At 65.3% G+C, this 56,001-nt stretch carries 53 protein-coding genes and 1 pseudogene (1 of these 54 only partly in view); 30 read left to right on the forward strand and 24 right to left on the reverse strand.

Features of this window, described 5'->3' with window-relative positions:
* From EBS11_RS17025 to EBS11_RS17035, 3 genes and pseudogenes are all read left to right on the forward strand, one after another.
* Positions 1-178 (forward strand): annotated as a pseudogene (locus EBS11_RS17025) (IS1595 family transposase); the annotation flags it as partial.
* Between the two features lie 151 nt (positions 179-329).
* On the forward strand, positions 330-1,025 hold the full coding sequence (locus EBS11_RS17030; protein ID WP_290604696.1) for a winged helix-turn-helix domain-containing protein: 696 nt from the start codon (positions 330-332) through the stop codon (positions 1,023-1,025).
* The gene (locus tag EBS11_RS17035) at positions 1,025-1,699 is read left to right on the forward strand and encodes a LuxR C-terminal-related transcriptional regulator (RefSeq protein WP_290604698.1); all 675 of its coding nucleotides are present in this window, start codon (positions 1,025-1,027) and stop codon (positions 1,697-1,699) included. The genes EBS11_RS17030 and EBS11_RS17035 overlap by 1 nt, the downstream gene beginning before the upstream one ends.
* Here the strand turns inward: EBS11_RS17035 and EBS11_RS17040 are convergent.
* The 3 genes from EBS11_RS17040 to EBS11_RS17050 all read right to left on the reverse strand — a co-directional run bounded on the left by EBS11_RS17040 (position 1,696) and on the right by EBS11_RS17050 (position 6,212).
* A complete protein-coding gene (locus EBS11_RS17040; RefSeq protein WP_290604700.1) occupies positions 1,696-2,142 on the reverse strand; it encodes a protease inhibitor I9 family protein in 447 nt (148 codons plus the stop codon). The genes EBS11_RS17035 and EBS11_RS17040 overlap by 4 nt on opposite strands.
* A gap of 119 nt (positions 2,143-2,261) precedes the next feature.
* Positions 2,262-5,414, reverse strand: a complete 3,153-nt coding sequence (locus tag EBS11_RS17045; protein WP_290604701.1) for a S8 family serine peptidase — start codon at positions 5,412-5,414, stop codon at positions 2,262-2,264.
* Positions 5,415-5,456: 42 nt separating this feature from the next.
* On the reverse strand, positions 5,457-6,212 hold the full coding sequence (locus EBS11_RS17050) for an NF038120 family PEP-CTERM protein (RefSeq protein WP_290604702.1): 756 nt from the start codon (positions 6,210-6,212) through the stop codon (positions 5,457-5,459).
* 466 nt (positions 6,213-6,678) lie between these two features.
* On the opposite strand from EBS11_RS17050, the gene gspG reads away from it, so the two are divergent.
* From gspG to EBS11_RS17110, 12 genes are all read left to right on the forward strand, one after another.
* Positions 6,679-7,122 carry a type II secretion system major pseudopilin GspG gene (gene gspG / locus EBS11_RS17055; protein ID WP_290604703.1) on the forward strand — a complete coding sequence of 148 codons (444 nt, stop codon included), beginning with the start codon at positions 6,679-6,681 and terminating at the stop codon, positions 7,120-7,122.
* Between the two features lie 36 nt (positions 7,123-7,158).
* On the forward strand, positions 7,159-8,364 hold the full coding sequence (locus EBS11_RS17060; protein ID WP_290604704.1) for a type II secretion system F family protein: 1,206 nt from the start codon (positions 7,159-7,161) through the stop codon (positions 8,362-8,364).
* A complete protein-coding gene (locus EBS11_RS17065) occupies positions 8,364-10,070 on the forward strand; it encodes a GspE/PulE family protein (protein WP_290604749.1) in 1,707 nt (568 codons plus the stop codon). Before EBS11_RS17060 ends, EBS11_RS17065 begins: the two co-directional genes overlap by 1 nt.
* Positions 10,063-10,902 carry a hypothetical protein gene (locus EBS11_RS17070; protein WP_290604705.1) on the forward strand — a complete coding sequence of 280 codons (840 nt, stop codon included), beginning with the start codon at positions 10,063-10,065 and terminating at the stop codon, positions 10,900-10,902. The genes EBS11_RS17065 and EBS11_RS17070 overlap by 8 nt, the downstream gene beginning before the upstream one ends.
* Positions 10,899-11,447 carry a hypothetical protein gene (locus EBS11_RS17075; RefSeq protein WP_290604706.1) on the forward strand — a complete coding sequence of 183 codons (549 nt, stop codon included), beginning with the start codon at positions 10,899-10,901 and terminating at the stop codon, positions 11,445-11,447. Before EBS11_RS17070 ends, EBS11_RS17075 begins: the two co-directional genes overlap by 4 nt.
* A complete protein-coding gene (locus EBS11_RS17080) occupies positions 11,444-12,019 on the forward strand; it encodes a hypothetical protein (RefSeq protein ID WP_290604707.1) in 576 nt (191 codons plus the stop codon). The genes EBS11_RS17075 and EBS11_RS17080 overlap by 4 nt, the downstream gene beginning before the upstream one ends.
* Positions 12,016-12,534 carry a hypothetical protein gene (locus tag EBS11_RS17085; RefSeq protein ID WP_290604708.1) on the forward strand — a complete coding sequence of 173 codons (519 nt, stop codon included), beginning with the start codon at positions 12,016-12,018 and terminating at the stop codon, positions 12,532-12,534. Before EBS11_RS17080 ends, EBS11_RS17085 begins: the two co-directional genes overlap by 4 nt.
* Entirely contained in the window at positions 12,534-14,591 is a 2,058-nt protein-coding gene (locus EBS11_RS17090) for a secretin N-terminal domain-containing protein (RefSeq protein WP_290604750.1), read from the forward strand. Before EBS11_RS17085 ends, EBS11_RS17090 begins: the two co-directional genes overlap by 1 nt.
* Positions 14,588-15,070: a type II secretion system protein gene (locus EBS11_RS17095; RefSeq protein WP_290604709.1), complete on the forward strand. Its 483-nt coding sequence runs from the start codon at positions 14,588-14,590 to the stop codon at positions 15,068-15,070. The genes EBS11_RS17090 and EBS11_RS17095 overlap by 4 nt, the downstream gene beginning before the upstream one ends.
* A 3-nt stretch (positions 15,071-15,073) precedes the next feature.
* The gene (locus EBS11_RS17100) at positions 15,074-15,466 is read left to right on the forward strand and encodes a type II secretion system protein (protein ID WP_290604710.1); all 393 of its coding nucleotides are present in this window, start codon (positions 15,074-15,076) and stop codon (positions 15,464-15,466) included.
* Positions 15,467-15,471: 5 nt separating this feature from the next.
* Positions 15,472-16,161, forward strand: coding sequence for a type II secretion system protein (locus EBS11_RS17105; protein WP_290604711.1), 690 nt, complete (start codon positions 15,472-15,474; stop codon positions 16,159-16,161).
* A 225-nt stretch (positions 16,162-16,386) separates the two neighbouring features.
* Positions 16,387-16,884, forward strand: coding sequence for an FxDxF family PEP-CTERM protein (locus EBS11_RS17110; RefSeq protein ID WP_290604712.1), 498 nt, complete (start codon positions 16,387-16,389; stop codon positions 16,882-16,884).
* A gap of 257 nt (positions 16,885-17,141) precedes the next feature.
* On the opposite strand, the gene murJ is transcribed toward EBS11_RS17110, so the two are convergent.
* Positions 17,142-18,689 carry a murein biosynthesis integral membrane protein MurJ gene (murJ, locus tag EBS11_RS17115; RefSeq protein WP_290604713.1) on the reverse strand — a complete coding sequence of 516 codons (1,548 nt, stop codon included), beginning with the start codon at positions 18,687-18,689 and terminating at the stop codon, positions 17,142-17,144.
* Between the two features lie 297 nt (positions 18,690-18,986).
* Between murJ and rpsT the strand changes: the two genes are divergently transcribed.
* Positions 18,987-19,253 (forward strand): 30S ribosomal protein S20, encoded by a 267-nt coding sequence (gene rpsT, locus EBS11_RS17120; protein ID WP_010395935.1) that lies wholly within the window; start codon positions 18,987-18,989, stop codon positions 19,251-19,253.
* A gap of 164 nt (positions 19,254-19,417) precedes the next feature.
* Here rpsT and EBS11_RS17125 read toward each other — a convergent pair whose 3' ends face one another.
* From EBS11_RS17125 to EBS11_RS17135, 3 genes are all read right to left on the reverse strand, one after another.
* A complete protein-coding gene (locus EBS11_RS17125) occupies positions 19,418-19,876 on the reverse strand; it encodes a DUF192 domain-containing protein (RefSeq protein ID WP_290604714.1) in 459 nt (152 codons plus the stop codon).
* Between the two features lie 129 nt (positions 19,877-20,005).
* A complete protein-coding gene (locus tag EBS11_RS17130) occupies positions 20,006-20,338 on the reverse strand; it encodes a hypothetical protein (protein WP_290604715.1) in 333 nt (110 codons plus the stop codon).
* 107 nt (positions 20,339-20,445) lie between these two features.
* The gene (locus tag EBS11_RS17135) at positions 20,446-21,009 is read right to left on the reverse strand and encodes a pseudouridine synthase (RefSeq protein WP_290604716.1); all 564 of its coding nucleotides are present in this window, start codon (positions 21,007-21,009) and stop codon (positions 20,446-20,448) included.
* Between the two features lie 310 nt (positions 21,010-21,319).
* Here EBS11_RS17135 and icd point away from each other — a divergent pair, with 310 nt between their 5' ends.
* Entirely contained in the window at positions 21,320-22,573 is a 1,254-nt protein-coding gene (gene icd, locus EBS11_RS17140; protein WP_290604717.1) for an NADP-dependent isocitrate dehydrogenase, read from the forward strand.
* An 86-nt stretch (positions 22,574-22,659) separates the two neighbouring features.
* On the opposite strand, the gene EBS11_RS17145 is transcribed toward icd, so the two are convergent.
* Positions 22,660-22,863, reverse strand: a complete 204-nt coding sequence (locus EBS11_RS17145) for a cold-shock protein (RefSeq protein ID WP_010395943.1) — start codon at positions 22,861-22,863, stop codon at positions 22,660-22,662.
* A gap of 321 nt (positions 22,864-23,184) precedes the next feature.
* Between EBS11_RS17145 and clpS the strand changes: the two genes are divergently transcribed.
* The 3 genes from clpS (at position 23,185) to EBS11_RS17160 (ending at position 29,357) form a co-directional block, all read left to right on the forward strand.
* Entirely contained in the window at positions 23,185-23,487 is a 303-nt protein-coding gene (clpS, locus tag EBS11_RS17150) for an ATP-dependent Clp protease adapter ClpS (protein ID WP_070221390.1), read from the forward strand.
* The gene (gene clpA, locus EBS11_RS17155; RefSeq protein ID WP_290604718.1) at positions 23,484-25,784 is read left to right on the forward strand and encodes an ATP-dependent Clp protease ATP-binding subunit ClpA; all 2,301 of its coding nucleotides are present in this window, start codon (positions 23,484-23,486) and stop codon (positions 25,782-25,784) included. The genes clpS and clpA overlap by 4 nt, the downstream gene beginning before the upstream one ends.
* Positions 25,785-26,000: 216 nt before the next feature.
* A complete protein-coding gene (locus EBS11_RS17160) occupies positions 26,001-29,357 on the forward strand; it encodes a S41 family peptidase (RefSeq protein WP_290604719.1) in 3,357 nt (1,118 codons plus the stop codon).
* A 5-nt stretch (positions 29,358-29,362) separates the two neighbouring features.
* On the opposite strand, the gene EBS11_RS17165 is transcribed toward EBS11_RS17160, so the two are convergent.
* The 5 genes from EBS11_RS17165 to prpR form a co-directional block, all read right to left on the reverse strand.
* A complete protein-coding gene (locus EBS11_RS17165) occupies positions 29,363-30,073 on the reverse strand; it encodes a LytTR family DNA-binding domain-containing protein (RefSeq protein WP_290604720.1) in 711 nt (236 codons plus the stop codon).
* Entirely contained in the window at positions 30,070-31,131 is a 1,062-nt protein-coding gene (locus tag EBS11_RS17170; RefSeq protein WP_290604721.1) for a histidine kinase, read from the reverse strand. The genes EBS11_RS17165 and EBS11_RS17170 overlap by 4 nt, the downstream gene beginning before the upstream one ends.
* Positions 31,132-31,134: 3 nt before the next feature.
* Positions 31,135-32,007, reverse strand: a complete 873-nt coding sequence (locus EBS11_RS17175; protein WP_290604722.1) for an alpha/beta hydrolase — start codon at positions 32,005-32,007, stop codon at positions 31,135-31,137.
* 90 nt (positions 32,008-32,097) lie between these two features.
* Positions 32,098-33,024 (reverse strand): phytanoyl-CoA dioxygenase family protein, encoded by a 927-nt coding sequence (locus EBS11_RS17180; RefSeq protein ID WP_290604723.1) that lies wholly within the window; start codon positions 33,022-33,024, stop codon positions 32,098-32,100.
* Positions 33,025-33,052: 28 nt separating this feature from the next.
* A complete protein-coding gene (gene prpR / locus EBS11_RS17185) occupies positions 33,053-34,675 on the reverse strand; it encodes a propionate catabolism operon regulatory protein PrpR (protein WP_290604724.1) in 1,623 nt (540 codons plus the stop codon).
* Between the two features lie 211 nt (positions 34,676-34,886).
* Between prpR and EBS11_RS17190 the strand changes: the two genes are divergently transcribed.
* Entirely contained in the window at positions 34,887-38,549 is a 3,663-nt protein-coding gene (locus tag EBS11_RS17190) for a bifunctional diguanylate cyclase/phosphodiesterase (RefSeq protein WP_290604725.1), read from the forward strand.
* A gap of 123 nt (positions 38,550-38,672) precedes the next feature.
* On the opposite strand, the gene EBS11_RS17195 is transcribed toward EBS11_RS17190, so the two are convergent.
* Positions 38,673-38,831 carry a hypothetical protein gene (locus EBS11_RS17195; protein WP_290604726.1) on the reverse strand — a complete coding sequence of 53 codons (159 nt, stop codon included), beginning with the start codon at positions 38,829-38,831 and terminating at the stop codon, positions 38,673-38,675.
* 21 nt (positions 38,832-38,852) lie between these two features.
* Entirely contained in the window at positions 38,853-39,617 is a 765-nt protein-coding gene (xth, locus tag EBS11_RS17200) for an exodeoxyribonuclease III (protein ID WP_290604727.1), read from the reverse strand.
* 616 nt (positions 39,618-40,233) lie between these two features.
* Between xth and EBS11_RS17205 the strand changes: the two genes are divergently transcribed.
* Genes EBS11_RS17205 through EBS11_RS17220 form a run of 4 tightly spaced genes read left to right on the forward strand, consistent with a single transcriptional unit; the run spans position 40,234 to position 41,872 of the window.
* Positions 40,234-40,605 (forward strand): hypothetical protein, encoded by a 372-nt coding sequence (locus EBS11_RS17205; protein WP_096234395.1) that lies wholly within the window; start codon positions 40,234-40,236, stop codon positions 40,603-40,605.
* 10 nt (positions 40,606-40,615) lie between these two features.
* Positions 40,616-40,804 (forward strand): DUF1653 domain-containing protein, encoded by a 189-nt coding sequence (locus EBS11_RS17210; RefSeq protein WP_034782199.1) that lies wholly within the window; start codon positions 40,616-40,618, stop codon positions 40,802-40,804.
* 47 nt (positions 40,805-40,851) lie between these two features.
* Complete coding sequence (locus EBS11_RS17215) at positions 40,852-41,322, forward strand: CreA family protein (RefSeq protein WP_290604728.1); 471 nt, start codon at positions 40,852-40,854, stop codon at positions 41,320-41,322.
* A 10-nt stretch (positions 41,323-41,332) separates the two neighbouring features.
* Positions 41,333-41,872 carry a hypothetical protein gene (locus EBS11_RS17220; protein ID WP_290604729.1) on the forward strand — a complete coding sequence of 180 codons (540 nt, stop codon included), beginning with the start codon at positions 41,333-41,335 and terminating at the stop codon, positions 41,870-41,872.
* A gap of 189 nt (positions 41,873-42,061) precedes the next feature.
* On the opposite strand, the gene EBS11_RS17225 is transcribed toward EBS11_RS17220, so the two are convergent.
* Positions 42,062-43,555, reverse strand: coding sequence for a leucyl aminopeptidase (locus EBS11_RS17225; RefSeq protein ID WP_290604730.1), 1,494 nt, complete (start codon positions 43,553-43,555; stop codon positions 42,062-42,064).
* 67 nt (positions 43,556-43,622) lie between these two features.
* On the opposite strand from EBS11_RS17225, the gene lptF reads away from it, so the two are divergent.
* Genes lptF through EBS11_RS17245 form a run of 4 tightly spaced genes read left to right on the forward strand, consistent with a single transcriptional unit; the run spans position 43,623 to position 47,333 of the window.
* Positions 43,623-44,768 (forward strand): LPS export ABC transporter permease LptF, encoded by a 1,146-nt coding sequence (lptF, locus tag EBS11_RS17230; RefSeq protein WP_290604731.1) that lies wholly within the window; start codon positions 43,623-43,625, stop codon positions 44,766-44,768.
* Complete coding sequence (gene lptG, locus EBS11_RS17235) at positions 44,765-45,934, forward strand: LPS export ABC transporter permease LptG (protein WP_290604732.1); 1,170 nt, start codon at positions 44,765-44,767, stop codon at positions 45,932-45,934. Before lptF ends, lptG begins: the two co-directional genes overlap by 4 nt.
* Entirely contained in the window at positions 45,934-46,341 is a 408-nt protein-coding gene (locus EBS11_RS17240; protein ID WP_290604733.1) for a CbiX/SirB N-terminal domain-containing protein, read from the forward strand. The genes lptG and EBS11_RS17240 overlap by 1 nt, the downstream gene beginning before the upstream one ends.
* Complete coding sequence (locus EBS11_RS17245; protein ID WP_290604734.1) at positions 46,338-47,333, forward strand: Stealth CR1 domain-containing protein; 996 nt, start codon at positions 46,338-46,340, stop codon at positions 47,331-47,333. Before EBS11_RS17240 ends, EBS11_RS17245 begins: the two co-directional genes overlap by 4 nt.
* On the opposite strand, the gene EBS11_RS17250 is transcribed toward EBS11_RS17245, so the two are convergent.
* From EBS11_RS17250 to EBS11_RS17285, 8 genes are all read right to left on the reverse strand, one after another.
* Positions 47,330-47,980 carry a hypothetical protein gene (locus EBS11_RS17250; RefSeq protein ID WP_290604735.1) on the reverse strand — a complete coding sequence of 217 codons (651 nt, stop codon included), beginning with the start codon at positions 47,978-47,980 and terminating at the stop codon, positions 47,330-47,332. The two genes, EBS11_RS17245 and EBS11_RS17250, sit on opposite strands and share 4 nt — an antisense overlap.
* Before the next feature lie 249 nt (positions 47,981-48,229).
* Positions 48,230-48,997, reverse strand: coding sequence for a uroporphyrinogen-III C-methyltransferase (cobA, locus tag EBS11_RS17255; RefSeq protein ID WP_290604736.1), 768 nt, complete (start codon positions 48,995-48,997; stop codon positions 48,230-48,232).
* A gap of 14 nt (positions 48,998-49,011) precedes the next feature.
* Positions 49,012-50,331: a GTP-binding protein gene (locus EBS11_RS17260; RefSeq protein WP_290604737.1), complete on the reverse strand. Its 1,320-nt coding sequence runs from the start codon at positions 50,329-50,331 to the stop codon at positions 49,012-49,014.
* The gene (cysD, locus tag EBS11_RS17265; RefSeq protein ID WP_290604738.1) at positions 50,331-51,242 is read right to left on the reverse strand and encodes a sulfate adenylyltransferase subunit CysD; all 912 of its coding nucleotides are present in this window, start codon (positions 51,240-51,242) and stop codon (positions 50,331-50,333) included. Before cysD ends, EBS11_RS17260 begins: the two co-directional genes overlap by 1 nt.
* Positions 51,243-51,282: 40 nt before the next feature.
* The gene (locus EBS11_RS17270; protein WP_290604739.1) at positions 51,283-51,999 is read right to left on the reverse strand and encodes a phosphoadenylyl-sulfate reductase; all 717 of its coding nucleotides are present in this window, start codon (positions 51,997-51,999) and stop codon (positions 51,283-51,285) included.
* 11 nt (positions 52,000-52,010) lie between these two features.
* Positions 52,011-52,571, reverse strand: coding sequence for a DUF934 domain-containing protein (locus tag EBS11_RS17275; RefSeq protein WP_290604740.1), 561 nt, complete (start codon positions 52,569-52,571; stop codon positions 52,011-52,013).
* Positions 52,564-54,252, reverse strand: coding sequence for a nitrite/sulfite reductase (locus EBS11_RS17280; RefSeq protein WP_290604741.1), 1,689 nt, complete (start codon positions 54,250-54,252; stop codon positions 52,564-52,566). The genes EBS11_RS17275 and EBS11_RS17280 overlap by 8 nt, the downstream gene beginning before the upstream one ends.
* Positions 54,253-54,334: 82 nt before the next feature.
* A complete protein-coding gene (locus tag EBS11_RS17285; RefSeq protein WP_290604742.1) occupies positions 54,335-55,108 on the reverse strand; it encodes a sulfite exporter TauE/SafE family protein in 774 nt (257 codons plus the stop codon).
* Between the two features lie 161 nt (positions 55,109-55,269).
* Between EBS11_RS17285 and EBS11_RS17290 the strand changes: the two genes are divergently transcribed.
* Positions 55,270-56,001 carry the 5' portion of a CysB family HTH-type transcriptional regulator gene (locus EBS11_RS17290; RefSeq protein WP_290604743.1) on the forward strand. 210 nt of this gene lie beyond the right edge of the window, so only the first 732 of its 942 coding nucleotides appear in the window; it begins with the start codon at positions 55,270-55,272; the stop codon falls past the right edge of the window.

Consider the following 56,001-nt stretch of genomic DNA (forward strand, 5'->3'; position numbering starts at 1 on the left):
CGTCAACGCCTATCACAGCCGCCTGCGGGAATGGCTGCGGCCGTTTCACGGGGTGGCCACGCGCTACCTGCCGAACTACCTGGGATGGCGCTGGATACTTGACGCCGGGCGCATCCGCTCGCCAGAAACCTTATTGAAGGCAACGTTGGGAGCGTTCCCACACTTGATGGTGACATAGCTTTTTTTTTCGCCTATTTATTCGCAATACCTATAAATCTGGAAACTAAATTGTATTAGTCAGCGGTTTACGCTTGATGCATAGTGAAAAACTTGTCGAGCCGTCTAGTTTTTTGACGGACCACCGCCAACTTTTTCGGGAGGATGCATCGATGCCTGCTCATATTCTGCTGCTGGACCCGGCGCCGGCCATGCAAGCCTTGCTGCTGCATAACCTGGAAGGGGCTGGCTACCGTGTCCGCTGCGCTGTCGATGCACGCGGTGCGCTGGCGCTGCTGGCGGCGCGCACGCCCGACTTGCTGCTGCTGGAGTGGACCTTGCCGGATGCCTGCGGCCTGGCACTGCTGCGCCAGCTGCGCCAGGATGGCGCGCTGGGCGAATTGCCCATTATCATGGCCAGCGCGCGCGACAGCGAGCAGGACAAGGTGCTGGCGCTGGAAAGCGGCGCCGACGATTACCTGTGCAAGCCCTTCGGCCCCCGCGAAATGCTGGCCCGCGTGCACGCCCTGCTGCGCCGGCGCGGGCCGCAGCACCGCGGGGCGGGCCAGGCGGCGTTGCGGCTCGATCCGCACACCTTGCGCGTGACGGCCGGCAACGTGCCCGTGAACCTGGGCCGGGTGGAATTCAAGCTGCTGCATTTCCTGATGGACCATCCCGGCCGCGTGCACAGCCGCGCGCAATTGCTGGACCACGTATGGGGCCATGCCGCCTACCTAGACGAGCGCACGGTCGACGCCCACGTGGGACGCCTGCGTCACGCCCTGCAGCCGGGCGGCTGCGGCCATCACATCGAAACCGTGCGCGGCAGCGGCTACCGTTACCTGGCGCCCGGCGCCGCCTGCGCCTGATGCTGCTGACGGCGCGGGAACAGGAGTATTTGCTGCACGCCATCGTCGGCGCGCATGGCATCGCCGCGCGCAGCGACTTCTTCCTGTGGAGCCAGGGGCCGTTGCAGGCGCTGCTGCCGCACGCCATCCTCGTCTGCGCGCAGCTGGGCAGCGACGGCACCGTGCTGCGCAGCGAGGCGTGGCATAGCGCCGTGCTCGGGCATGCCGAGTTGATGGAAATCAATGACCCCTGCCATGGCACGGTGGCGCGCCTGGCGCGGGCCTGGCGCGCGGCTGGCCAGCGGGCGCTGGCCGTGGACCAGGACCTGGTGCATGGCAACATGACGGCGGGCGGCGGCAGCCTGTTCGCGCTGCTGGCCATGCCGGCGGCGGACGCGGCGGGCCAGGCTTACCTGCTGGAATTGCTGCTGCCGTATCTGCAGCTGCACTGGCTGGCGCTGCCGGAAAGCCGGCATCCGGCCCTGGCCGGCGCGGCGCGCGCGGCCAGCCCGCGCGAGCTGGAAGTGCTGCGCTGGGTCAGCATGGGGAAAAGTAACGAGGAAGTGGGACAAATCCTCGGCATCAGCGGCTGGACGGTGAAAAGCCATCTGCAGCGCATCTACAAACTGCTGGGCGTGAGCAACCGTACGCAAGCCGTCACGCGCGGCATGGCGCTGCAGCTGATCCGCCGCTAGCGCTGCGGCGGCGGTGCCGCCTGCCGCGCGCCGCCGCCCCCGCCCGTGTGTTCGAGCGTACTGTACGACACCTGCGCCACGTCCGGACTGGCCCGCAGGCGCGCCACCTCGTCCGGCGTCAGCATGGCGGCAAAGCCATTCAGGGCGACCGTGTAGCGGTATTGCACGGGCGCTCCCGCCACCAGCGCCAGCACGGCGCGCTGCCTGTCTTCCAGGTAGGCCGTGTAGCGCCGCGCCGCTTCGCTGTCCGTGTCCAGGCGCTGGCCGGGCACGCTGGTTGGCGCCAGGCCGGGCACGCCGCCCAGGTAGGCGGCCAGCGGCGCATCCGTCAGTTGCACGATGCAGGCCCGCCGCGCCTGCGCCGCGGGCAGCTGCGCCTGCACGGCGCCGGCCAGGCCGCTTGCGCCGGCGACGGCCGCGAGTATCCAGTATGGTGATGGCATGGCATGCTTTCCGGGCGCGGGGGCAGCGCCTGCCATGCCGATTCTACGCCTGGAACCGGCGACGCATAAAAAAAACGCGCCCCGCAGGGCGCGCCGTGTTGCTGCTAGGACGGATAGCCTTACAGCTTGATATCCGTCTTCACGCTGCGCTGGCTGGGGACGGCCAGCGGCAGCGGGTTGTTGGTTTCCACCGACAGCACGGTGGTGGAGGCCGCCGCGTTGTTGCCATCAAGGAAGACCACGCCACCCACGTAGCGCTTGCCAGTTTCCAGCCCTGACCAGCTGACGCCGGCCGTGGCGCTGCCGCCCACATACACCTTGCTGGGCAGGGTGGCCTTCAGGTTGCCGCCCTTGTCGGCCGTCGTGACGACGGCCGACGACAGGCCGAAGCCCGTCGACACGCCATTGGCCAGTTCGTAGCCGATCACGCATACCTTGTAGTTGCCCGCTGCCGGGGTGGTCACGGTGATCGTCTCGTTCGAGCCGGCCGTGGCCGACAGGGCGACGGCCGTGCCGGCGCCGTTGAGCAGCATCAGGTCGAGGTCATTGCCCGCGCCAGCGGTGGTGTCGCGATCGAAGGTTTCGAAGCGCGCCACGACCGTGTTGGCGGGAATGGTGACGTTGATGGCGCGCACGCCGCTGCTGCCCGCCTTGCACGCGGCCGTCATCTGCGCCACGGTTTCCATGCTGCCAGGCGCGGCCTGGTTCACGGTCTGCTCGCTGCGCACGACTTCCTTCAGGCCGCCCGTCGCGGCGCCGACCTTGCCGGCAAAGCCGGTGGCCAGGGTCAGCGAACGCAAGCCGCTGACCTTGTCCGCCTGCAGCAGGGCCGGCGACTGCACGGCGCGGCCCGAGCGTGCCGTGACGGGGCTGCGTACCGTGTGCACGCCGTCGCTCCACACGAGGGCGCCATACTGCCAGGCGTTGTCCGGCGCCGTCGTGCGCGTCAGGGTCACGTTGAAGGACTTGGTTTCGCCGGGCGCCAGCACCAGGCTGGACGGTGCCACCACGACGCTGTAGCCGCTCAGCGAGGCGCTGGCCGTGTAGGTGGCGCTGCTGCTGCCCACGTTGGTGACGCGGCGCGTCACCGTCTGCGTGCCCAGCACGTTGGCGATGGTGATCGACGGCAAGTTCAGGTTGTAGCCGGCGAGGGTGCCGCCCGCGCATTCCGCCGTCATGCCGACGCCGCACATGTATTTCTTGTAGTCGGCCAGGTTGGCGTCATATACGAGGCCGGGATCGGTGGCCTTATTCGGCGTCACGTGGCCGGCGCCCTGGCCCCAAGGCAGGATGCCCCGCGCGTCGCCCGCCTGGGCGTCGGGCAGGGTGGTGCTGCCGGTGGTCATCAGGGCCGACTTGATGGCGGCCGGGCTCCAGTCCGGATGCTGCTGGCGTAGCAGGGCGGCCAGGCCGGCCACGTGCGGGCTGGCCATCGACGTGCCTTGCAGGAAGATGTAGGCTTGCGCCGGCACCAGGCTGCCGCTCTGCACGGCATCGCGCTGCGCGCGCGACAGGGCAGGCGTGCCGCCGGCCAGGATGTCCACGCCAGGCGCCGTGAGGTCGGGCTTGAGCAGGTTGGCGTCAAACAGGTTCGGGCCGCGCGACGAGAAGTCGGCCACCACGGGCGCGGCGGGGCCGTTGCCGTTGGTGACGAAACGCGAGATGGCGGCCGTGGCCGCGCCCGTCTGTGCCTGGGCGTTGATCAGTGCGCCATCGGCGGCGCTCACGTGCACGGCCGGCAGCACGTGCGGGTCGGACACCAGGCCCAGGCCCGTGTCGACCAGCACCATGCCGGCGCCGCCCGCTTCCAGCACGGCCACGCCCTTGTCGGTGCGCGCCGTGGTGCCGCGCAGGCAGCTGACGACCTTGCCGGCCACCTTGGCCGGGTCCAGCAGGGCCACGCCGCCGTTGTCGCCGGCGCGGTAGCACAGGGCCAGTTTCTGCGCATCGGCGCCGGGCAGGCCCGCATCCTGGGCGCGGATCAGCGGCGTGCCGGGCAGCGGGTTGTAGTTGAGCGAGGCGCCCGTGTACTTGGCGCCATTGCTCAGGGTGACGGTGGCCTGGTTGGCGCGGTTGTGCGTCGAGGCGGCGACCGTCGTGATCCATGGGCTGACGTGGGCCACGGTATTGGCCGGACCCGAATTGCCGGCCGAGGCGGCCACGAAGACGCCCGCATTCGACGCGTGCAGGAAGGCTTGCTCGACGGGGTCGTTGACGGCGCCGCCGCCGCTGATCGAGTAGTTGATGACGTGCACGCCATCCTGGACGGCTTTTTCGATGGCCGCCACGCTGTCGCCGCCGTAGCAGCCGTTCTTCGCGCCCGTGGCCTGGGTGGCCAGGTTGTAGGACCAGCATACCTTGTAGACGGACAGGCGGGCGCGCGGCGCGATGCCGGCGATGGCGCCCAGCGGGGTGCCGGCCACGGTGACGGGCACGCCCGCGTTGCCGCCCGCGGTGGACGAGGTGTGCGTGCCGTGGCCGCCTTCGCCGCTGGGGTCGCCAACGGAGTCGCGCGGCGAGGTGAATTCGCTCCAGTGCTGGATCTTGTCCGTTTCCGTCAAGCGCACGGCATTGAAGTATTGCGCGCCGATCAGCTTATTGTTGCAATGGTCTTGCGTAAAGCCTTCGCCCGTCTGGCAGCTGCCTTTCCAGGCGGCAGGCGGGGCGCCGTAGGCCAGGGTGGCGTTCGGATCGAAGGTGGGCGTGCCGTTGGCATCGACCTTGTCCGCATACGACAGGTTTTCCGGCCACACGCCGCCGTCGACGATGCCGATGATGATGTCTTCGCCCGCGTGCTGCTTGCCGCCCAGCTGGCTCCACAGGCCGCCCGGCTGGTCCAGGCCGAGGAAGGTGGGCGTGTAGTTCGTTTGCAGGGCGCGCGGCTCGTCGGGGGCGATGCTGGCCACTTCGCCGCTCGCCTGCAGCTGGCGCACTTCGGCGTCGGTCAGCAGGGCGGCAAAGCCGTTGAGGACGATCTTGTACTGGTATTGCACGGGGGCGGAGGCGACGAGGGCTTGTACCCGGGCCTGTTTCTGCTCGAGGTAGTCGCCGTACAGCTGCACTTCCGCGCTGGCCAGGTCGAGGCGGCCGCCGTCGGCAGGCTGGGTGGCGCCCAGGCCTTCCACCGTGCCGGCGTACGAGGCGATCGGTTTATCGGTGAGCTGCACGATGTAGGGGCGGCGCAGGTCGTCGGCGTGGGCCTGGAAGCTCAGGCTGGCAAACAGGCTCAGTGCGGCGAGCGAAATGGGACGCAAAGCGGGACGGAATGTCATGTGGGATTTCCTGGTAACGGTAACGGGAACGGAATGGGAGGATCAGGCTTGCCGGCGGCGCGCCGCGAAACCGATGCCTGCCAGGCCCAGCAGCATCATCGCGTAGGTCGATGGCTCCGGTACCGAGGCGACGATATTGTCGAGCGCAAACTGTCCCTTGTTGGAGCTGAAGGCGCTGCAGCTGCCCGCCGTGTTGCAAGTGAAGCCGAAGAAGGCCAGCGACGCGAATTGCTGGCTGCCGAAGCTGGCGCTGGTGTTGTAGTGCTGGAACTGGAAGTTGCCGCCGATGGGGCCGCCCAGCTGGTAGGTTTCATAGATGGACGAGCCATTGGCGTAAAAGCCCTGCACGCGCAGCAGGCCGGCGACGGCCGGGTAGCTGACGCCCTGGGCGTAGCCGATGAAGCTGGCGTCGAAGCCCTGCAGGCTGACGCTGCCGCCGGCGCGCAGCGGGTCGAGATAGACGATGCCGTCGTTGAGGGAGGCATAGTAATTGCTCGTATTGTTGGTCGGGCACGCCATGCCGCAGGCGGCCGGGTCCGATCCGTCGAAGACCGCGCCGACCAGGTCGCCATAGCTGGCGCCGGCCACGTTGGATGCGCCCGTCAGCACGAAGTTGCCGAATTCCAGGGCGTCGCCATGGCCGACGAACTGGCTGTCCAGGTTGTCAAAGTTGATCACTTCCGCGATAGCGGAGGGGGCGCAGGCGGCAGACAGGGCCAGGATGGCGGCACCGGCCAGCTGCTTGGCGGAGAAGGGGCTTGCTGCGAAAGCGGCCTTCGAATGCACAATACGAGTCATGAATTTTCCCTTGGTGATTTATGTCGGATGCAATATGTTTTGCGTCTTGGATGCTCTTTCCTGTGCGGACGGATAAGACCAGTGCCCAGAAAATTGATTTTTACTATAGCAAAAGAGGCAATTCCATTGTTCAATATTCTTTCAAATTTAATTTGAAAGTTACAAATAATGAATGAATAAAATTCATCTTTTACTATGAAATAGTGACCAGAAGTAGATAGTTTCCGCAATGAAAATAGTTGGGTAATTGACCATGGCCGCTGGCGTGCGCGCCGCCGTGGCAGTTTCGCGCACACTGGATGGTTTCCTCGGGAATTTGTTGTTCACCATGCAAATAAAAGGTTGTCGTAACCATAAGCGGCATGGTAGGCTGATAAGCATCGGGCAAGCGCGTGCCGTCCGTGCGTGGCCATCAGCGGCGCACAGCGGCGCAATGTATTGAAGGTAGGCAAGAAGGAGTTACCGGATGCATGCAGCACACAGGCAGAATTTGGCGGCGGCGCGCGGTGCGCGCGGGTTTACTTTGCTCGAATTACTGGTCGTTATCGTCATCATCGGCTTGCTGGCGGCCTATGTGGGGCCCAAGTATTTCGCCCAGCTGGGCAAGTCCGAAGTGACGGTGGCCAAGGCGCAGATCGAGGCGTTCGAGAAGTCGCTCGACACCTACCGTCTCGACGTGGGACGCTATCCCACCACGGAAGAAGGCCTGGCCGCCTTGCTGGTCGCGCCGCCCACGGCCGGCACGCGCTGGAACGGCCCTTACCTGAAAAAGGCCGTGCCCCTCGACCCGTGGGGCCATGCCTATCAGTACCGCGCCCCTGGCAGCAAGGGCGAATACGATATCGTTTCCATGGGCAAAGATGGCCAGCCGGGCGGCAGCGGCGAGAATGCCGACATCAGCTCGCAATAAGCGCATCGCCACTTTTTTTCCTACGGATACGCCATCATGCAGTTTGAAGTACGCGCGCTCTCCACGGACGAGGCGGTAGCCACCCTGTCGACCTGCGTGATCGACGGCCGCGACGAAGCGGACGCGCGTCGCCAGGCCGAGGCGCGGGGCCTGTTTGTCAGCGCCATCCGCCCCTTGCGCGCCACGCCGTTCAGCGCCGCCGGGCGCCAGCGCGCGCGGGCGCTGCCCCTGCTGCTGTTCAGCCAGGAATTGCTGGCCCTGCTCAATGCGGGGCTGGGCATCGTCGAGGCGCTCGAAGCGCTGCTGGAAAAGGAAGCGTCGCCGGCCACGCGCAGCGTGCTCACGCGCCTGCTGGAAGGCTTGCGCGAAGGCAAGCGCTTTTCCGCCGTGCTGGCAGAGCAGTCCGAACTGTTTCCGCCGCTCTACATCGGCATCGTCAAGGCGGCCGAGGGCACCAGCGACCTGCCGCGCGCGCTGTCGCGCTACATCGATTACCAGCAGCGCATCGACACGGTGCGCGCGAAGATCGTCAGCGCCGCCATCTATCCCGCCATCCTGCTGGCCGTGGGCGGCGGCGTCAGTGCCTTCCTGATCAGCTATGTGGTGCCCCGTTTCGCCGAGGTGTACCAGGGCGCCGGGCGCAACCTGCCGTGGATGTCGCAGGTCATGCTCAGCTGGGGCCAGTTCGTCACCGAGCATGGCGTGCTGCTGCTGGCCGGCGTGGCCATCGCCGGCGGCGGACTGTGGACGGCCGTGCGGCGCGTGCTGCGCAACGGCGGCGTGGCGCGCCTGCTGGCGAAGCTGCCCGGCATCGGCGAGCGCGTGCGCATCTATGAACTGTCGCGCCTGTACCTGACCCTGGGCATGCTGGCCGAGGGCGGCATCACCATCGTGCAAGCCATTTCCACCGTGCAGGCCATGGTCTCGCCGCGCATGCAGGCGTCCCTGCAGCAGGCGCGCGCCGCCATCGAGGCGGGCCAGCCCCTGTCGTCCGCCTTCGAACAGCACCAGCTGACGACGCCGATCTCGCTGCGTATGCTGCGCGTGGGCGAGCGCACGGGCGACATGGGCCCCATGCTGACCCAGTCCGCAGCCTTCTATGACGGCGAAATCAGCCGCTGGATCGACCGTTTCACGCGCACCTTCGAACCCCTGCTCATGGCCGCCATCGGCCTGGTCGTGGGCGCCATCGTGATCCTGCTGTACATGCCCATCTTTGACCTGGCCGGCGATATTTCATGATGCAGACTACTTCCGTGCCGGCGGCTCTTGCCGCCGTGGCCATCGACCCCGCGCTGCTGCAGCGCGCCCGCACCCTGTGCCTGCAATCGAAGCGCAGCCTGGTGGAGGAACTGCAGCAATTGAGCGGCATCGACGCGCGCGCCGTCGTGCGCGCGCTGGCGCGCCCGTTCGGCCTGGACGTGCTGGAAACGGCGGACATGCTGGCGCTGTCGCCCGCGTTCGACCTGCTGCCGCTGTCGCAGGCGCTGGCGCGCCACAGCGTGCTGCTGCGCGCCGCCGACGGCCAGCTGCTCGGCGTCATCGCCGATCCCTTCGACCTGGACCTGCAGACCTGGCTGGGCGCGCGCGCCGGCCAGGGCGCCTTGAGCGTGCGCCTGGCGCTGCAGGCCGACATCGGCGCCTACCTGTCGAAGCAGGAAGAATCGGCGCGCGCCGTCGACAGCCTGCTGCCCGGCGCCGCCACGGACGCGCGGCGCGACGGCAAGACGGCGGCCGTGCTGTCGTTCGCCAGCGTGTCGGAAGCGGCCAGCCCCGCCGTCAAGCTGGTCAACTCGACCCTGTATGACGCGCTGAAGGCGGGCGCCTCGGACATCCACCTGGAAAGCACGGCCGGCGGGCTGGCCGTCAAGTACCGCGTCGACGGCGTGCTCGATCACGCCACCTCCGTCAACGGCATCGAGGTGGCAGAACACATCATCTCGCGCCTGAAGGTGCTGGCCGAACTCGATATCGCCGAACGCCGCGTGCCGCAGGACGGCAGCTTCCGCGTCGAGGCGGGCGGGCGCGAGATCGACCTGCGCGTCTCCATCATGCCCAGCATCCACGGCGAGGATGCCGTCATCCGCATTCTCGACAAGCGCGCCATGATCGAGGCATACGGCGCCCTGACGCTGGAAGCGCTGGGCTTTGACGCGCCGTCGCTCGAAGCCCTGCGCGCGCTGGCGCAGGAAGCGTACGGCATGCTGCTGGTGACGGGACCGACCGGCTCGGGCAAGACCACCACCCTGTACGCGGCGCTGACGGAAATCCACAACGGGCGCGAAAAGATCATCACCATCGAGGACCCCGTCGAGTACCAGCTGCCCGGCATCCTGCAGATCCCCGTGAACGAAAAGAAGGGACTGACGTTTGCCAAGGGCTTGCGGTCCATCCTGCGCCACGACCCCGATAAAATCATGGTGGGCGAGATCCGCGACCGCGAGACGGCGGAAATCGCCGTGCAGTCGGCCCTCACGGGCCACCTGGTGCTCACCACCGTGCATGCGAACAATGTCTTCGACGTGTTCGGCCGCTTCACGCACATGGGCATCGACCCGTATGCGTTCGTCTCGGCCCTGAACGGCATCTGGGCGCAGCGGCTGATCCGCACCAACTGCCCCCACTGCGCCACGCAGTACACGCCCGACGACGCGGAACTGGCCAGCGTGGGCCTGGCGCGCGCCGACGTGGCGGGCTATGCATTCAAGCAGGGCAAGGGTTGCGGCGACTGCCGCGGCACGGGCTACAAGGGGCGCCGCTCGATCGCGGAAATCCTCGTGCTGACGGATGAAATCCGCGAACTCATCGTCGACAAGAAGCCGATCCGCCAGATCAAGGCGGCCGCGCATGCGAACGGCACGCGCAGCCTGCGCCTGGCGGCGCTGGAACTGGTGAAGCGGGGCGCCACCACCATCACGGAAATCAAGAGGGTCACCCTGCATGCGTAAAGGCTTGGAAAAGTTCAGCTTGGGACAGGGATTGCGCCTGGGCGTGGCCTCGGGCAGCGTGAGCCTGTGGCGTACCAGCCGCTGGCGGGCGCCCGCCTGGACCTTGCTGGCCGAACAGGAATATGTGCCGCAGGACGGCCTGCATGGCGATTTTGCCGGCCTGGGACGAGTCCTGGAACAGCTGCTGCCCGAGGGAGCATACGCGGGACGGTCCCTGTCCGTGGTGCTCGACGATGCGCTCGTGCGGCTGTGGCAGGTGGACCTGCCGCAAGGCGCCACGCGCCTGGCCGATATCGAGGCGGCCGCCGCGCTGCGCTTCCAGTCGCTGTATGGCGATGCTCCCGGCCTGTGGCACAGCAGCCGCGCCTGGGATGCGCGCGCGCCGTTTTTCTGCGCCGTGCCGCGCGCGCTGCTGGCGCAGCTGACCCGCGTGGCGGCGCAGCGCAGGCTGGCCCTGATGTTCATCACGCCGCAGTTCGCGCGCCACTGGAACCGCTGGCAGGGCGCGCTCAAGCCGGGTGCCTGGTTCGGCCAGCTGCAGGAACACACCTTGCGCCTGGGCGTGCGGCACGATGGCCGCCTGCGCGCCGTGCGCGCGCTGCCCGTGCGGCCTGGCGCCGGCCATGACTGGCTGGAGCAGGCGCTGGCGCGCGAAGCGCTGCTGCTGGGCGTGTCCGAGCCGGCGCTGCTGCAGCTGTGCGGCGCGGCGCCGGTGGCGTGGCTGGCGCCGCGCGCGGCGGGCAGCTTCGCCTGCGTGCCGTTCGCGCCGCCCGGCGACGACGGGGGGCTGTCGCCGGTCGCCCGGCTGGCCCACAGCGGAGGCCTGGCATGACGCGCCTGGATATCGATTTCGCCCCGCCCGGCTGGCGCCGCAGCCTGCACCGCGTGCCCGCGTGGGCGTGGTGTGCCGGCGTGCTGGGCGCGGTGCTGGCCGTCACGGCCGTGTGGGCCGGCAGCGCCGCGCTGCAGCGCCAGCATGCGAGCGAGGCGCGCTGGCTGCGCGCCCAGCAGCGTGTCGCGCAAGCCACGCAAGGAGCGGCGCCGGTGGCGCAGGCGGTCATCGCGCCGGCGCAGGCGGCGGCCGTGAATGCCGCCATCCTGCAATTGAACCTGCCGTGGCGCGACGTGCAGGATGCGCTGGCCAGCGCCACGCCGCCCGCAGTCGCGCTGCTGGCGCTGGAGCCGGACGCGCGCAAGCGCATCCTGAAAATCACGGCCGAGACGACGGGCAGCGATGCCATGGTGGCGTATGTCGCGCAGCTCAAGCAGCAGGAGCTGTTCGACGGCCGGGTGCAGCTGCTGCGCCATGAAATCAATGCGCTCGACCCGAACCGGCCCTTGCGTTTCCAGCTCGAAGCGCGCTGGGGGGCGCCATGATGGCCATCGACCTGCATGTCCTGCGCCTGCGTGCGCAACTGCTGCTGCGCCGCGCGGGCCTGCCCGCCTGCCTCGCCGTGGCCTTGCTGGCGCTGGGCGCGGCCGCCTGGAGCTGGGCCTGGCAGCAGCGCGCCGTGGCGGCGCAGCTGGAAGCGCGGCCCTTGCCGCAGCCATCGCTGGCCGTGGCGGCCGTGGCGCCGCCGGCGACGGCCAGCGACAACCTGGCCCGTTTCTACGCCGTGCTGGGACAGCAGCGCCATGCGGAGCAGCAGGTCAAGCTGCTGTTCGACCTGGCGGCAAAGAATGGCCTGCTGCTGGCGCAGGGCGAGTACAAGAGCGGCTACGACAAGGCCGGCAGGGTCGCCACCTACCAGGTGACCTTGCCGCTGAAGGGCAGTTATGCGGCCGTGTGGCAGTTCGCGCTGCAGGCCCTGCGTGCCGTGCCGTTTGCCTCGCTCGATGAACTGAGCTTTCGCCGCGAGCAGATCGCCGACACGCAGCTCGAAGCGCGGCTGCGCCTGACGTTCTACCTGGCCGACGCGCCGTCCGGCGGCGCGGGAGGTGCGCCATGACGCCGCGCCACATGCTGCTGCTGGCCGGGGTGCTGGGGGCGGGTGCCCTGCTGCTGTTCGGCGAGCGCCAGCCCGTGGCCGACGTGGCCGAGGCGGTGGAGCGGGCCGTGGCGCCCGCGCGCCATGCCGCCCGGCCGCAGGCGCCGCAGCCGGCCATCCTGGCGCTGCTGCCGCGCAGCGAGGTAGCGGGCGAGGATGGCGACACCTTCGGCGGCGCCGACGGGGTCTTCCAGAGCCAGAGCTGGACCCCGCCGCCGCCGAAAATGGTCGTCGCGGCCCCGCCGCCGCCACCGCCGCCGATGGCGCCGCCGCTGCCCTTCGTCTACCTGGGCAAGGCGGCCGCCGACGGCGCCTGGGAAGTGTTCCTGTCGCGCGCCGACAAGACCTACATCGTGCGCACGAATACCGTCATCGATGGCGCCTACAAGGTGGTGGCCATCGCGCCGCCCGTCATGACGCTCACTTATCTGCCGTTGAACCAGGTTCAGCAGCTCAACATTGGAGTACTCGATTGATGCCTCGTTCCTTCCTTACGGCGCCGTTCCTGCGGCGCGCCAGCCTGGCGTCGCCGCTGCTGCTGGTGCTGCTGGCCGGCTGCGCCGGGCAGATGGCCTACCGCGACGGGCGCGAACTGATTGCGCAAGACCAGGTGCCGGCCGGCCTGCAAAAGCTGCAGGAAGCGCTGCAGCAGGACCCCGGCAATGCGCAGTACCGCAGCGCTTACCTGCAGGCGCGCGAGCGGGCCACCAGCAGCCGCTTGCAGCAGGCCGAGCGCCAGGCGCAAGCGGGGCAGGGCGAACTGGCCCGCGCGAGTTTTCTCGGCGTGCTGGCGATCGACGCGCAGAACGAACGGGCCAACAGCGGCCTGCGCGCGCTCGAACGCGAACAGCGCCAGGACAAGCTGCTGGCCGAAGCGCGGAACGACATCGAGGCCAAGCGCTACGACCCCGCGCGCCAGCGCCTGAATGCCATCCTGACCGAGCAGCCGGGCCACGCCGGCGCGCGCCCGCTGCTGCGCGACGTCGACGAAAAGACGGCGCCGCCCGTGGTGGAATCGGGCCTGGCCAAATCGTACAAGCAGCCGATCACGATCGAATTTCGCGACGCCCCGTTAAAGCAGGTGTTCGAGCTGATCGCGCGCCGCTCCGGCCTCAATTTCGTCTTCGACAAGGACGTCAAGGCGGACGCGAAGACGTCCATCTTCCTGAAAAACAGCACGGTGGAGTCGGCCGTGTACTTCCTGCTGGTGACGAACCAGCTGGAACAGCAGGTGATGGATGCGAACACCATTTTGATCTATCCCAACGTGGCGGCGAAATTGAAGGAATACCAGGAGGTGCTGGTGAAAACCTTCTTCCTGGCGAACGCGGACGCCAAGCAGGTGGCCAACACGCTCAAGACCATTTTGAAGACGCGCGACGTGGTGGCCGACGAAAAGCTCAATCTCGTCATCGTGCGCGACACGCCCGAGGCGATCCGCCTGGCCGAGCGACTGATCGCCCTGCAGGACGTGCCGGAGGCGGAAGTGGTGCTGGAGCTGGAAATCCTCGAAGTCAAGCGCAGCCGCCTGCTGGCGCTGGGCGTGGCCTGGCCATCGAGCCTGACCCTGACGCCGCTCTCCACCTCGGGCGGCGCGGGGCTGACCATCAGCGACCTGAATAACCTGAACCAGCGCAGCATCGGCGTGAGCGACCTGTCCGTCACGGCGAACGTCAACAAGACGGATGGCGACGCGAACATCCTGGCCAATCCGCGCATCCGCGTGCGCAACCGCGAAAAGGCGAAATTCGTCATCGGCGACAAGGTGCCCGTGATTACCACCACCATCTCGCCGGGCACGGGCGGCTTCGCTTCCGAGTCGATCAGCTACCTGGACGTGGGCCTGACGGTGAATGCCGAACCGACCATCTACCTGAACAACGAGGTGGGCATCCGCATCTCGCTGGAAGTGAGCAACCTGGGCGCGGCCACCATCACCAAGAGCGGCTCGACCCTGTACCAGATCGGCACGCGCCAGGCGTCGACCATGCTGCAGCTGAAGGATGGCGAAAACCAGGTGCTGGCGGGCCTGATCAACAACGAGGAGCGCAGCTCGGGCAACAAGGTGCCGGGCCTGGGCGACATTCCCGTGCTGGGGCGCCTGTTCGGCAGCAGCAAGGATGACAGCCAGAAGACGGAGATCGTGCTGTCGATCACGCCGCACCTGGTGCGCACGGTGCAGCGTCCGGAAGCGAAGGAGTCGGAATTCTCGGCCGGCACGGAGGGCAGCTTCCGCCGCCGTCCCGACATGGCCGCCAGGGCGCCCACGCAGATGCCGGGCACGGTGATCGTGCGTTCCGGCCCGTCCGCCGTCGGCATGCAGCCGGCGCCGCCGCAGCCGATGATGGTGCCGGGCCAGCTACCGCAGCCGCTGCCGCAGACAGTGCCTGCGCCCGAGGTGACGCCGTCGCCCGAGGCGCCGGCGGCCTCGCCCCTGCCGATATCGTCCGGCCAGCCCGTGCCGCTGCAGACGGCGCCCTTGCCGCTGTCGTCCGGCCAGCCCGTGCCCGTGGCGCCGCCGCCCGCCAAATGAGGCTGCCGCGCGCACGGGGTGGTTTCACCCTGATCGAGCTGCTGGTGACCCTGGCCATCCTGGGCGTGCTGGGCACCCTGGTGCTGCCCGTCACGCAGGTGACCCTGCAGCGGCGCCAGGAGCAGGAGCTGCGGCGCGCGCTGCGCGACATCCGCCAGGGGCTCGACGCGTACAAGCGCGCCGGCGACGAGGGGCGCATCGTGCGCGCGCCCGACGCCAGCGGCTATCCGAAAAGCCTGGAAGCGCTGGTCGAGGGCGTGCCGGACCAGCGCAGTCCGAAACGCAGCAAGATATTCTTCCTGCGCCGCGTGCCGCGCGACCCGTTCAACGCGGACGCCAGCCTGAGCGATGCGCAGACCTGGGGCAAGCGCAGCTATGCCAGCGAGGCTAGCGAGCCGCGCGAGGGCGACGATGTGTACGATGTGTATTCGACTTCCAGCAAGACGGGCCTGAATGACGTGCCTTACCGCAAATGGTGAACCATGCCTGCCGATAATCCTGTCGCGCGCGTGCGCGGCTTTACCCTGATCGAACTGCTGGTGGTGCTGGGCATCGTGGCGCTGCTGCTGACCCTGGCCGTGCCGCGCTACTTTCCCAGCCTCGACAAGGCGAAGGAAACCGTGCTGGCGGATAATCTGCGCAACCTGCGCATGACCATCGACCAGTTCCACGGCGATACGGGCCGCTACCCCGACAGCCTGGAGCAGCTGGTGGACAGGAAATACCTGCGCGCCATGCCCATCGACCCCATCACGGACAGCGATGCCAGCTGGCTCATCGTGCCGCCGCCCGACGAAACGCCGGGGCAGGTGTATGACGTGAAGAGCGGCGCGCCGGGCAAGGATCGCAGCGGCACGCCGTTCGCGGACTGGTAGCGGCGATGCGTCGTCCCGACCCCATCCGGCTGGGCCGCCAGCGGGGCTTTACCTATCTGGGCCTGATCATCCTGGTGGCCATCCTGGGCCTGGTGGGAGCGGCGGGCCTGAAGATGGGTTCGCTGCTGCAGCGCCAGGCGGCCGAGCAGGAATTGCTCGACATCGGCGCGCAGTTTTCCGACGCCCTCTACAGTTACGCGGCCGCCACGCCGCCGGGCCAGCCCCAGCAGCCACCGGATCTGGCGGCCCTGCTGCGCGACCCCCGCTTTCCGCAGGTGCGTCGGCACTTGCGCAAGCTGTTCGTCGACCCCGTCACGGGACGCGCCGAATGGGGCTTGCTGTACCAGCCCGGCAGCAACGGCATCATCGGTGTGCACAGCCTGTCGCAAGCCGCTCCTTTAAAGGTGGGAAACTTCGAGGCCCGCTTCGCCGGCTTCGAGGGCCGCGCCCGCCTGTCGGAATGGCATTTCATGCTCAACGCGCAAGGCTTGCCGCCGGCAGGGCAGGGCACGGCAGCCGGACCTGGTGGTGCGGCGCCGGAGAGCGGGCCAGGTGCACCCCCGGCCGCGCCGGCGCCACCGTTGTTTTCCCGCCCTATTTCCCCACCGCAAGAACAGACGCCCCAGGAACCGCCACCGCCCGCCGAAGGGGAGGAATTGCCTGCCGTAGAGGCGGAAACGGTCGTGCCGCGATAAAAAGTTGCCGCAAGTAGATAGAAATGTCGGTAACTATTTTCCACTGGAAAGTGACCGATGCAGGCAAATATTTCAGTTTGAAAATAGTTATCTTGGATGAAACTTCGATAAAATATTTATAAGAAATTCGATGCAATTATGCTACCATCCTCATCAGTACTTCCGGTACTAAAACTATTGGTGGCCTGCGCAGTGCAGCCATAAATTACTTTTGAGGGATAAACTATGAAATTGAAATTTATCGCTGCAGGCATTCTGGCAGCAGCATCGTTCAGCGCGTCGGCAGCAACGTACGACCTCGGCATCCTGGATCCATCGGGTTCCGATACCTTGTCCGCCATCACCACCAAGTTTGCCGCCAACACCGCAGTTGACGACTTCTGGACCTTCAAGCTGGTCACGCCATCGTCGACCTCGTTTGGCGCCCTGCAGACGTTCTCGGTCGTGGAAGGCGCCATCAAGGACTTCTCCGCCACCTTGCTGGGTTACGGCAACCTGACCTACTCCGCCGCTGCCGGCATCCAGAGCCTGAGCTGGGATGGCCAGCTGGCCGCCGGTTCGTACACCGTGCACGTGACGGGCCTGACGGGTCTGAAAAACGCCGCCTACCTGGGTTCCGTCTCGGCCCTGCCAGTGCCAGAGCCAGAAACCTATGGCATGCTGCTCGGTGGCCTGGTGCTGGTCGGCGCCGTGGCACGCCGTCGCGCCAAGAAAGCTGCTTAAGCTTTCTCCGCAACGAAAAAAAACCCGCTTCGGCGGGTTTTTTTTGTCTGTCGTGAGTACGGCGAGACGCAAGCGTCATCGCCGGCGCCATGGACAAGCTGCGCAGGGTTCGGCGTCAAGTCGAAGACAGTACGTGAGTATGGCGAGAAGCAAGCGTCATCGCCGGCGCCATGGACAAGCTGCGCAGGGCTAGGCGCCAAGTCGAAGACAGTACGCCAGTACGGCGAGACGCAGGCAACAACGCCCTGTGCAGCTTGTCACGCGTGGCGCTTGAAGTCGCGGAAGCGGAAGCCAACGAGGAACAGCGTGGCAAAGTACGCCACGCCGCACAGGGCCACCACCAGCGCCAGGGCGCCGGCGCGCAGCAGCGGGTGCGCCTGCATGGCGATCCAGTCGATGCGCATGGCGCCAAAGTACGCCACGCCGCCCATGACGACGAGGGCCGGCAGCAGGCGCAGGAAGAACTTGGCCCAGCCCGGTTTCGGCTGATAGATGCCGCGCTTGCGCAAGCCCCAGTACAGGAAGCTGGCGTTCAGGCAGGCGCCCAGGCCGATGGACAGGGCCAGGCCGGCCACGGCGATGTAGGGCACGAACAGCAGATTCATCAGCTGCGTGGCGATCAGCACGCCGATGGCGATCTTCACGGGCGTGCGGATGTCCTGGCGCGCATAGAAGGCGGGCGCCAGGGTCTTCACGAGGATGATGCCGATCAGGCCCAGGCTGTAGGCCACCAGCGGTTCCGTCGACATGGTCACGGATTCGGCCGTGAACTTGCCATAATGAAACAGGGTGGCGATCAGCGGCGTGGCCAGGGTCGCCATGCCGACGGCGGCGGGCAGGGCCAGCAGGAAGGTCAGGCGCAGGCCCCAGTCCAGCAGGGCCGAGTATTCCGTCTTGTCGCCATCCACGTTCGCCTTCGACAGGCTGGGCAGCAGGATGGTGCCCAGGGCCACGCCCAGCATGGCGGTGGGAAATTCCATCAGGCGGTCCGCATACGACAGCCAGGAAATGCTGCCTTCGGCCAGGCGCGAGGCGATGCTGGTGTTGATCATCAGGCTGATTTGGGCTGCGGAGACGGCGAACACGGCCGGACCCATCTTCTTCAGCACGCGGCGCACGCCGCCGTCGGACAGGCCGATGGCGGGATTGATCGACAGGCGCGGCAGCATGCCGATCTTGACCAGCGCGGGAATCTGGATGGCCACCTGCAGCAGGCCGCCGGCGAACACGGCGATGGCCATGGCGTAGATCGGCTGTTTCAAGTAGGGTGCGAGGAACAGCGAGGCGGCGATGAACGACAGGTTCAGCAAGACGGGGGTGAACGCGGGAATCTTGAATTCGCGCCAGGTATTCAGGATGCCGCCGGCCAGGGCGACGAAGGACATGCAAGTAATATAAGGGAACATCAGCCGCGTCATCCACACGGCCGCGTCGAAGGCGCCCGGGTCCTTCGACAGGCCCGTGGCGATGGCATACACGAACCACGGCGCGCCGACGATGCCGACCAGCGATACCAGCAGGGTGGCCCAAACGAGGGTGGTGGCCACGTGGTCGGCCAGCTGCTTGCTGGCTTCCTGGCCGTGCTGGTTCTTGTATTCCGACAAGATCGGCACGAAGGCTTGCGAGAACGCCCCTTCGGCGAACAGGCGGCGCAACAGGTTGGGGATGCGGAAGGCAACGATGAAGGCGTCCGTGTAGGCGCCGGCGCCAAAGGCGCGCGCGAACAGGCTTTCGCGCAATAATCCGGTTACACGGGACAGCATGGTCATGCTGGAAATGGCGGCGAGGGTTTTAAGCAAGTTCATGGGGGCAGATTATAGCCGCGCACGGCCCCGGCAAAGGCTTAAAATATGGTAACAATCGGTATTGTTTCGCCCTTGCCGGCCCCGTTTTTCGGTGTTTTGGGGACGATACACGGTTTTTTGATTTGCCCCCGCTTGAAAATATCGCTATAATCGAAGGCTGTACAGAATTCTGTTACGCAGACACTAATGTTTGACAGGCACTGGTTTGGCACACATGGTTCGGCAGACGCACAGAACGCACCGGTTGGCAAACACTAATGTTTGCAAACGCACTTTGACCCTGTTTTAGGAAATTCCATGGCAAATACCGCACAAGCGCGCAAACGCGCTCGTCAAGCAGTTAAGCAAAACGCACACAATTCGTCCCAACGTTCGACCTTGCGCACGGCTATCAAAGCTGCTCGCAAAGCGATCCAAGGTGGCGACAAGGCAGCTGCTGCTGCAATCTTCCAAGCATCCGTGTCGACCATCGACCGTATCGCTGACAAGAAGATCATCCACAAAAACAAGGCAGCTCGCCATAAGAGCCGTCTGGCAGCTGCTTTGAAAGCACTGTCCGCTTAATATTCGCCAGCAGGCAAGCCGCCAAGGTGGCCTTGCCTGTGCCGGTACGCTGGCACTGGTTGAAAAGCAAAAACCCGCAGATTCGTTCTGGCGGGTTTTTTCGCGTTTTTTCACTTTTTTTGCGCGCTTTCCCCGGCCGCGCCTGCCTGCGGCCGGGCCCAGTCCTAGCGCAGCGGCGGCAGGTTGCCGATGCTCATGCCCGGCTTGATATTGTGCTGCCGGAACCAGCCCAGGTTCATTTCCAGGGCATAGCGCACGGGCACGGTCCGCGTCGAGCAATGGCTGTCGAGCGTGTGCGGCTGCATGTCTTCGATATTGACGATCTTGCCGCCCGCATCGATAAAGGCCACCGACAGGGGCAGGGGCGTATTCTTCATCCACATGCACTGGGTCGCCGGCGCGCCGAAGACAAACAGCATGCCCGCATTGGCCGGCATCTTTTCGCGGTACATCAACCCCTGTTCCCGCTGTTCTTCCGTGGCAGCCACTTCCGCCTGGATCAGATGCATGCCAGCCGACAATTGCATGCTCTTGCCCGGCTGCGCCTGGACTGGCGCATGGCCCAGGCCGGCGCAAGCCAGCAAGGCGATGAACAGGCGGGGATTGCCAAGGGGATTTTTCATGGAGGCGGGCGGTAGCAGAAGATGCGGCGATTAAGCCATGCCCCCGCCCGCAAGGTCAAGCATTGCGCCTGGCCGCGCCGAAAGCGTGGGGCTGCAGCAACACGGCGCTTGCCGCAGCCCGTGTTCCGCCTACTTCGCCGGCTTGGCCTGGTCGGCGGCTGGCTGCCTGGTCTTGCGTGCCTGCGGGATCAGGCGCTGCGGCGCGTCGGTCGCGGCCGATGCCTTGGTGGCCGCGCCCGAACGCGCGGCATCCGTCGCTGCCGATGCGTTGACCGATGCCGATGCGGGCGCCGGCTTGCTGGCGTCGGTCGCGGCCGATGCGTGGCTCGTCGCCGATGCGGGCGGCGGCGTCGGCTTGCTGGCATCGGTGGCTGCCGAAGCGTACACTTGCGCACCCGATTGGGCCAGCGCGGAGCCGGCCAGCAGGGTGGCCGCCAGGGCCAGGATTGCTTTCGTCATCATCGTTCCTCTTTCGTCAGGTTAAGGTGAGATGATTTTAATGCATTATCTAAAAATAAATAGTGCTTATTGGCAAAAAATGGACAGGAAGGCGTTGCCGCCTGCCTGACTCACGCCTTGCCGATGGCCGCGGCCGGTACTTCGCACCATTCGCCCGGCAGCAAGGGGTGGCTGGCCAGTGAAAACGGGCCGATGGCGCTGCGCACGAGGCGCAGGGTGGGCAGGCCGACGGCCGCCGTCATGCGCCGCACCTGCCGGTTTTTTCCTTCCTTCAAAGTGATCGCCAGCCATGAAGTCGGTTTGTCGGCGCGCGAGCGGATGGGCGGATTGCGCGGCCACAGCCAGTCCGGCTCGGCGATGCGCACGGCCTTGCATGGCAACGTGGTGAAGTCGCCCAGGTCCAGCGGCGCCTGCAGGCGCGCCAGGCTGGCCGCGTCGGGCACGCCGTCGACCTGCACGAGGTAGGTTTTCGCCTCCTTGCGGTCGGGGTGGCTGATGTCGTGCTGCAGGCGCCCGTCGTCCGTCAGCAGCAGCAAGCCTTCGCTGTCGGCGTCGAGCCGGCCGGCCGGATAGATGCCGGGGATGGTGAGATGGTCGGCCAGGGTGGCGCGGCCTTCCTGCGGCGAAAACTGGCACAGGACCTGGAACGGTTTGTTGAAGAGGATGAGTGGCATGCGGATGGACTGTTCGTGTTGCAAGGATGGTGATGGCTGGGCGGCGCCGCAAAAGCATGGCGCCTTGTAGGATACTGGTGCATAATATGAAACGCTGGTCTTATGTCTTATAGAAGACCTAGGCGGCGCGGCGGTCGGCTTTCCCGGTGCTGCGCCCGGCATCGCGATGCAGGTGGCCCGGGTGTTCTTTCCCTGCTAAAGTGCGTTGTTACTGCCATGTTCGGACTTGTTTTTTGTAAACTCTGCAATCGCAGAGCGCATCGCCGGCCCGCGTCGCCTGCCTGCGGTGTGTCCCACTTCGGAGATCACGATGTATCAACATATCACTGTACCTGCTGACGGCCAAAAAATCACCGTCAACGCCGATTTTTCGCTGAATGTACCAGATAATCCTGTCATCCCCTTCATCGAGGGCGATGGCACGGGCATCGATATCAGCCCGGTCATGATCAGGGTGATCGACGCGGCCGTGGCCAAGGCCTACGGCGGCGCGCGCAAGATCAGCTGGATGGAAATCTATGCGGGCGAAAAATCGACGAATGTGTACGGTCCCGACGTGTGGCTGCCCGAGGAAACGCTGGAGGTGCTGAAGGAGTACGTCGTCTCCATCAAGGGGCCGCTGACGACGCCCGTGGGCGGCGGCATCCGCTCGCTCAACGTGGCCCTGCGCCAGCAGCTCGACCTGTACGTCTGCCTGCGCCCCGTGCGCTACTTCACGGGCGTGCCGTCGCCCGTGAAGGAGCCGGAAAAGACGGACATGGTGATTTTCCGCGAAAACTCGGAAGACATCTATGCCGGCATCGAATACCAGCAAGGCTCCGAGGGGGCGAAAAAGCTCATCGACTTCCTCGTCAAGGAAATGGGCGTGACGAAGATCCGCTTCCCGGCCACGTCCGGCATCGGCATCAAGCCCGTCTCCATCGAAGGCACGCAGCGCCTGGTGCGCAAGGCCATCCAGTACGCCATCGACAATGACAAGCCATCCGTGACGATCGTGCACAAAGGCAACATCATGAAGTACACGGAAGGCGGCTTCCGCGACTGGGCGTATGCGCTGGCGCAAAAGGAATTCGGCGCCGAGCTCATCGATGGCGGCCCGTGGTGCAAGTTCAAGAACCCGAAGACGGGGCGCGACATCATCATCAAGGATTCCATCGCTGACGCGTTCCTGCAACAGATCCTGCTGCGTCCGGCCGAATACAGCGTCATCGCCACCCTGAACCTGAACGGCGACTATATTTCCGACGCGCTGGCGGCCCAGGTGGGCGGCATCGGCATCGCGCCGGGCGCCAACCTGTCCGATTCCGTGGCCATGTTCGAAGCGACGCACGGCACGGCGCCGAAGTACGCGGGCAAGGATTACGTCAATCCCGGTTCCCTGATCCTGTCGGCGGAAATGATGCTGCGCCACATGGGCTGGCTGGAAGCGGCCGACCTGGTGATTTCCTCGATGCAAAAGTCGATCGCCTCGAAGCGCGTCACCTACGACTTCGCCCGCCTGATGGAAGGGGCCACGCAAGTGTCGTGCTCCGGCTTTGGCGAAGTGATGGTCGAGCACATGTAAGGGAGGGGCAGGGCGCCGCGCGCCCTGCGGACGAAAAAAAACCCCGTTTCGCAACGGGGTTTTTCACATCTGAGGGCCGGCGATGCTTAGGCTGCTTGGATGTTGGAAGCTTGCTTGCCTTTAGGGCCTTGCGTGACTTCGAATTGAACTTTTTGACCTTCTTTGAGGGTCTTGAAACCGTTCATGTTGATTGCGGAGAAATGAGCAAACAAATCTTCGCCGCCATCATCTGGAGTGATGAAGCCAAAACCTTTGGAATCATTGAACCACTTAACTGTACCTGTTGCCATAAAAAGAACTTTCAAAATTAAAACAAATCACACGAGCCATAAAAGCAAGAAGCTTCTTGCCCCCTCCTCGACGTCTCACTTCTTATCAAGCTGTACATTACTGCAACAGTCGATACAGCATTGTTGGCGGAATAAATAATGAAGTCAAGCGCTTTTCCATCGATATTGCCAAATTCTTCACGACGACCAAAAAAGCAACTCTTGATTTCGGCGGCAAGGTCGCCATCTGCGCAGTATTCAGAAAACGCGTAAGATTGAAAACAATTGGAAAGGCGCAGATATTGCGCATGACAACCACTGTGAAAGCATTAGAATAAGCGTATGGCAACCAAGCACGACTCAGAAACCCTGCTGGAGCGGCAAGTGCTGAAGCCGCCACCGCTCTACCAGGTGGCCTTGCTCAATGACGACTACACCCCGATGGAATTTGTGGTGGCCATCATTCAGGAGTATTTCAACAAGGACCGTGAAACGGCGACGCAAATCATGCTCAGTGTTCATCGCTACGGCAAAGGAGTGTGCGGCGTGTTCTCTAAAGATATAGCGTGTACCAAAGTGGAGTTCGTTTTAACGCATGCGCGCAAGGCGGGGCATCCCCTGCAGTGCGTGATGGAGGAAGTATGATTGCGCAGGAATTAGAAGTAAGTTTGCACATGGCGTTTGTCGAAGCTCGGCAGGCACGGCACGAATTCATCACGGTTGAGCATTTACTGCTGGCACTGCTGGATAATCCCTCCGCTGCTGAGGTATTGCGTGCCTGCGCGGTCAATATTGAAGACCTGCGCAAGACCCTCACCAATTTCATCGGCGATAACACGCCGACCGTGCCGGGCACGGGCGAAGTCGACACCCAGCCGACGCTTGGTTTCCAGCGCGTGATCCAGCGCGCCATCATGCATGTCCAGTCCGCTTCGAACGGCAAGAAGGAAGTCACGGGCGCCAATGTGCTGGTGGCCATCTTCGGCGAAAAGGACTCGCATGCCGTCTACTACCTGCACCAGCAGGGCGTGACGCGCCTGGACGTGGTCAATTTCATCTCGCACGGCGTGCGCAAGGACCAGTCGACGGAAAGCGCGAAAGCCTCCGAAGGCGTGGAAGAAGCGCCCGTCGACGGCCAGCCGAAGGAAAGCCCGCTCGACCAGTTCACGCAAAATCTGAACAAGGCGGCCGCCGAAGGCCGGATCGACCCGCTGATCGGGCGCGAGGATGAAGTCGACCGCGTGATCCAGATCCTGTGCCGCCGCCGCAAGAACAATCCGCTGCTCGTCGGCGAGGCGGGCGTGGGCAAGACGGCCATCGCCGAAGGCCTGGCCTACCGCATCACGCAAAGCGACGTGCCGGAAATCCTGCAGAATGCCGTCGTGTATTCGCTGGACATGGGCGCCTTGCTGGCCGGCACCAAATACCGGGGCGATTTCGAGCAGCGCCTGAAAGCCGTGCTGAAACAGCTGAAGGACAATCCGAACGGCATCCTGTTCATCGACGAGATCCACACCATCATCGGTGCGGGCTCGGCCTCGGGCGGCACGCTGGACGCATCGAACCTGCTGAAGCCGGCACTGGCCAACGGTCAATTGAAGTGCATCGGCGCGACCACGTACACGGAATTCCGCGGCGTGTTCGAGAAAGACCATGCGCTCTCGCGCCGTTTCCAGAAAGTGGACGTCAACGAGCCGACCGTCGAGCAAACGGTGCAGATCTTGCGCGGCCTCAAGTCGCGCTTCGAAGAGCACCATGGCGTGAAATATTCGGCCTCGGCCCTGTCGACGGCGGCGGAACTGGCGGCGCGCTTCATCAACGACCGCCACCTGCCCGACAAGGCGATCGACGTCATCGATGAAGCGGGCGCGGCGCAGCGCATCCTGCCGAAGTCGAAGCAGAAGAAAACCATCGGCAAGGCCGAGATCGAGGACATCATCGCCAAGATCGCCCGCATCCCGCCGCAAACGGTCAACCAGGACGACCGCAGCAAGCTGCAGACGATCGACCGCGACTTGCGCAATGTCGTGTTCGGGCAAGACCCGGCCATCGACGCGCTGGCCTCGGCCATCAAGATGGCACGTGCCGGCCTGGGCAAGACGGACAAGCCGATCGGCTCCTTCCTGTTCTCCGGTCCGACCGGCGTGGGCAAGACCGAGGTGGCGAAACAGCTGGCCTTCATCCTCGGCATCGAGCTGATCCGTTTCGACATGTCGGAATACATGGAACGCCATGCCGTCAGCCGCCTGATCGGCGCGCCGCCGGGCTACGTCGGTTTCGACCAGGGCGGCCTGCTGACGGAAGCGATCACCAAGAAGCCGCATGCGGTCCTGCTGCTCGATGAAATTGAAAAAGCCCATCCGGACATTTTCAACATCCTGCTGCAGGTGATGGACCACGGTACCTTGACGGACAACAATGGCCGCAAAGCCGATTTCCGCAACGTGATCATCATCATGACGACGAATGCGGGCGCGGAAAGCCTGCAAAAGACGTCGATCGGTTTCACCAACTCGAAGCAGGCCGGCGACGAGATGGCCGACATCAAGCGCATGTTCACGCCGGAGTTCCGCAACCGCATCGATGCGACCATCAGCTTCCGCGCGCTGGACCAGGAAATCATCCTGCGCGTGGTCGACAAGTTCCTCATGCAGCTGGAAGAGCAGTTGCACGAGAAAAAGGTCGAAGCCGTCTTCACGGAGAAGCTGCGCACCTTCCTCGGCAAGAAAGGCTTCGATCCGCTGATGGGCGCGCGTCCGATGGCCCGTTTGATCCAGGACATGATCCGCAAGGCGCTGGCCGACGAACTGCTGTTCGGCCGCCTGGTGTCCGGCGGCAAGGTCACGGTCGACCTCGACGACAAGGACCAGGTCTTGCTGGAATTCCCGGAACCGCCCGACGCGGCGCCGACGGCCGCACCGGAAACGGTGGAAGTGGAATAAGCGCAGCCTCGCTGCACCGCAAAAAACCCGCCCACGCAAGTGGCGCGGGTTTTTTTTCGCCGGAACGCGGGCGCTGGAAACTGTTGTGAAAACAGCCTTGTTTAAAAATAGGTATTGCTTTTGCACAAGCTATGCAAGAATCATGATCCGATGTCGGCCCCGCTCCACATCGTTTCGTTTCCATGACCGTTGCTCGATTGCTTATAGACTGCTCACATGAAAATTTCCCGTACCCTTGCCCTCCTGTTGCTCTCCGCCGGCCTGCTGGACAGCGCCGCTGCCGCCGTTGCGCCTGCCGCCGCCAGCTATTTCCGCTTTCCCGCCGTGCGCGGCGATACCGTCGTCTTCACCGCCGAAGGCGACCTGTGGAAGAGCAGCGTGCGCGGCGGCGCCGCGCAGCGCCTGACGACGCATCCCGGCTATGAAACGAACGCGGCGATTTCGCGCGACGGGCAATGGGTGGCGTTTTCCGCCTCGTACGAGGGCGCGCAGGAAGCATATGTGATGCCGCTGGCGGGCGGCTTGCCGCGCCGCATTTCGTATGACAATGGCGGCGTGCTGGTGCTGGGCTGGACGGCGCAGGGCGAAGTGCTGGTCAGCACGCAGAATACGGACGGTCCCGCCTCGCGCCGCATCGTCGCCGCCATCGATCCCGTGAAGCAGACGCGCCGCGTGTTTCCCGTGGCCGACGCCAACGATGCCGTGCTCGACGATGCCGGCACGACCCTGTATTTCACGCGTTTCGGCCTGGCCATGACGAACGACAATGTGCGCAATTACCGCGGCGGCGCGCATGCGACCCTGTGGCGCTACGCGCTGGACGGCAAGGGCGAGGCCGTGCGCATGCACGCGGAGCCTGCCGTGTTGGCGGGCAACAACAAGCGTCCCATGTGGTGGCAGGGCCGTGTCTACTACATCAGCGACGAGGGCGGCAGCGACAATCTGTGGAGCATGCTGCCCGACGGTTCCGACCGCCGCGCCCTGACCACGCACACGCAATGGGACGTGCGCAACGCGGCCCTGGGCGACGGCAAGATCGTCTACCAGCTGGGCGCGGACTTGCACGTGCTGGACCTGAACGGGTCCGGCGCCAGCGAGTCGCAGGCGCTGGCCATCAGCCTCGTGTCCGATTTCGACCAGCAGCGCGCGCGCCAGATCCGCTCGCCGCTCGATACCTTGAGCAATGTCGAAGTGTCCGGCAAGGATGAGCGCATCATCCTCACTGCGCGGGGCCGCGTCAGCATCGCCGGCACGGGCAGCCAGCGCCGGGTCGACATCGCCATACCGGAAGGGGCGCGGGCGCGCGACGCCGTCTTTTCCAGCGACGAGAAAGCCGTCTTCGCCATCGTCGACACGAGCGGCGAAAACGAGATCTGGAAATTCGCCGCCGACGGCTCGGGCCAGGGCGAGCAGCTGACGACGCAGGGCAACAGCCACCGCTGGAAGCTGTATCCGTCGCCGGACGGACGCTGGCTGGCCCACACGGATAAAAAAGGCCGCTTCTGGCTGCTGGACCTGGCCACCCGGGGCAACCAGTTGATCGACGACGCGGGCAAGACGGGCGTGGACAAGCACGACGAAGTGCAATGGTCGCCCGACAGCCGCAACCTGGCCATCGTGCGCGTGGCCAGCAACGAGCAGCGCGAGCAGATCGGCCTGTACAACCTGGGCTCGAAACAGCTGCAGTTCGTCACCAGCGACCGCTACACGTCCGGCTCGCCCGCGTTTTCGCCGGACGGCAAGTGGTTGTATTTCCTGTCGGCGCGTAATTTCCAGCTGGCCAACGGTTCGCCGTGGGGCGACCGCAACATGGGGCCCGTGTTCGACAAGCGCGTCGGCGTGTATGCGCTGGCGCTGCAGCCAGGCAACCGTTTCCCCTTCCAGCCCGACGATGAACTGAGCCGTCCGGGAGTGAAACCGGCCGAAACGGACGATGAAAAGGCGGCCGAACTGGCGGCGGAAAAGGCCCTGGAAAAGGCCGGCGGCAAGACGGCCGTGAAAAAGGCACCGGCCAGCCTGCCGGCCATCGTCGGCCAGGGGCTGGCCGAGCGCCTGTATGAAGTGCCGCTGGCGCCGGGGAACTACACGGCGCTGGCCGTCGACGACAAGCGCCTGTATTTCCTCGAGCGCGAAGGCAGCGAGCGCAAGTCCGGCCTGAAGACCCTGGCGATCGGCAATGCCGGCTCCAAGCCGGAACTGCTGGTGGCGAACGTGCGCGAATTCGACCTGGCGCGCGACAAGAAGCATCTGTACTACCGTACTGCGGCTGAAAACGGCCCGGGCGAGATGCTGGTGATCGAGGCGGGCGCCAAGCTGCCGTCCGACCTGTCGAAGGCCAAGGTCAAGGTCGATGACTGGACGTTTGTGTCGAATCCGCGCCTGGAATGGAAGCAGATGTTCAACGATGCGTGGCGCTTGCACCGCGACTTCCTGTACGACGCGAAGATGCGCGGCGTGGACTGGAAGGCGGCGCGCGACAAGTATGCGCCGCTGGTCGAGCGCGTGACGGACCGCGCCGAACTCAATGACGTGCTGGGCATGATGGTGGCCGAAGTGGGCGCGCTGCATTCGCAGATCCGTCCCGGCGAATTGCGCCGCACGGAGCAGGAAGGCACGCCGGCCGGCCTGGGCGCCGTGCTGGCGCGCACCGGCGACGGCTACAAGGTCGAGCATATCTACCGCAGCGAAGCGGAACTGCCATCGGCGCGCGCGCCCCTGTCGCGCCCCGAGGTCGACGTGAAGGAAGGCGACGTGATCACGGCCGTCAATGGCAAGGACGTCTTGGGCGCGCGCGACATCAGCGACCTGCTGCTGAACCAGGCCGACAAGCAGGTCTTGTTGCAGGTCAAGCGGGGCAATGCCGCGCCGCGCGCCATGATCGTCAAGCCCGTCAACATGGCGAAACAGACGGCGCTGCGCTACGGCGACTGGGAACTGAGCCGCGCCGAGCAGGTGGCGGCCGCCTCGCAAGGGCGCATCGGCTACCTGCACCTGCGCGCCATGGGCCCCAACGACATCGCCTCGTTCGCGCGCGACTTTTACGCCAACATCAACCGCGAAGGTCTGATCATCGACGTGCGGCGCAACAACGGCGGCAATATCGACAGCTGGATCATCGAAAAACTGCTGCGCAAGGCCTGGGCCTACTGGGCGCCGCCGGGCGTGCAGCCGTCGTCGAACATGCAGAACACCTTCCGCGGCCACCTGGTGGTGCTGGTCGATGAACTCACGTATTCCGATGGCGAGACCTTCGCCGCCGGCATCAAGGCCCTGGGACTGGCGCCGCTGGTGGGCAAGCGCACGGCCGGCGCCGGCGTCTGGCTCAGCGACAATACGCGCCTGGCCGACAACGGCATGGCGCGCGTGGCGGAAAACGGCCAGTTCGGCATCGACGGCCAGTGGCTGATCGAAGGCGTGGGCGTGGTGCCGGACGTGGAGGTGGAGAACCCGCCGCACGCCACCTTCAATGGCGCCGACCGCCAGCTGGAAGTGGCGCTCGACATGCTGGCGAAAAAGCTCAGGGAGCAGCCGCGTCCCGCCTTCCAGGCGCAGCCGATTCCCGCGCTGAAGTAGCCTGCCTACAGGCCGGTGACGGCCTTGAACTGCTGCGCGCGGCGGCGCGATACCTCGACCGTGCTGCCGTCCATCAGGCGCAGGTCGAGGCCATCGGCGGCATTGGCCGCGACGTGCCGCACCAGCGCCAGGTTGACGATCTGGCGCCGGTTGGCGCGGAAGAATTGCGCTGGATCAAGACGCTCCTCCAGCTGGTTCAGCGAGCGCAGCATCAGCGGACGCTGCGCCGCGAAATGCACGCGCGTGTAATTGCCTTCCGATTCCAGCAGGCGTATCTCTTCTAGCGCGACGAACCAGCAGCGGTCCCCATCCTTGATGAACACCTTGCGCGGTACCGGCGATGGCGCGGCCTGCACGCGCGCGCCGACGCGCGCCAGCGCCGTCGCCAGGCGCGCCGCCTGGACGGGCTTTTGCAGGTAGTCGAGGGCGCTCACCTCGAACGCCTGCAGCGCGTACCGGTCGAAGGCGGTGCAGAAGATCACGTCGGGCGCGTCGTCGAGCGCGGCCAGCAGGTCGAAGCCGGAGGCACCCGGCATCTGCACGTCGAGCAGCAGCAGGTCGGGCCGCAGCTTGGCGACTTGCGCGATGGCGTCGGCCGCGCTGGCCGCCTCGCCCACGATGTCCACCAGCGGATGTGCCGCCAGCAGGCGGCGCAATTCGGCGCGCGCCAGGCGCTCGTCGTCCACCAGCAGCACGGAGAGCCGCCGCGCGCTCACGGCTGCTCCGGCAGATGCATCGTGGCGTACACCCAGCCCGCCTGTTCGCGCAATTCCAGGCTGGCGTGCTCGCCGCAGGCCAGTTCCAGGCGCTGGCGCGCATTGCGCAGGCCCACGCAGGTGGAGCCCGACGCGCTGCACAAGCGGCCCGTGTTGGCCACTTCGATGGCCAGCATGGCCGTGCCATCCGCGTCGCCGGCCCGCCGCGCCGCGATGCGGATGTCGCCGCCGCCGGCGCTCGCCTCGACGCCATACTTGACGGCGTTTTCCACCAGCGTTTGCAGGGCCATGGGCGGCACGCGCACGTGCGCCAGGCCGGGCGCGATGTCGAAGGCGACGCGCAGGCGCTCCTCGAAGCGGCACTGCTCGATGGCCAGGTAGGCGCGCACGGCCTCCAGTTCGGCCGCCAGCGGCACCGTCGCGTGCTGGCCCGACTGCAGCGCATGGCGCATCAGGTTGGCCAACTGATCGATCATGTGCGCGGCCGCCTCGCGGTCTTCGTAGACCAGCGCGCGCACGCTGTTGAGGCTATTGAAGAAGAAATGCGGATTGACCTGTGCCTGCAGGGCGCGCAGCTGGGCTTCGCGCGCATGCAGCTGCAGTCGCAGCGCCTCGGCTTCCAGCTGCTTGGCGCGGCGCAGCGAGACGATCATCGAGTACAGGATGGTCCACACGAGGAAGGTGCTGAACCAGGAAAGCAGTGCGAAGGGCAGCCAGTCCAGATTGCGGATGGCGCCGAAGGGGCGCAGGACGAGGTAGCCGCCTGCCACCAGCGCCGTCTGCGCGAGCGCCAGTACCGCGCAGGCAGGCAGGATGCGCTGCCACGCGAAATGGCGCGCCACCCAGCCGTGGCGGCGCAGCCAGCGCCGCCACAGGATCGACAGGCCCAGCCCGCAGGCGGCACCCCACCAGCACACGCCGATGACGGCCCAGCCGTCGCCGTTGCGGGGCAGGCCGAGCCAGGTCAGCAGGGCCATGATGCTCCAGCCGGCCAGCTGGAAGACCCAGTACCAGTTGACTCTGGCCAGCAGCGGCGGGCGGTCGGGCGGCGCGGTCATGGCCTAGTTCAGGAACTGTTCGATGCGCCCGAACATCCAGTCCGGTTCGTCGTACATGATGAAGTGGCGCGCCGTGTCGGCCATCTCGATGCGCGCACCTGGCAGCTGCGCAAACTGGCTGCGGAAGGTCTGTTCGATGGCCGCGCGCGGCGCATAGTCCTTGTAGGCGATCCAGGTGCCCAGCACCAGGGTGGGCGACTGCACTTTCGCCACGTCCTGCCGCAAGTCGCTGGCCAGCAGGGTGCCCATGGCCTTGATCACGGTATCCTGGTCGGAACGCTGGCCCCAGCCGATGATGCGCTCGACGTCGGCTGGCGCGGTCGCCATGCCGGCGATGCTGCGGCGCTGGCTGGCGCTGGCCGTCGCCGCGTCCTGGGCCCGCATGGCCGCCTGCATCTGCGCGGACATGGCTTGCAGCTGCTGCGGCGTGGCGCTCGGCATCTGCGTCGCGCCCAGCGCCGGCAGCGAGTCGACGATCACCAGCTTGCCCGCCTGCTGCGGATGGTCGATCGCCAGTTTCAGGGCGAGGAAGCCGCCCAGGCTATGGCCGATGATGGCCGGCTGGCCCAGTTTCTGCGCCACGATGTACTCGGCCAGCTGCTGCTCCGCCTGCGCCAGCACGTCGCCAGCGACGGCAGGCACGCCGGCAAAGCCGGCCAGGGTCAGCACATGGCACTGGCGCCCGGCCTGCGGTCCGCACAGGCGCGCCACCGTGCCTTGCCATACTTCGCCCGACGATGCCAGGCCGGGAATCAGGACGACGGGCCGGCCCTGGCCCGTGACGTCCACCTTGAATGCCGTCGGCGCGGCGGCATGGCTGGCGCTCGCCAACAGCAGGGTAGCGAGCAAGGTCAATGTTTGCAGTGTTCGTTTCATGATGTGTTCCTCCTTGACGACGATGCTAGCGGCACGGGCAGCGCGCCGCCAGCGCTGCGGGATGAGCGGCGGCAGGCCGGGATGAATGGTTCAGATCCATTCGTCCTGGTCGGGCCGGTGGTCGGGCAGGTAGGTCAGGTACTGCACCATGCGCGGCGACGGGCCGTGGTTGGGCGTGGCGCAATGGGGCAGGGCCTGGTGCCAGATGATGAAATCGCCGGCGTTGCCTTCGACGGCCACGGGCTGCAGGTTCCCGGCGGCCCATTCGCGCGGCGCGGCGCCCGGTGGCAGCTCCCGCAGCCAGTCGGCGATGCGGTGCTGGAAACCGGGCACGCAGTGGAAGGCGCCGTGCCGCGCCGGGCAGTCGCTCAGGTACAGCATGCCTTGCAGCTTGAACGGAATCGGCAGCTTCAGGCTGACATCCCAGTGCAGGGCGCTGCCGAGGAAGCGGTCCTGCGGGGTTTCCGGCGGATTGAAGCTCACCTTGTCGATGGTGGGATAGATGCTGGCGGCGCAGCCATACAGCTGCTGATAGGCGCGGCGCAGATACGCGCCGTGGCGGATTTCCTCAAGGGCGGGGTGGTCGGAAAACTGCAGCATCAGCCCCCGCTTGCCCGGATGCGGCCGGTACCAGGATGCCGCGTCCCCGGCGCTGGCGCCCAGGTAGTCCCAGATGGCCTGCCGGGCGGCGTGGCACTGCGCCTGTGGCACCGCGCCGCGCAGCACCAGGTAGCCGTGCTCCTCGAAGTGGCGCAGCTCGTCGGCCGACAGCACGTCCTCGTGCGCGCTGCCCGCGTGGGCGGGCCGGGCGCGCGTGCGGCCCGCCAGCCAGCTCCTGAAGGCGTCCAGGGTGGGCCGCTGCAGGTACAGGAATTGCAGCGCATCTTCCATCGAGATGCCGCGCGCGTACAGCGCCTTGATGTCCTGGTGGTCGCGCGCGAGTCTGTTCGCGCCGGGTGTGCCGGCGGGCTGGGTGCAGCGCTGCCACAAGTCGTGCAAATGAGGCCAGTCGTCCATGGTAGGGGATCGGGAAGTGGGAAAAAGGTCAGCCGCTGCGCAGGCGGCGCCACAGGGTCGTGCGGCTGATGCCCAGGTAGCTGGCGGCGGCGTCGCGGCGCCCGCCGAAGCGGGCCAGCACGGCGCTGGCGCTTTCGTCCTGCCGGTGCGGCGCGATGGCTGCCGGCGCTGCCGGCGCAACCGCCGCAACAGTGTCCTGCGCCAGTTCCGGCGCCACGCCCAGCACGAAGGCCGGCGTCAGTGCCTGCAGCGGCTCGGCGGCCAGGAACAGCGCCAGGCGCTCGGCCAGGTTGCGCAGTTCGCGCACGTTGCCGGGCCAGGCGTAGCGGCGCAGCAGGGGCGCGCAGGCCTGCACCTCCGCATGCAGGTTCGGATGGGGGCGCGCGCCCAGCGCGGCCAGGGCGTTTTTCAGCGACCATTCGGCCAGGCCGGGTATGTCGCCGGCGCGCTCGCGCAGGGCCGGCAGGTGCAGGCGCAGCACGGCCAGGCGGTAGAACAGGTCGGCGCGGAAGCGGCCTTCACGGATGCGCTGTTCCAGGTCGCAGTGGGTGGCGCTGATGATGCGCACGTTGATGGCGATGGGCCGCGTGCCGCCCACGCGCACCACTTCGCGCTCTTCCAGCACGCGCAGCAGTCGCGTTTGCAGGGCCAGCGGCATTTCGCCGATTTCGTCTAGGAAGAGGGTGCCGTGGTTGGCCGCCTCGAACAGGCCCGCATGGCCGCCCCGGCGCGCGCCCGTGAAGGCCCCGTCCTCGTGGCCGAACAGCTCCGATTCCAGCAGGGACTCGGCGATGGCGCCGCAATTGATGGCGATGAAGGGGCGGTTCGCGCCCAGGCTGCGGGGGCTTTCGCGGTGGATGGCCTGCGCCACGAGTTCCTTGCCGCTGCCCGTCTCGCCCTGGATCAGCACCGTCGCCGGCGAGCGGGCAAACAGCACCACCGACTGGCGCAGCGCTTCCATCGCTTCGGAGTCGCCGCGCAGGTCGTGCAGGCCGTGCCGCGCGCGCAGGGTGTCGGCGACGACTGTGCGCCGGCTGCGGCCGGATTCGAGCTGGGTCAGGCGCGCCAGTTCCAGCGCGTCGTCGAAGGCGCGCCGGATGGAGGTGGCCGAATACACGAAGACGGCGGCCAGTCCTGCTTCCTCGGCCAGGTCGGTGACGAGGCCCGCGCCGACGACGGCTTTCACGCCCGCCGCCTTCAGTTCATTGATCTGCGCGCGCGCGTCTTCTTCCGTGGCGTAGGTGCGTTGAAAGATCTGGAAGCCGAAGGTGGCGGCAAATTCGGCCAGTTCCGGCATCGGGTCCTGGTAGGTGACGACGCCGATCTGCGGCGAGATGCGCCGCGCGCGCGCCAGCGCCTGCATCACGTCGTAGCCGCTGGCCTTGGCGATGATGACGGGGACCGACAGGCGCCCCTTCAGGTAGGCGCCGTTCGAGCCGGCCGCGATGACGGCGTCGCAGCGCTCGGTGGCCATGCGCTCGCGGATGTGGCGCACGGCGTCGTCGAAGCCCAGGTTGATCGGTTCGATGGCCGCCAGGTCGTCGTATTCGAGCGTGATGTCGCGGAACAGGTCGAACAGGCGCGAGACGGAGACGGTCCAGATGACGGGTTTGTCGCGGTGGTCGAGCGGGGGATGGGAAGGGCGGCGCATGCTTTATTCTAAACGATTTGTTTCATCTTTTTTGCGTTGCAACGCCGCTGCAACAGGCGCGTTGCAAGTGGTCTGTGGCGTTTCAGATATTGCCAAGAAGGAATATTAAAAAAGCGTGGAAAACTGGTTTATGATCTAGCAGCACCATGATGCCTATGGAATATATTGCCCAGGCGCATGTTCGACCGTTACCAACCGACCCATGGTGTCCATGAACCGCGTACCGACCAGTCCCGATTTCATCGCCGATGCCTTGCAGCTGATCGCCTTGCCCGCCTGCGCCTGCGCCTGCGATGCCGGCGGCACGGTGCTGGCGGTGAACGATGCTCTGTGCGCCTTGCTGGGCATGGACATCTCGGGCCGTCAGCTGGCCGGCTGTTTCAGCCAGGCTTACCGCGCCTCGAGCAGCAGCATGCTGCGCGCGGCGCTGGGTCCGGCGGGCCGCGAACGGCACTGGGACAGCAGCCTGCAGGGCGCCGATGGCGCCGTCGCCGTGCAGGTGTGGGCCAGGCCGCTGCCCGTGGAAGACGGCTTGCCGGGCGCGACCCTCGTGTTTGCCGACATCAGCGTGCAGCAGCGCGACCAGCAGGCGCTGCGCAAGACCCTGCTGGAACAGCAGGCCATCCTGGAAAGCGCGGCCGTGGGTATCGTGTTTTCCAAGGGCGGCTTCATCGAGGAGTGCAACAGCCGCGCCGCCGAAATGCTCGGCTATGCGCGCCACCAGCTGACGGGGCTGCCGGGCGCGGTGCTGTACCGCTCCGCCGCGCACTGCCGCGCGCTGGGGCTGGAAGCGGCGCCGCTGCTCTCCACGGGCAAGCCCTACCGCACGGAAGTGGAATTGCGGCGCCAGGACGGTTCGCTGTTCTGGAGCCGGCTGCACGGGCGCGCCGTCGACCCGCTCAATACGCATGACGGCACGGTATGGATTATCGAGGATATCAGCGACCACCGGCGTGACGAAGATCAACTGCGGCGCGCCATGCTGGAAATGCAGGCCGTGATGGACAACGCGCCGCTGGCCATCGGCTTCCAGCGCGACACGGGCGTGCTGCGCTATAACCGGCGCTTCGCCGAATGCTTCGGCTTTGACGGCGACAGCGGCGTGGGCTTGCCGGTGGCCGACCTGTACCCGTCGCGCGCCGCATACGAAAGCGTGGTGCGGCAGGCGGCGCCCCTGCTGCGGCGCGGCCTGCCCTTCCAGGGCGAGATGGAGATGCGCCGCCGCGACGGCTCGACCTTCTGGGCGCTGGCCTATGGCTACGTGCTCAATCCGGAACAGCAGCCCGACCGCGCGCTGCACGACACGATCTGGCTGTTCGACGACCGCAGCGCGCAGAAGGCGGCCGAGGAGGCGACGCGCCAGCTGATGCTGGAGCAGCAGGCCATCCTCGACAATGCCTCCGTCGGCATCCTGTTTTCCCGTTCGCGCCTGGTCCTGCGCTGCAATCCCCGCTTCGCCGAGATGTTCGGCTACGCGCAGGACGAGATGACGGGCCTGCCCGCCGCCGCGCTGTTTCCCTCGCCCGCCGCCTACGAGGAATTCGGCGTGCAGGCCACGCCGCTGCTGGGGCAGGGCTTGCCGTACGAGCAGGACGAGTCGCTGTTCCGCCGCCGCGACGGCACGCTGTTCTGGTGCCGCATCCGCGCCAAGGCCGTCGACCAGGCGCACAGCGAGCAGGGCACCATCTGGATACTCGAAGACGTCACGGCCAGCCGCCAGACGCAGATGGAAGTGGCGGCCATCATGACGAATGCCTCGGTGAGCATCCTGTACACCAAGAACCGCCTGATCACGCGCTATAACCTGGGCTTTGCCGCCATGTTCGGCTACAGCGGCGACGAGGCGCTGGGGCTGCCCGGGCGCGCGCTGTACGTGTCGCAGCAGTCCTACGAGCTGCTGGGCGCCGCCGCCTTCCCCTTCCTCTCCGTGGGCAAGCCGTTCCAGACGGAAGTGGAAATGATGCGCCGCGACGGCAGCACCTTGTGGGCGCAGCTGATCGCCTACGTCGTCAATCCCGACGATCCCGCCGCCGGCACCATCTGGATCATCGAGGACCGCACGGAAGCGAAGCGCGCCGAGGAATCCCTGCGCAACGCGCTGCTGGAAAACCAGGCCATCCTCGACAGCGCCGTGCTGGGCATCTCGGTGGTGGAGGGCGGATACAATTTGCGCAGCAACAGCAAGATGGAGGAGCTGTTCGGCTATGCGCCCGGCGAGATCAACGGCCTGTCGGTGCAGGCGCTGTATCCGGACGTGGCGGCCTGGAAGGCGGCGCGCAGCGAGACGGCGCGCGATTTCGAGGCCGGCAGGGTGCACATGTCGGAATACCAGCTGGTGCGCAAGGACGGCAGCCGCTTCTGGGCGCGCCTGTCGGGCCGGCCGTTCGACCTGGCGCATGCGCATGGCCGCTCCGTGTGGCTGGTCGACGACGTGACGGCGCGCCGCGAGGCGGCCGAAGCGGTGCGCCGCGCGCGCGACGAGCTGGAATTGCGGGTGCAGGAACGCACGGCCGAACTGGCCGGCGCCAACCTGCTGCTGCAGGGCGAAATCGTCGAGCGGCGCCAGGCCGAGGCGCGCGTGCACCACATGGCCTATCACGATAACCTGACGGGCCTGCCGAACCGCGCGCTGCTGTCGGACCGCCTGGAGCGGGCCATGCTGGCGTCGCAGCGCTCCGGACGCAAGCTGGCCGTGATGTTCATCGACCTGGACCGCTTCAAGACCATCAACGACTCGCTGGGCCACATGACGGGCGACCTGCTGCTCAAGGAAGTGGCCGGGCGCCTGTGCCGCGCCGTGCGCGCCAGCGACACGGTGGCGCGCCTGGGCGGCGATGAATTCGTCGTGCTGGTGCCGGGCATCCGCGGCGCCGACGAGGCGGCGCGCGTGGCCGAGAAGATCATCGAGGCCCTGACGCCCGCCTTTCCGCTCGATGGCCACGTGCTGCACGTGACGCCGTCGATCGGCATTTGCGTGTATCCGGACGATGGCGGCGATGTCGACTCGCTGATGCGCCATGCCGACGCGGCCATGTATCACGCCAAGGGCAATGGCCGCAACAACTACCAGTTCTTCACGCAGACGATGAACCACGCGGCGGCGCTGCACTTCGACCTGGAAAGCAGCTTGCGCACGGCGTTGGCGCAGCAGCAGTTCGAGCTGTTTTACCAGCCCGTCATCGACATCGCCACGCGGCGCCTGCACGGCATGGAAGTGCTGCTGCGCTGGCGCCGTCCCGGCCACGGCCTGGTGCTGCCGGACCGCTTCATTCCCATCATGGAGGAAAACGGCCTGATCGTGCCCGTCGGCGAGTGGGTCATGCGCCAGGCCTGCGAGCAAAGCATGGCGTGGCAGCGCCAGGGCCTGCGGCCGGTGCCGCTGGCGGTGAACCTGTCGCCGCGCCAATTCATGCACAAGGGGCTGGTGGCCACCATCGGCGCCGTGGTGCGCGAGACGGGCATCGATCCGGCGCTGCTCGAATTCGAGATCACCGAGACGGCACTGATGCAGCATGGCGAGCATACGCTGGAGATTTTGCGCCAGATCAACGGCATGGGACTGCGCCTGTCGATCGACGACTTCGGCACGGGCTATTCCAGCCTGGCCTACCTGAAGCGCTTCCCCGTGAAGAAGGTCAAGATCGACCGCGCCTTCATCAAGGACCTGGAACACAGCGGGGAAGACCGCGCCATCGTGGCCGCCATCATCGCGCTGGCCGACAGCCTGCAATTGTCGGCCGTGGCCGAGGGCGTGGAGACGGAGGAGCAGTTCGCCCTGCTGCAGGCGAGCGGCTGCCGCTATGCCCAGGGCTATCTGTTTTCCGCGCCCGTGCCGGCGATCAATGCGCAGGCTTTGCTGGAACGCCTGACATAAGCTGCTGCGTTTCTGTCAGGCGTTCTTGATCGATCAGTCGATGGTGGCCACGACGGGGGCATGGCCGGACGGCTGCTCCCACTTGCGGGGCGAGCGTTCCACTGTCGATGATGCGTGCCTTGTCTAGTCGATGGTGGCCGCGACGGGTGCATGGCCGGACGGCTGCTCCCCCTTGCGGGGCGAGCGTTCCACTGTCGATGATGCGCGCCTTGTCTGGTCGATGGTGGCCACGACGGGTGCATGGCCGGACGGCTGCTCCCCCTTGCGGGGCGAGCGTTCCACTGTCGATGATGCGCGCCTTGGCTAGTCGATGGTGGCCACGACGGGCGCATGGTCGGACGGCTGCTCCCACTTGCGGGGCACGCGGTCGATGATGCAGGCGCTGCAGCGGGCCGCCAGGGCGGGCGAGAGCAGGATGTGGTCGATGCGCAGGCCCTTGTTCAGGCGGAAGCCCAGCTGGCGGTAATCCCACCAGCTGAACGATTTTTCCGCCTGCTCGAACAGGCGGAAGGCGTCCGTCAGGCCGATGTCGAGCAGGCGCTGCAGGGCGGCGCGTTCCTTGTCCGACACGAGTACCTGGCCTTCCCAGGCGACCGGGTCATGCACGTCGCGGTCGTCGGGCGCGATGTTGTAGTCGCCGACGACGGCCAGCTGCGGGTGCTGCTGCGCTTCCTCGGCCAGCCAGTCGTGCAGGGCGGCCAGCCAGCCCAGCTTGTATTCGTACTTGTCCGAATCGACGCTCTGGCCGTTCGGCACATAGGCGCAGACGACGCGCACGCCGCCGATGGTGGCGGCCAGGATGCGCTGCTGCGCATCTTCGTAGCGCGGGTTGTTCTTCACCACCTCGGTGATCGGCAGCTTAGACAGGATGGCCACGCCGTTGTAGGTCTTCTGGCCGCTGAAGACCACCTGGTAGCCGGCCGCCTCGATCTCGGCGACGGGGAACTTGTCGTCCGTCAGCTTGGTCTCCTGCAGGCAGAGTATGTCGACCGGGTTGTCTGCCAGCCACTGCAATACTTGCGGCAGGCGCACTTTGAGCGAGTTGACGTTCCAGGTGGCGAGTTTCATGGGAAAAATCCTTGCTTGATAGGTAAAGGCAGCGCCAGGCGCTGCGGTCATGACTGCGGCGATGATTGCATGCCGATAGGCGCGAATCTTACCGCATGCCTGCCGCTGGCGTCCTGCCCGGCCCGGTTCGCGCGCGCTTTATTTGCTTGGCGGGAAAAAGAGTATGAAAAAAGTATTTATTTTTAACCAATCGTGGCGCATGAATATTATGTTTTTGTGTATGATTGATCAACCCCTATGTTTGATTTGGCATAAGTGGCCGGCGCGGCATGCTGCGTATGGCCATTTAACGCGACAAAGGTGTAAAGTTTCTCGCTAAAACGCGATAAAAACTACTAAAATGGCAGAATGTAACAACTGTGTCACACGGCTTTGTTACAGCCAAGTTAACACCCAGACTGGAAGCAGTTGTAATTAGTTGTAATTGCTATTCCGACTTACATGACCACTGTGCCTGGGGCGGAACGTGGATTCCGTCCTTGGCGCCGCCAGACTTGTTATATAAATTGCAGTACTATATCTATGAGACTGTTTTGCGACATCAATAGATGGTACTATTTTGAAATGTTGCAGTTTTAATAGTGAGACTTGCGCGTAGCATTTGCAAAGGAAGAAAATGCGAACTGCATTTGAAGCGTGGGCGCAGCGTGACGGCCACATTGTGCGGCGAAGAGAAGACAAACCGGACGAGTACCTGATTTTCGAGACCCAGCGCCGCTGGGTCATCTGGCAGGCGGCTCTGACGCATGGCAAGACGGCGGCCAAGCCGCGGGTCAGCGCGGCTGAAAAAGCGGCCAAGGCCCAGCGTGCCCTGGAAATGTCGTCCGATGAAGCGACCGTGCGCAACAAGGTGCTCAATGAGGTGCTCGATGCCTTCAGCGGCGCCGACGGTGCCGCCGGCATGGAAGGCATACTGAAAGTGATCCAGGGCCTGAAGATGAAGCAGAAGGCACTGGCCGACGACAAGAGCGAAGATTCCACGGCTTGAGGGGGCGGCGATGCGTTATCGGCACTACAAGGGCGGCATTTACGAACTGGTGTGCGAAGCCACGCTGGAAGCGGACCTGACGCCGATGATCGTCTATCGCGCCGCCGACGGTTCGATCTGGACCCGGCCGAAAGACGTGTTCTTTCAGCTGATCGAGGTCGAAGGCGTCATGGTGCAGCGTTTTGCCCCCATCAACTGATGGCCGTGTCCGCGCGCGCCTGCAGGCTTACCTCGAAGAGTCACTTCATGCATAAATTGCTGGCCGCTACACTGTTGCTGGGCGCCGCGTGCACCGCGGCGCAGGCGGAAACCATCGGCTCCGTCGATACCGTCTTCAAGCTGATCGGCCCTGACCACAAGATCGTCGTGGAAGCCTACGACGATCCCCGCGTCGGCGGCGTCAGCTGCTATCTGTCGCGCGCCAAGACGGGCGGCATCAAGGGCGCCGTCGGCCTGGCCGAGGACAAGGCCGATGCCGCCGTGGCCTGCCGCCAGGTGGGGCCGCTGCAGTTCAAGGGCAAGCTGCCGCGCCAGGAAGAGGTGTTCACCGAGCGCGCCTCGATCTTCTTCAAGCACGTGCGCGTCGTGCGCATGGTCGACAGCAAGCGCAATGCGCTGGTCTACCTCGTGTATTCCGATCGCCTGATCGAAGGCAGCCCGAAAAACAGCGTGACTGCCGTCGCCGTGCCTGGCGAGCAGCCCATCCCCGTCCGTTAAGCGAGTTCCCATGCGTGGACCATCGTCTGCCGCTCTTGCCGCCAAGGCGCTGCTGCTGTGCGGCCTGGGCGGCTGCGCCACCCTGACGGGAAACAGCGACCAGATGGTGCTGGTGCAAACCATCCAGGATAACCGCGAACTGACGGGCGCCGGCTGCATCCTCAGCAACGACGTGGGCAAGTGGTTCGTCACGACGCCGGGGCGCATCATCATCCGCAAGAGCCGCGAGCCGCTCAAGGTCGATTGCCGCAAGCACGGCTCGCCTGCCATCGCGACGGACGGCAGCATCGATCCCAAGCTCAATGCCAGCATCTGGGGTAATGTCATCCTGACCCTGGGCGTCGGCTATTTCGTCGACCGCAACACGGGCGCCGGCTTCGACTACCCCTCGACCTTGACCATCGTCATGCAGGACCCGGCGCGCCTGGCGCCGCCGCCCGCACCCGTTCCCGCACCGCCGCCGCCCGCCACGCCGGGCGAGGCGACGCCGCAGAGCGTGGTGCAGCCGAAGGTGGCGCCGCTGCCGATACCCGATCCCGTCGTCTACTGATTCATATGCCGCGCATGAAAAAACCGCCATGGTCGCAAGACCTGGCGGTTTTTTTACGGTGTCACGACGCCTGACAAAACCGTCGCGAGCGGGAGCTGGTGGTGGCCGAGAAGCGCAGCTGTACTTCCGGTACAGCGCGCATCGCCGGCCGCCAATAGCCCCGCGCAGCAGGTTTGGTCTGGCGTTTCCTTACACGCGGTTGATCAGGAAAGTCGTCAGCAGGGGTACCGGACGGCCGGTCGCGCCCTTCGCGCCGCCCGATTTCCAGGCCGTGCCGGCGATGTCCAGATGCGCCCAGGTGTACTTCTTGGTGAAGTTTTCCAGGAACGCCGCTGCCGTCACTGAACCGCCGCCTGGCGTGCCGATGTTGGCCAGGTCGGCGAAGTTCGACTTCAGCTGCTCGTTGTACGCCTCTTCGATCGGCATGCGCCATGCCGTGTCGCTGGCTTGCTTGCCCGCTGCCAGCAGTTCATTGGCCAGCTGGTCATGCGCCGCATCGCTGCGCGTAAACAGGCCGCTGTTGTGGTGGCCCAGGGCGATGACGCAAGCGCCCGTCAGCGTGGCGATATCGACCACGGCTGCCGGCTTGAAGCGTTCGGCGTAGGTCAGCGCATCGCACAGCACCAGGCGGCCTTCGGCGTCGGTGTTGAGCACTTCGATGGTCAGACCGTTCATCGAGGTGACGATGTCGCCCGGCTTGGTGGCGCGGCCCGACGGCATGTTTTCGCAGGCGGCGATGACGCCGATGACGTTCAGCTTCAGGTTCATTTCGCCGATGGCGCGGAAGGTGCCCAGCACGGAAGCGGCGCCGCACATGTCGTACTTCATCTCGTCCATGCCAGGACCGGCCTTGATCGAGATGCCGCCCGTGTCGAAGGTGATGCCCTTGCCGACCAGGACGACTGGCGCATCCTTGGCCTTGCCGCCCATGTGTTTCAGGACGATGAACTTCGGCGGCTGCTCGCTGCCGTTGGTGACGGACAGGAAGCTGCCCATTTTCAGCGCTTCGAGCTGCTTGCGGTCCAGTACTTCGACTTCAAACTTGTAATCCTTGGCCAGCTGCTTGGCCGTGTTGGCCAGGTAGGTCGGGTTGGCGATGTTCGCCGGCAGGTCGCCCAGCTTGCGCGTCAGGTCGGAGCCGTTGGCGATGGCGATGGCTTGCGCCAGCGCGCCGCGCGTGGCGGCGGTCGCCGGTGCCGACAGGACGATCTTGCGCACGCCCGCTGGCGCCGGATCTTTTTTGCTTTTTTGCGAGTCGCAGCGGTATTCGCTGTCGTGGGCGGCTTGCACCACGCAACGGATTGCCCAATTTACGTCGCGCTCTTTCACTTCGGCCAGCGGTAATGCGATAATGGCGTCCGCAGCGCCCAGGGAGCCGAAGGCCTTCAGCGCCGCCTGTACACCGGTAGCGAAGCTTTTTTCGCTGACAGTTTCATCGCTGCCCATGCCGACCAGCAGAACGCGTTCGGCGGCAACGCCATCGACTGCGCGCAGCAGCAACGTGCTGCCGGCCTTGCCGCTGATGTCGCCGGACTTCAGCGCAGCCGAAATCGCACCCTTGCTGTCCAGCGATTTTGCCGCTGGCGACAGTTTTTTGTTTTCGAATACCGCAACCGCGATGCATCCGCTTTTGGCCGTGCCGAGGGTGCTCTTGGTATCGAATGCTTTTATGCTAAAGTCCATTTGGTTCTCCGTTTTCATTTACTAGTAACGTGTTACTCAACTAACTGACCCGAATTATAAACTCCGAATGATCTTTCAACGCGCCCTTCGACGTGAATTGGCTAGTGCCGCCGGGGCCACCTTCACTGTTTTGTTCAGCATCCTGCTCACCTGGATGCTGATCGGTATTCTCGGCAAGGCGGCGGGCGGCAAGATCGCGTCGTCGGACGTCATGTCGCTGATGGTCTTTTCCGCCCTGATGCAGCTGCCCACCATCCTCATTCTCACCGGCTTCATCTCGGTGCTGATGGTGGTCACGCGCAGCTACAAGGAGTCGGAGATGGTGGTGTGGTTCGCCTCGGGCCTGAGCCTGTCGCGCTGGATCTGGCCGGTCCTGAGCTTTGGCCTGCCGCTGGTGCTGGCCACGGGTATCCTGAGCCTGTACGCCACGCCGTGGGCGCAGATGAAAAGCGATGAATACGTGGCGCGCTTCGAAAAGCGCGAAGACCTGCAAAAAGTCACGCCGGGCCAGTTCCGCGAATCGGCCGGCAGCAACCGCATCTTCTTCGTCGAGGGCGTCAGCGGCGAGAAGAACGTGGTGCAGAACGTCTTCGTCAACACGGTCGATGAAAAGGGCAGCGCCGTCGTCGTCGTCGCCAAGGAAGGCGTGATCAATACCGACGCCAAGGGCGAACGCTTCCTGGTGCTCAAGAGCGGCCGCCGCTACCAGGGCGTGCCGACGCAGGCCGACTTCCAGACCATGGAATTCGAACAGTACATCATGCGCATCGAGAGCAAGCAGCAGGAGCTGGGGGCGGAACTGGGCGTGCGCGCCATGAGCACGGTGGCGCTGGTGGCCAATCCGAATCCCTACACCATGGCCGAACTGCTGTGGCGCGTGAGTGCGCCGCTGATCGGGCTGATGCTCATCCTGCTGGCCATTCCGCTGGGCTTCGTCAATCCGCGTGCCGGCAGTTCGGCCAACCTGATCGTGGCCCTGCTGATTTTCTTTACCTATAGCAACCTGATCAAGGTCGTCGAAGCCAGCGTGAAACAGGGGCGCATGACGTTTGGCATGGCCTGGTGGCCGCTGCACCTGCTGGCGGCGCTGGCCGTCGTGGCGCTGTTTGCCTGGCGCCTGAATGTCAACCACCGCTATCACCCGCTGGTCCTGCTGGCATCGTTCAAGCGTGCGCGCTGCGCCGGCAAAACAAGTAAAGCGGCATCGAAATGAAGATTTTACAGCGCTATTTTGCCGTCTCGATTTTCCAGGCGGTGTTCTTTGTCCTGCTGGCCTTCCTGGCGCTGCAGGCCTTCATCGACCTGACGGGCGAGCTGCCCAAGGTGGGCAAGAACGGCTACAGCATCCAGTATGCCTTCCTGTACGTGCTGGTGCTGGTGCCGGGCCACGTGTACGAGGTGATGCCCATCGCCGCCCTGATCGGCACCATCTACACGATGGCGCAGTTTGCCGCCAGCTCCGAATTCACCATCATGCGCGCGTCGAGCATGTCGACGGCGATGGCGGCCGGCTTCCTGTTCCGCATCGGCATCGTCTTCGTCGTCATCACCTTCATCTTCGGCGAGTTGATCACGCCGCGCACGGAGACGCTGGCCGAGCGCATCAAGCTGACTTCGCGCGGCGCCGCCGTGTCGAGCGAATTTCGCTCCGGCCTGTGGACCAAGGACATGGTCAAGAGCGATGGCCTGACCGGCAGCGTCACGGGTTCGCGCTTCTTCAATGTGGGCGAGGCGCGGCCGGATGGCCAGCTGAAAAACGTCAAGCTGTATGAATTTGACACCGATATGCGCCTGCGCAGCTTGACGCTGGCCAAGGGAGCTACCTATCAGGGCAATAATATCTGGCGCCTGACCGACGTGACGGAAACCTCGTTCTCGAACAGCGCGGTGGCCACGCCCGGATTCGAGCCGAAGCTGGCCAACTACTATGGCCAGGAAACGAGCATGGTGCGCACGGTGCAAAGCGCCAGCAAGGACATGGTGTCCGAAGTGACGCCGAAGATCCTGACGGTGTCGGCGTCCGATCCCGAACGCATGTCGGCCAGCGAACTGGCCGTGTACACGCGCCACCTGGCCGAGAACAAGCAGGAGACCGAGCGTTTCCGCATCGCCTTCTGGAAAAAGCTGATCGATCCGCTGGCCATCTTCGTACTGATGGCGCTGGCGCTGCCGTTCGCCTACATGCACACGCGCAGCGGCGGCATCAGCCTGAAGATCTTCATCGGCATCATGATCGGCGTGAGCTTCATGCTGGTCAACACCCTGTTCTCGCATCTGGGCCTGCTCAGCACCTGGCCGGCCTTCCTGACGGCCGTGGCGCCGAGTACCCTGTACCTGCTGCTGGCGCTGGGCGCCCTGTGGTGGGTGGAGCGGCACTGATGGAGGCGAACGTGCACCAGGCGCTGGTCCTGTTTGCCCACGGCGCGCGCGCCGCGGCCTGGGCCGCGCCCTTCGAGCGCCTGCGCGAGCTGACGCAGGCGCGCCTGCCCGGCACCGGCGTGCACCTGGCCTTCCTGGAGCTGATGACGCCGCGCCTGCCCGAGCTGGTGCAGTCGCTGCTGGACACCCTGCCTGCGGGCGCCATGCTGGACGTCACCGTGGTGCCCGTATTCCTGGGGCAGGGCGGGCATGTGCTGCGCGACCTGCCCTTGCTGGTGGAAGAGCTGCGCCAGCAGCATCCGCGCTTGCGCCTGAAGGTGGTCGAGGCGGTGGGCGAGAACGCCAGCGTGCTGGCCGCCATCGCCGACTATTGCGTGGCGGCGCCAGGTTCCAGCGCCGCGTCTTGAACGGCGGCGCCAGCGCGACGCCTGCGGCGGGCATCGACATCGTCTACCTGTGGGTCGACGGCGCCGACCCGGCCTGGCGCGCGCGCCGGCAGCAGGCCTACGCGGCGTGGGCGCGGGCGCATCCCGGCCAGCTGGCCCTGCACGGCAACGTGGCGGGACGCTACCGCGACAACGGCGAATTGCGCTACAACCTGCGCGCCCTGGAGCGCTTCTTCCCCGGCCATGGCCATGTCTACCTGCTGACGGACCGGCAAGTGCCGGCCTGGCTGCGCGCCTCACCGCGCCTGACGGTGGTCGATCACGCCAGCCTGATGCCCGGCGCGGCCTTGCCTGTCTTTGACTCCGGTCATATCGAATCGTACCTGCATCATATCCCCGGCCTGTCCGAGCGCTTCCTGTACCTGAACGACGACGTGTTCCTGGGCGCGCCGTTCGAGCCGGCGTTCTGGTTTGGCGAGGGGGAGGGCGCTCACTTGAGCGTTTTCACGGAAAGCGCGCTGCACGATGACTGCGACGGCTTGCGCGCCGACGTGGCGGCGCCCGTCAATTGCGCCACCTTGTCGCGGCAATGGCTGTCGGCGCAGTACGCCGGTTACCGGCACGAGCCGCGCCTGTATGCGCATGCGCCGCGGCCCATGCTGAAAAGCGCGCTGCATGCGCTCGAAGCGCTGGCGCCGGCCATGTTTGCGGGCGTGCGGGCGACGGTATTCCGTTCGTGGCGGGTGCCGGCCCTGCTGCCGGACCTGGTGCCGCGCTGGCTCGTGCACCAGGGGCTGGCGCGCTCGCAGGTGCTCGACCCGCTGCACATCGCCAGCGGCGATGCGCAGGCGCCGCGGCAGCTCGGCGAGCTGGCCGCGCGCTTCGGCAGCCTGCCATTTTTCTGCATCAACGATACCTGCGACGAGGCCGAGGACGACGATCCGCGCCTGCTGCGCGTGGCCGCGACCCTGCAGCGGCTGCTGCCGCTGCCGTCATCCTTCGAACGGGACTAGGCCGGTTTTTTCGTCGGCGCCAGGCTGATATGTGCGGCGGCCCCGCTGTCGGACAGCGACGCGAGGAACAGCAGCAGGTAAGCGCCCAGCTCCAGCACTTCCTCGCCGAGCAGCGCGTAGGCGTCCGGCATGCCGTGAAAGACCTTCTTGTCGAATGGCCAGCCGGCCACCATCAGCAGCCCGCCGATGGCCGTCAGGATGGTGACGCGCATGCTGAAAATCTGCGGCGCCACGGCAAAGACCTTGCGCGCGCGGGGCGCGAAGAAGACCAGCAGGCGTATCAGGATCAGCAGTTCCAACACGCGCAGGGCCTTTTCCGCCTGCGCCCAGGCGGGCGCCGTGCCGAACTGGTCGATGTCCAGTTCCCGCAGCAGGAAGCCGAACAGCAGGGCCGACATGCCGGCATGCATGAGGAAACGCAAGGACTGGCGGTCCCCTTCCTGCCACGCGCGCACGCCGTGCACCGTGCAGGCCAGGGCCAGGAACAGCGCCTGCAGCCATTCGAGCAGGTGGTTTTCGTCGTCGATATCGGGGAACACCGTCCACAGGGCGATGGAGATTGCCATGCTCAGGAGTACGGCGCCGGCGACGCCGGCATTGCTGCGGCTGAGCGAAGTGAGGGCTTCGCGCATGGAAGTGAAATTCATGTATGGGGTACGACGGATCAAGTTGCGCGGCGCGGTATTGCAGCCTGCGGCGCAGCTTTTTTCGGGGATGTCGTACGCGGTGCCCGTCAGCCGGGGGACTGCACGGCACGCGCGATGGTGGGGTGTAGCCTGCGTTTCCTTGCTATCACACAATAACTTCTCGAGAAAAGATGCGGGTGCATCCTATCATGTTTTATCGGAAGACGTCAGTTACTGACTTTAAAGTCGGTAAAATACGCTGTGTTTAATTCAGGCATGGCGGCGCGCCAGTGGCGTGTCCGCCACCTCGGTGGCTTGCTGCGCGCGCGTGGCCATGGCATCGCCCAGCATCACGAGGACGGGACCGTGCGCGTCGCCCAGGCCGTGGGCCAGCGCGCTGAGCGGCAGGCGCACGATGCGCTGGTCGGCCCGGCTGCAGTTTTCGATCACCACCACGGGCGTCTCGGCAGGGCGGCCCTGCGCCAGCAGGCGCTGCGCCGTGACGATGGCTTCGCGTCCGCCCATGTATTGCACCAGCGTATCGCAGTCGGGGATGCGCGTCTGGTCCGGTTCGCCCGGCGCCGTGCTGGAGGTAAAGAAGGCCACGCTGCGCGCCACGCCCCGCTTGGTCAGCGGCTGCTGCGTGGCGGCCGCTGCCGCCAGGGCCGTGGTGATGCCGGGCACCACTTCCACGGCGATGCCCGCTTCTTCCAGTGCCCGCAATTCCTCGTCGGCGCGGCCGAACAGCATGGGGTCGCCCCCTTTCAGGCGCACGACGACGGCATGCTTGCGCGCGTTGTCGACCAGCTGCTTGTTGATGAAGGCTTGCGCCGTGGACAGCTGGCCGCAGCGCTTGCCCACGAGAATCTTTTGCGCCTGCGGACACAGCTCCAGCATCTCGCTGGTCACCAGGGCGTCGTGCAGCACGACGTCCGCCTGCGCCAGCAGGCGCGCGCCGCGCAAGGTCATCAGGTCTTGCGCGCCGGGGCCGGCGCCGACCAGGTAGACCTTGCCGGGGAGAGATGGGGAGCTGTTCATGGTGCTTGCCTTCCTTAGCCGATGCGGATCATGCCGGCCGCGACCGTTTGGTGGGTGACTTCATCGATCAGGATAAACGCGCCCGTGGCGCGGATATCGGCATACGCATCGGCCGCCAGCGCCTGCTGTACGTTCAGGCTGATGCGGGCGATGTCGTTCAGCTTCAGGCCGTCGGCCGGGTGGCGCTGCTGCGTGTTGATGTCGAGAATCGACTCGATCGCCGTCACCTTGGCCGCCGTCTGCTTCGTGCCATGCTTGATCCAGTACTTGCGGCGCAGGTCCAGCCCGTCTTCCGACAGCCAGCACACATCGGCCACCACCTGTTTCAGCAGGGTGGCGGGGCGTTCGGCACTGGCCAGCAGGTCGCCGCGCGAAATGTCCAGGTATTCATTGAGCAGCAGGGTCACGGACTGGCCCACCACGGCCGTCGGCAGCGAGCCGTCCAGGGTGACGATATCTTTCACGGTTGCCGTCTGGCCCGAGGGCTGCACCACCAGGGTGTCGCCGATGCTGACCTTGCCCGCTTCGATGCGGCCCATGTAGCCGCGGAAGTCGTTCGCTTCGTGGCCGTTGTGGCGCGCCACCAGCTGCACGGGGAAGCGGAAGGGCGCGTCGTGCGATTCGTCGTAGACGGACAGCGATTCGAGCAGTTCGATCAGGGTGGGGCCCGTGTACCAGCCCAGCTTCTCGCCCCGTTCGACGACGTTGTCGCCCGTCAATGCCGACAGGGGGATCGGCGTGATGTCCTTCAGACCCAGCGACTGGGCGAATTCGCGGTAGGCGGCGACGATACGGTTGTACACCGTTTCATCGTAATCGACCAGGTCCATCTTGTTGACGGCGACGACCACGTGTTCGATCTGCAGCAGGTGGGCGATGGTCGAGTGACGTTTGGTCTGGATCAACAGTTCCACGCTGCCATCGTCGCCCAGTTTCACTTTCGACACGTCGATCAGGATGATGACGGCGTCGGCCGTGGACGCCCCCGTGACCATGTTGCGCGTGTATTGCTCGTGGCCCGGCGTGTCGGCGATGATGAACTTGCGTTTCGGCGTGGCGAAGTAGCGGTAGGCCACGTCGATGGTGATGCCTTGCTCGCGTTCCGCTTCCAGGCCGTCCGTCAGCAGCGACAGGTCGACCGTGTCGCCCACCGTGCGCTTGTGCTTGGAGCGCGACATGGCGTCGAGCTGGTCGGCGAAGATGCCCTTGCTGTCGAACAACAAACGGCCGATCAGGGTGCTCTTGCCGTCATCGACGGAACCGGCCGTGATAAAGCGCAACATGCCGCGTTCGACGCTGCTGCTGAGATTGGTGTTCTGGATTGCTGCGTTCATTAGAAATACCCTGCTTTCTTGCGTTTTTCCATCGAGGCTTCGGAAGTCTGGTCATCCATGCGGGTGGCGCCCCGCTCCGTGATTTGCGTGATCGCCGTCTCGGCGATGATGGCGTCCACCGTCGCCGCGTCGGACGACACGGGGCAGGTGCACGAGATGTCGCCCACGGTGCGGAAGCGCACGACTTGCGTTTCCACCGTTTCGCCGTCGCGTGGCGGCGTCAGGTCCGTCAGCGGCACCAGCAGGCCGTTGCGCGGGATCACCTGGCGTTCGTGGGCGAAGTAGATCGGCGGCAATTCCAGCTGCTCGCGGGCGATGTATTGCCACACGTCCAGTTCCGTCCAGTTCGAGATGGGGAAGACGCGCATGTTTTCACCGGGATGCACGCGGGTGTTATACAGGTCCCACAGTTCCGGGCGCTGGGCTTTCGGATCCCAGGCGCCGAATTCGTCGCGGAAGGAAAAGATGCGTTCCTTGGCGCGGGCCTTCTCTTCATCGCGGCGGGCGCCGCCGATGCAGGCGTCGAAACCGTGTGCGGCGATGGTTTCGAGCAAGGTCACGGCTTGCGCCGCATTGCGCGAATCCGTCGCCGGGTTGCGCAGGCGCACGGTGCCCCGCGTGATGGAGTCTTCCACGGAGCCGACGATCAGGCGTTCGCCCAGTTGCGCCACCTTTTTATCGCGGAAGGTGATGACTTCCGGGAAGTTGTGGCCCGTGTCGATGTGCACGAGGGGGAATGGAAACTTGCCTGGGCGGAAGGCCTTCTCGGCCAGGCGCAGCAGGACGACGGAATCCTTGCCGCCGGAAAACAGCAGGGCGGGGTTGGCCGATTCGGCCGCCACTTCGCGCATGATGTGGATGGCTTCCGACTCAAGACTGTCGAGGTGGCGCTGGTTCAAAATATTGCTCATATTGGATGCTTTCTTGTTCTGCTGCGTCTGTTATGTCTGTTCAGGCTGCCACGGATTTGATGCGGATCAACTTGCCGTCCACCATATGCAGGCCGCATTCCTTGGAATCGGGATTTTCCCACCACCAGCGTCCGGCGCGCACGTCTTCGCCCGGCTGCACGGCCCGCGTGCACGGTTCGCAGCCGATGGACGGGTAGCCCTGGTCGTGCAGCGCGTTGTACGGCACGTCGTTGGCGCGGATGTAGGCCCACACGTCTTCTTCCGACCAGTCGGCCAGGGGATTGAACTTGGTCATGGCGTGCGCCGCGTCCTCTTCCTGCACGTGCAGTTCCGCGCGCGTGGTGGACTGGGCGCGGCGCTGGCCCGTGACCCAGGCCTTGTTGCCGGCCAGGGCGCGGCCCAGGGGCTCGACCTTGCGGATGCGGCAGCATTCGCGGCGCATCTCGACGCTGTTGTAGAAGGCGTTCAGGCCGTTCTGTTCCACGTAGGCGGCGACGGCTTCCGGCTGCGGGCGGTACAGGACGATGTCGTGGCCGTAATGCGCCTTGACCTTGTCGAGCACGGCCAGGGTTTCCTGGTGCAGCCGGCCCGTTTCCAGGGAAAAGATGCCGATTGGCAGCTTTGCCTTCAGGATCATGTCGGTCAGCACCATGTCTTCGGCTGCCAGGCTGGACGCGAACACGGCCGGCGAAAAGTCCGCAGCGATGCGTGTCAGCGTTTGCTCGGTGGCGTCAATCAAAGAAGTCAAATTGCTCATGGCTGTCTTTCTCAGATGCCGGCCGCGTTGTCGAGGTCGGGATTCTGGCCTACGCGGTGGTGGCGGCGGAACAGCGGCGACTTGTCATCCCACGAAGCCTGGTAGGTTTCCGAAAAGACCGATAAGCCTTTCAGGGCGTCATGGATGCTGCGATCCGGCCGGGTGGCATAGGCGTCGAAGCCGACGCGGTGCATGGAAAACAGCTGGTCGCGCAGCACGTCGCCGATGGCGCGCAATTCCCCACGGAAACCCAGGCGGGCGCGCAGGTTGAAGGCGATGGAATAGCCGCGCCCATCCGTGAATTTCGGGAAATCGACACCGATGACGGGCAGTTGCGCCACGTCGGCCGCCAGTTCTTCCGGGCGCTCGTCGCTGGCCAGCCACACGCCGATGTCGGGCAGGCGGGCGGCCAGGCTTGCGCGCTGGGCTTGCCATACGGTCAGGGGCACGATGACCTTGCCGGCGGGCACGACGACCGTGTCCGGCGCATCGCCCTCATCGAGGCGCAGCAAGCCCCAGGTATTCGGCACCACGGCGGCGTTCTTGATGATTTCTTCGCGTACTTCAAACATATTCGTCTTCTCCCACCAGGTTGCCGACGGTGATCGGCGTTGCATATACGTGTTCCTTGAACGGCGCCAGGCCCAGGCGCTGGGCCGTGTCGACGAAGCGCTCGCCTTCGTGGCGGTCGCGCACGTAGACGTGCAGCAGGCGGCCGATGACTTCCGGCATTTGCAAGGCGGAGAACGATGGTCCGATGATCTTGCCGATGGCGGCGTGGTTGCCCTGCGCGCCGCCGATCGACACTTGATACCATTCGCTGCCATCCTTGTCGACGCCGAGGATGCCGATGCTGCCCACGTGATGGTGGCCGCAGGCATTGATGCAGCCGGAAATATTCAGCTCGATCTCGCCGATGTCGTGCTGGAAGTCGATGCTGTCGAAGCGTTCCGCGATGGCGGCCGCGATCGGCAGGGACTTGGCGTTGGCCAGCGAGCAGAAATCGCCGCCGGGGCAGCAGATCATGTCCGTCAGCAAGCCGATGTTCGGCGTGGCCAGGCCGTGCGCCTTGGCTTCCTGCCACAGTTTAAAGAGTTTCGACTGTTCCACGTCGGCCAGCACCAGATTCTGTTCATGCGTCACGCGCAGTTCGCCAAAGCTGTAGCGGTCGGCCAGGTCGGCCACGAAGTCGATCTGCTCGGCCGTCGCGTCGCCCGGCGGCACGCCCGTCTTCTTCAGCGACAGCACGACGGCCACGTAGCCGGGGCGCTGGTGCGGCTTGACGTTGCGCGCCAGCCAGTTCACATAGGCCTTGTTGTCCGCATGCTCCGCCTGGTAGTCGAATTCCGGCAGGGCGGCATAGGCGGGCGGATTGAAGAAGTCCGCCACGCGCTGCATTTCCTCGGTCGTCAGGGTTTCCGGACCATCCTTCAGGTCCACCCATTCCGCTTCCACCTGGCGCGTGAATTCTTCCACGCCGATGGCTTTCAGCAGGATCTTGATGCGCGCCTTGTATTTGTTGTCGCGGCGGCCATGCAGGTTGTACACGCGCATGATGGCCTGGATGTACGTCAGCAAGTGCTGCCATGGCAGGAATTCGCGCACCACGCTGCCCAGGATGGGGGTGCGGCCCATGCCGCCGCCCGCCATCACCTTGAAGCCCACTTCGCCCGCTGCGTTGCGCACGGCCGTCAAGCCGATGTCATGCACGGCGATGGCGGCGCGGTCTTCCACGGCGCCATTGATGGCCACCTTGAATTTGCGCGGCAGGGCGATGAATTCCGGGTGGAAGGTGCTCCACTGGCGCAGCACTTCCGCGTACGGGCGCGGATCGATGATTTCATCGGCGGCGACGCCGGCGTACGGGTCCGATGTTGTATTACGGATACAGTTGCCCGAAGTCTGGATCGCGTGCATTTCCACGGATGCCAGGTCGGTGAGGATATCGGGGGTCTGTTCCAGCTCGATCCAGTTGAACTGGATGTTCTGGCGCGTCGTGAAGTGGCCGTAGCCGCGGTCGTACTTGCGCGCGATGTGCGCGAACATGCGCATCTGCTTCGACGACAGCAAGCCGTAAGGCACGGCGATGCGCAGCATGTAGGCGTGGCGTTGCATGTACAGGCCGTTTTGCAGGCGCAGCGGAATGAATTCCTCTTCCGTCAGCTCATTGGCGATACGGCGCGCAACCTGGTCTCGGTACTGGGCGATGCGTTCTTTGATGATGAGGTGGTCGTACTGATCGTAATGGTACATATCAATTCCTAAAAAAGCCGGGGTGCTGGAAGATTGCCTGGGATTATGTTCTTGATACTGTTCGTGTTACTTGTTCGGTCAATTAATAGATTAGCTTTACTGCCACGCCGGTCAAGGTCATCGCCAGCAGGACTCTTAAAAACTTTTCCGGCACGGAGCGCGCCACCCAGGAGCCCAGGGTGATGCCGGGCAAGGAGCCGACCAGCAGGGAGGCCAGCAATTCCCAGTGGATGGAGCCGAGCCACCAGTGGCCCAGGGCGGCGATGGCCGTCAGGGGCACGGCGTAGGCGATATCGGTGCCCGCCACTTCGGCCGACGTCATGCGTGGATACAGCATCACCAGCAGGGTGGCGCCGATGGCGCCGGCGCCGATCGAGGAGACCGTCACCAGCACGCCCAGCACGGCGCCGGCGATGATGGTGGCGGCGGAAAGCTTGTTGCCTTGCAATTGTTTCTCAGGGTGGGCATTGATCCAGGCCAGCATGCGGCCCTTGAAGATCAGCGCCACGACGGTCAGCAGCACGGAAGCGGCGATGGAATAGCGGATGATCTGGCCGATTTCCGGCGACAGGGTGCCGAACGATTTCAGCGCCAGGGTCGAGACGACGGCGGCGGGCAGGGCGCCGATGCACAGGCGCTTGACGATATCCCAGCGGATGGTGCCGCGCAGGCGGTGGGTCAGGGTGCCGGCGCTCTTGGTGATCGAGGCGAAGGCCAGGTCGGTGCCCACGGCCACGGAGGGCGGCACGCCAAACAGCAGGGTTAACAGGGGCGTCATCAGCGAACCGCCGCCCACGCCGGTCATTCCTACGAGTAATCCTACGGCAAATCCTGAGACTATATAAGACAAAGTCATGCTTTCACCCCCAAAGTACCCGCAATAGTAATAAACTTGGCGTTTAATCCAAACTACTAAGTACGCATTTGCTTATATGCGATATGCGTATATGCATGAACGTAAAATCATGGGTGGGGCGGAACTTCGGCAAATCACGGCAATCTAGGGCAAAACCAGCAATGAATCTCCATCAACTGCGCTTCGTGCGCGAAGCGGTCCGGCAGAATTACAACCTGACGGACGCCGCCAAGGCCTTGTTTACGTCGCAACCGGGCGTGTCGAAGGCCATCATCGAGCTGGAAGAGGAACTGGGCGTGGATATCTTCACGCGCCACGGCAAGCGCATCCGCGGCTTGACGGAGCCGGGCCGCCTGGTGCTGGAGTCCGTCGAACTGATCATGCAGGAAATCGACAGCATGAAGCGCATCGGCAAGGAATTCGCGGCGCAGGACAGCGGCAGCTTTACCATTGCCACCACGCATACGCAGGCGCGCTACACCTTGCCCAAGGTGGTGCAAGCCTTCATGCTGAAGTTCCCGAAGGTAAGATTGTCATTGCTGCAAGGAAATCCCCGCCAGATCGCCGAAATGGTGCAGCGCGACCAGGCCGACCTGGCCATCGCCACGGAATCGATCGCCGCCATCGATGGCCTGATCACCTTGCCCTGCTATCAATGGGAGCACGTGGTGGTGGTGCCCGTCGACCATCCGCTGCTCAAGTCGAAGTCCGTGACCCTGGAAGAAATTGCCGCCTTCCCCCTGATTACCTATGACAGTGCGTTTGCCGGACGCAACAAGATCGACCACGCTTTCGTGCTGCGGGGCCTGAAACCGGACGTCCTGCTCGAGGCCATCGACGCGGACGTGATCAAGACTTATGTCGAGTTGGGCATGGGGATTGGTATCATAGCG

The sequence above is a fragment of the Janthinobacterium sp. genome (genome assembly GCF_009923995.1).
In the GTDB taxonomy this organism is placed as follows: Bacteria; Pseudomonadota; Gammaproteobacteria; order Burkholderiales; family Burkholderiaceae_D; genus Janthinobacterium.

Coding starts and splice junctions, on each gene's coding strand:
- lptF (WP_290604731.1), top strand. CDS start 43,623: ATGATCTTTCAACGCGCCCTTCGACGTGAATTGGCTAGTGCCGCCGGG.
- EBS11_RS17075 (WP_290604706.1), top strand. CDS start 10,899: ATGACGCGCCTGGATATCGATTTCGCCCCGCCCGGCTGGCGCCGCAGC.
- EBS11_RS17065 (WP_290604749.1), top strand. CDS start 8,364: ATGCAGACTACTTCCGTGCCGGCGGCTCTTGCCGCCGTGGCCATCGAC.
- icd (WP_290604717.1), top strand. CDS start 21,320: ATGTATCAACATATCACTGTACCTGCTGACGGCCAAAAAATCACCGTC.
- EBS11_RS17250 (WP_290604735.1), bottom strand. CDS start 47,980: ATGAATTTCACTTCCATGCGCGAAGCCCTCACTTCGCTCAGCCGCAGC.
- EBS11_RS17095 (WP_290604709.1), top strand. CDS start 14,588: ATGAGGCTGCCGCGCGCACGGGGTGGTTTCACCCTGATCGAGCTGCTG.
- EBS11_RS17125 (WP_290604714.1), bottom strand. CDS start 19,876: ATGAAAAATCCCCTTGGCAATCCCCGCCTGTTCATCGCCTTGCTGGCT.
- clpS (WP_070221390.1), top strand. CDS start 23,185: ATGGCAACCAAGCACGACTCAGAAACCCTGCTGGAGCGGCAAGTGCTG.
- EBS11_RS17260 (WP_290604737.1), bottom strand. CDS start 50,331: ATGAACGCAGCAATCCAGAACACCAATCTCAGCAGCAGCGTCGAACGC.
- EBS11_RS17285 (WP_290604742.1), bottom strand. CDS start 55,108: ATGACTTTGTCTTATATAGTCTCAGGATTTGCCGTAGGATTACTCGTA.
- EBS11_RS17145 (WP_010395943.1), bottom strand. CDS start 22,863: ATGGCAACAGGTACAGTTAAGTGGTTCAATGATTCCAAAGGTTTTGGC.
- EBS11_RS17240 (WP_290604733.1), top strand. CDS start 45,934: ATGGAGGCGAACGTGCACCAGGCGCTGGTCCTGTTTGCCCACGGCGCG.
- murJ (WP_290604713.1), bottom strand. CDS start 18,689: ATGAACTTGCTTAAAACCCTCGCCGCCATTTCCAGCATGACCATGCTG.
- EBS11_RS17280 (WP_290604741.1), bottom strand. CDS start 54,252: ATGTACCATTACGATCAGTACGACCACCTCATCATCAAAGAACGCATC.
- EBS11_RS17225 (WP_290604730.1), bottom strand. CDS start 43,555: ATGGACTTTAGCATAAAAGCATTCGATACCAAGAGCACCCTCGGCACG.
- prpR (WP_290604724.1), bottom strand. CDS start 34,675: ATGCGCCGCCCTTCCCATCCCCCGCTCGACCACCGCGACAAACCCGTC.
- EBS11_RS17215 (WP_290604728.1), top strand. CDS start 40,852: ATGCATAAATTGCTGGCCGCTACACTGTTGCTGGGCGCCGCGTGCACC.
- EBS11_RS17205 (WP_096234395.1), top strand. CDS start 40,234: ATGCGAACTGCATTTGAAGCGTGGGCGCAGCGTGACGGCCACATTGTG.
- EBS11_RS17060 (WP_290604704.1), top strand. CDS start 7,159: ATGCAGTTTGAAGTACGCGCGCTCTCCACGGACGAGGCGGTAGCCACC.
- EBS11_RS17045 (WP_290604701.1), bottom strand. CDS start 5,414: ATGACATTCCGTCCCGCTTTGCGTCCCATTTCGCTCGCCGCACTGAGC.
- cysD (WP_290604738.1), bottom strand. CDS start 51,242: ATGAGCAATATTTTGAACCAGCGCCACCTCGACAGTCTTGAGTCGGAA.
- EBS11_RS17050 (WP_290604702.1), bottom strand. CDS start 6,212: ATGACTCGTATTGTGCATTCGAAGGCCGCTTTCGCAGCAAGCCCCTTC.
- EBS11_RS17070 (WP_290604705.1), top strand. CDS start 10,063: ATGCGTAAAGGCTTGGAAAAGTTCAGCTTGGGACAGGGATTGCGCCTG.
- EBS11_RS17270 (WP_290604739.1), bottom strand. CDS start 51,999: ATGAGCAATTTGACTTCTTTGATTGACGCCACCGAGCAAACGCTGACA.
- xth (WP_290604727.1), bottom strand. CDS start 39,617: ATGAAACTCGCCACCTGGAACGTCAACTCGCTCAAAGTGCGCCTGCCG.
- rpsT (WP_010395935.1), top strand. CDS start 18,987: ATGGCAAATACCGCACAAGCGCGCAAACGCGCTCGTCAAGCAGTTAAG.
- EBS11_RS17035 (WP_290604698.1), top strand. CDS start 1,025: ATGCTGCTGACGGCGCGGGAACAGGAGTATTTGCTGCACGCCATCGTC.
- EBS11_RS17210 (WP_034782199.1), top strand. CDS start 40,616: ATGCGTTATCGGCACTACAAGGGCGGCATTTACGAACTGGTGTGCGAA.
- gspG (WP_290604703.1), top strand. CDS start 6,679: ATGCATGCAGCACACAGGCAGAATTTGGCGGCGGCGCGCGGTGCGCGC.
- EBS11_RS17170 (WP_290604721.1), bottom strand. CDS start 31,131: ATGACCGCGCCGCCCGACCGCCCGCCGCTGCTGGCCAGAGTCAACTGG.
- cobA (WP_290604736.1), bottom strand. CDS start 48,997: ATGAACAGCTCCCCATCTCTCCCCGGCAAGGTCTACCTGGTCGGCGCC.
- EBS11_RS17030 (WP_290604696.1), top strand. CDS start 330: ATGCCTGCTCATATTCTGCTGCTGGACCCGGCGCCGGCCATGCAAGCC.
- EBS11_RS17130 (WP_290604715.1), bottom strand. CDS start 20,338: ATGATGACGAAAGCAATCCTGGCCCTGGCGGCCACCCTGCTGGCCGGC.
- clpA (WP_290604718.1), top strand. CDS start 23,484: ATGATTGCGCAGGAATTAGAAGTAAGTTTGCACATGGCGTTTGTCGAA.
- EBS11_RS17160 (WP_290604719.1), top strand. CDS start 26,001: ATGAAAATTTCCCGTACCCTTGCCCTCCTGTTGCTCTCCGCCGGCCTG.
- EBS11_RS17100 (WP_290604710.1), top strand. CDS start 15,074: ATGCCTGCCGATAATCCTGTCGCGCGCGTGCGCGGCTTTACCCTGATC.
- EBS11_RS17135 (WP_290604716.1), bottom strand. CDS start 21,009: ATGCCACTCATCCTCTTCAACAAACCGTTCCAGGTCCTGTGCCAGTTT.
- EBS11_RS17110 (WP_290604712.1), top strand. CDS start 16,387: ATGAAATTGAAATTTATCGCTGCAGGCATTCTGGCAGCAGCATCGTTC.
- EBS11_RS17275 (WP_290604740.1), bottom strand. CDS start 52,571: ATGTTTGAAGTACGCGAAGAAATCATCAAGAACGCCGCCGTGGTGCCG.
- lptG (WP_290604732.1), top strand. CDS start 44,765: ATGAAGATTTTACAGCGCTATTTTGCCGTCTCGATTTTCCAGGCGGTG.
- EBS11_RS17040 (WP_290604700.1), bottom strand. CDS start 2,142: ATGCCATCACCATACTGGATACTCGCGGCCGTCGCCGGCGCAAGCGGC.
- EBS11_RS17080 (WP_290604707.1), top strand. CDS start 11,444: ATGATGGCCATCGACCTGCATGTCCTGCGCCTGCGTGCGCAACTGCTG.
- EBS11_RS17085 (WP_290604708.1), top strand. CDS start 12,016: ATGACGCCGCGCCACATGCTGCTGCTGGCCGGGGTGCTGGGGGCGGGT.
- EBS11_RS17175 (WP_290604722.1), bottom strand. CDS start 32,007: ATGAAACGAACACTGCAAACATTGACCTTGCTCGCTACCCTGCTGTTG.
- EBS11_RS17090 (WP_290604750.1), top strand. CDS start 12,534: ATGCCTCGTTCCTTCCTTACGGCGCCGTTCCTGCGGCGCGCCAGCCTG.
- EBS11_RS17190 (WP_290604725.1), top strand. CDS start 34,887: ATGAACCGCGTACCGACCAGTCCCGATTTCATCGCCGATGCCTTGCAG.
- EBS11_RS17220 (WP_290604729.1), top strand. CDS start 41,333: ATGCGTGGACCATCGTCTGCCGCTCTTGCCGCCAAGGCGCTGCTGCTG.
- EBS11_RS17180 (WP_290604723.1), bottom strand. CDS start 33,024: ATGGACGACTGGCCTCATTTGCACGACTTGTGGCAGCGCTGCACCCAG.
- EBS11_RS17105 (WP_290604711.1), top strand. CDS start 15,472: ATGCGTCGTCCCGACCCCATCCGGCTGGGCCGCCAGCGGGGCTTTACC.